The 57,671-nt window shown below is 41.1% G+C and carries 63 protein-coding genes, 2 pseudogenes, 2 riboswitches and 1 other annotated feature (1 of these 68 only partly in view); of the genes and pseudogenes, 18 read left to right on the top strand and 47 right to left on the bottom strand.

What is annotated here, in order from left to right:
• Positions 1-44 precede the first annotated feature (44 nt).
• The 11 genes from NYE23_RS17695 to NYE23_RS17745 form a co-directional block, all read right to left on the bottom strand.
• Positions 45-887: a MurR/RpiR family transcriptional regulator gene (locus tag NYE23_RS17695; protein ID WP_341079632.1), complete on the bottom strand. Its 843-nt coding sequence runs from the start codon at positions 885-887 to the stop codon at positions 45-47.
• 13 nt (positions 888-900) lie between these two features.
• Positions 901-1,809: an ROK family protein gene (locus NYE23_RS17700; protein ID WP_341079633.1), complete on the bottom strand. Its 909-nt coding sequence runs from the start codon at positions 1,807-1,809 to the stop codon at positions 901-903.
• A gap of 83 nt (positions 1,810-1,892) precedes the next feature.
• Positions 1,893-3,584: an FAD-binding protein gene (locus NYE23_RS17705; RefSeq protein ID WP_341079634.1), complete on the bottom strand. Its 1,692-nt coding sequence runs from the start codon at positions 3,582-3,584 to the stop codon at positions 1,893-1,895.
• A gap of 12 nt (positions 3,585-3,596) precedes the next feature.
• Complete coding sequence (locus NYE23_RS17710) at positions 3,597-5,093, bottom strand: sodium:solute symporter (protein WP_341079635.1); 1,497 nt, start codon at positions 5,091-5,093, stop codon at positions 3,597-3,599.
• 17 nt (positions 5,094-5,110) lie between these two features.
• Complete coding sequence (locus NYE23_RS17715) at positions 5,111-5,977, bottom strand: N-acetylneuraminate lyase (protein ID WP_341079637.1); 867 nt, start codon at positions 5,975-5,977, stop codon at positions 5,111-5,113.
• A 27-nt stretch (positions 5,978-6,004) separates the two neighbouring features.
• Positions 6,005-6,682 (bottom strand): N-acetylmannosamine-6-phosphate 2-epimerase, encoded by a 678-nt coding sequence (locus NYE23_RS17720; protein WP_341079639.1) that lies wholly within the window; start codon positions 6,680-6,682, stop codon positions 6,005-6,007.
• Between the two features lie 568 nt (positions 6,683-7,250).
• Complete coding sequence (locus NYE23_RS17725; RefSeq protein WP_341079641.1) at positions 7,251-7,817, bottom strand: DUF4256 domain-containing protein; 567 nt, start codon at positions 7,815-7,817, stop codon at positions 7,251-7,253.
• A 34-nt stretch (positions 7,818-7,851) separates the two neighbouring features.
• The gene (locus NYE23_RS17730) at positions 7,852-8,028 is read right to left on the bottom strand and encodes a hypothetical protein (protein WP_341079642.1); all 177 of its coding nucleotides are present in this window, start codon (positions 8,026-8,028) and stop codon (positions 7,852-7,854) included.
• A 97-nt stretch (positions 8,029-8,125) separates the two neighbouring features.
• Positions 8,126-9,388, bottom strand: coding sequence for a cation:dicarboxylate symporter family transporter (locus tag NYE23_RS17735; protein ID WP_341079643.1), 1,263 nt, complete (start codon positions 9,386-9,388; stop codon positions 8,126-8,128).
• A 113-nt stretch (positions 9,389-9,501) separates the two neighbouring features.
• A riboswitch (cyclic di-AMP (ydaO/yuaA leader) is annotated at positions 9,502-9,652 on the bottom strand.
• Between the two features lie 211 nt (positions 9,653-9,863).
• Positions 9,864-10,499 carry a dienelactone hydrolase family protein gene (locus NYE23_RS17740; RefSeq protein ID WP_341079644.1) on the bottom strand — a complete coding sequence of 212 codons (636 nt, stop codon included), beginning with the start codon at positions 10,497-10,499 and terminating at the stop codon, positions 9,864-9,866.
• A 131-nt stretch (positions 10,500-10,630) separates the two neighbouring features.
• Positions 10,631-11,584 carry an NAD(P)H-dependent flavin oxidoreductase gene (locus NYE23_RS17745; protein ID WP_341079645.1) on the bottom strand — a complete coding sequence of 318 codons (954 nt, stop codon included), beginning with the start codon at positions 11,582-11,584 and terminating at the stop codon, positions 10,631-10,633.
• Between the two features lie 337 nt (positions 11,585-11,921).
• Between NYE23_RS17745 and NYE23_RS17750 the strand changes: the two genes are divergently transcribed.
• Complete coding sequence (locus tag NYE23_RS17750; protein WP_341079646.1) at positions 11,922-12,455, top strand: GNAT family N-acetyltransferase; 534 nt, start codon at positions 11,922-11,924, stop codon at positions 12,453-12,455.
• A gap of 81 nt (positions 12,456-12,536) precedes the next feature.
• Here NYE23_RS17750 and NYE23_RS17755 read toward each other — a convergent pair whose 3' ends face one another.
• The 8 genes from NYE23_RS17755 to NYE23_RS17790 all read right to left on the bottom strand — a co-directional run bounded on the left by NYE23_RS17755 (position 12,537) and on the right by NYE23_RS17790 (position 16,777).
• Positions 12,537-12,959, bottom strand: a complete 423-nt coding sequence (locus tag NYE23_RS17755) for a VOC family protein (RefSeq protein ID WP_341079648.1) — start codon at positions 12,957-12,959, stop codon at positions 12,537-12,539.
• Positions 12,960-13,015: 56 nt separating this feature from the next.
• On the bottom strand, positions 13,016-14,038 hold the full coding sequence (locus NYE23_RS17760) for a hypothetical protein (RefSeq protein ID WP_341079650.1): 1,023 nt from the start codon (positions 14,036-14,038) through the stop codon (positions 13,016-13,018).
• Positions 14,022-14,576: a sigma-70 family RNA polymerase sigma factor gene (locus NYE23_RS17765; RefSeq protein WP_341079651.1), complete on the bottom strand. Its 555-nt coding sequence runs from the start codon at positions 14,574-14,576 to the stop codon at positions 14,022-14,024. Before NYE23_RS17765 ends, NYE23_RS17760 begins: the two co-directional genes overlap by 17 nt.
• 159 nt (positions 14,577-14,735) lie before the next feature.
• Positions 14,736-14,969: a hypothetical protein gene (locus tag NYE23_RS17770; RefSeq protein WP_341079652.1), complete on the bottom strand. Its 234-nt coding sequence runs from the start codon at positions 14,967-14,969 to the stop codon at positions 14,736-14,738.
• A 51-nt stretch (positions 14,970-15,020) separates the two neighbouring features.
• Complete coding sequence (locus tag NYE23_RS17775; protein WP_341079653.1) at positions 15,021-15,194, bottom strand: hypothetical protein; 174 nt, start codon at positions 15,192-15,194, stop codon at positions 15,021-15,023.
• Between the two features lie 29 nt (positions 15,195-15,223).
• Entirely contained in the window at positions 15,224-15,541 is a 318-nt protein-coding gene (locus NYE23_RS17780) for a DUF5316 family protein (protein WP_341079655.1), read from the bottom strand.
• A 119-nt stretch (positions 15,542-15,660) separates the two neighbouring features.
• Positions 15,661-16,287, bottom strand: a complete 627-nt coding sequence (locus tag NYE23_RS17785) for a lysozyme inhibitor LprI family protein (RefSeq protein WP_341079657.1) — start codon at positions 16,285-16,287, stop codon at positions 15,661-15,663.
• A 262-nt stretch (positions 16,288-16,549) separates the two neighbouring features.
• Positions 16,550-16,777, bottom strand: a complete 228-nt coding sequence (locus NYE23_RS17790; protein WP_341079659.1) for a hypothetical protein — start codon at positions 16,775-16,777, stop codon at positions 16,550-16,552.
• Between the two features lie 83 nt (positions 16,778-16,860).
• On the opposite strand from NYE23_RS17790, the gene NYE23_RS17795 reads away from it, so the two are divergent.
• Positions 16,861-17,271 carry a hypothetical protein gene (locus tag NYE23_RS17795; RefSeq protein WP_341079661.1) on the top strand — a complete coding sequence of 137 codons (411 nt, stop codon included), beginning with the start codon at positions 16,861-16,863 and terminating at the stop codon, positions 17,269-17,271.
• Positions 17,272-17,687: 416 nt separating this feature from the next.
• Entirely contained in the window at positions 17,688-18,050 is a 363-nt protein-coding gene (locus tag NYE23_RS17800) for a restriction endonuclease (RefSeq protein ID WP_341080801.1), read from the top strand.
• An 84-nt stretch (positions 18,051-18,134) separates the two neighbouring features.
• Here NYE23_RS17800 and proS read toward each other — a convergent pair whose 3' ends face one another.
• The 3 genes from proS to NYE23_RS17815 form a co-directional block, all read right to left on the bottom strand.
• A complete protein-coding gene (proS, locus tag NYE23_RS17805; RefSeq protein ID WP_341079662.1) occupies positions 18,135-19,571 on the bottom strand; it encodes a proline--tRNA ligase in 1,437 nt (478 codons plus the stop codon).
• 55 nt (positions 19,572-19,626) lie between these two features.
• Positions 19,627-19,841: a binding site (T-box leader), on the bottom strand.
• A 79-nt stretch (positions 19,842-19,920) separates the two neighbouring features.
• Complete coding sequence (locus NYE23_RS17810; RefSeq protein ID WP_341079664.1) at positions 19,921-22,995, bottom strand: efflux RND transporter permease subunit; 3,075 nt, start codon at positions 22,993-22,995, stop codon at positions 19,921-19,923.
• Positions 22,996-23,325: 330 nt separating this feature from the next.
• Positions 23,326-23,928: a TetR/AcrR family transcriptional regulator gene (locus NYE23_RS17815; protein ID WP_341079665.1), complete on the bottom strand. Its 603-nt coding sequence runs from the start codon at positions 23,926-23,928 to the stop codon at positions 23,326-23,328.
• Between the two features lie 237 nt (positions 23,929-24,165).
• Here NYE23_RS17815 and NYE23_RS17820 point away from each other — a divergent pair, with 237 nt between their 5' ends.
• Both NYE23_RS17820 and NYE23_RS17825 read left to right on the top strand, forming a co-directional pair.
• Positions 24,166-24,582 (top strand): DUF1284 domain-containing protein, encoded by a 417-nt coding sequence (locus NYE23_RS17820; protein WP_341079667.1) that lies wholly within the window; start codon positions 24,166-24,168, stop codon positions 24,580-24,582.
• A gap of 108 nt (positions 24,583-24,690) precedes the next feature.
• A complete protein-coding gene (locus NYE23_RS17825) occupies positions 24,691-25,158 on the top strand; it encodes a DUF3291 domain-containing protein (RefSeq protein WP_341079669.1) in 468 nt (155 codons plus the stop codon).
• Between the two features lie 15 nt (positions 25,159-25,173).
• Here the strand turns inward: NYE23_RS17825 and NYE23_RS17830 are convergent, their stop codons facing one another.
• Both NYE23_RS17830 and NYE23_RS17835 read right to left on the bottom strand, forming a co-directional pair.
• Positions 25,174-25,374, bottom strand: coding sequence for a hypothetical protein (locus NYE23_RS17830; RefSeq protein WP_341079671.1), 201 nt, complete (start codon positions 25,372-25,374; stop codon positions 25,174-25,176).
• 91 nt (positions 25,375-25,465) lie between these two features.
• The gene (locus NYE23_RS17835) at positions 25,466-25,588 is read right to left on the bottom strand and encodes a hypothetical protein (RefSeq protein WP_341079673.1); all 123 of its coding nucleotides are present in this window, start codon (positions 25,586-25,588) and stop codon (positions 25,466-25,468) included.
• Between the two features lie 233 nt (positions 25,589-25,821).
• On the opposite strand from NYE23_RS17835, the gene NYE23_RS17840 reads away from it, so the two are divergent.
• From NYE23_RS17840 to NYE23_RS25290, 3 genes are read left to right on the top strand one after another with little or no spacing between them, the layout of a single operon-like run.
• Positions 25,822-26,598 carry a cache domain-containing protein gene (locus NYE23_RS17840; RefSeq protein ID WP_341079675.1) on the top strand — a complete coding sequence of 259 codons (777 nt, stop codon included), beginning with the start codon at positions 25,822-25,824 and terminating at the stop codon, positions 26,596-26,598.
• Between the two features lie 57 nt (positions 26,599-26,655).
• A complete protein-coding gene (locus NYE23_RS17845) occupies positions 26,656-26,943 on the top strand; it encodes a hypothetical protein (protein ID WP_341079676.1) in 288 nt (95 codons plus the stop codon).
• Positions 26,944-26,965: 22 nt separating this feature from the next.
• Positions 26,966-27,370, top strand: coding sequence for a GGDEF domain-containing protein (locus NYE23_RS25290; RefSeq protein ID WP_445662623.1), 405 nt, complete (start codon positions 26,966-26,968; stop codon positions 27,368-27,370).
• 55 nt (positions 27,371-27,425) lie between these two features.
• Here NYE23_RS25290 and NYE23_RS17850 read toward each other — a convergent pair whose 3' ends face one another.
• Positions 27,426-27,824, bottom strand: coding sequence for a cytidine deaminase (locus NYE23_RS17850; protein WP_341079678.1), 399 nt, complete (start codon positions 27,822-27,824; stop codon positions 27,426-27,428).
• A gap of 249 nt (positions 27,825-28,073) precedes the next feature.
• Between NYE23_RS17850 and NYE23_RS17855 the strand changes: the two are divergent.
• The 3 genes and pseudogenes from NYE23_RS17855 (at position 28,074) to NYE23_RS17865 (ending at position 29,916) form a co-directional block, all read left to right on the top strand.
• Positions 28,074-28,687, top strand: a pseudogene (locus NYE23_RS17855) (nucleoside hydrolase).
• 82 nt (positions 28,688-28,769) lie between these two features.
• Positions 28,770-28,952 (top strand): hypothetical protein, encoded by a 183-nt coding sequence (locus tag NYE23_RS17860; protein WP_341079680.1) that lies wholly within the window; start codon positions 28,770-28,772, stop codon positions 28,950-28,952.
• A 604-nt stretch (positions 28,953-29,556) separates the two neighbouring features.
• Complete coding sequence (locus NYE23_RS17865) at positions 29,557-29,916, top strand: cyclic-phosphate processing receiver domain-containing protein (RefSeq protein ID WP_341079682.1); 360 nt, start codon at positions 29,557-29,559, stop codon at positions 29,914-29,916.
• Positions 29,917-30,070: 154 nt separating this feature from the next.
• Here the strand turns inward: NYE23_RS17865 and NYE23_RS17870 are convergent, their stop codons facing one another.
• The 5 genes from NYE23_RS17870 to bla all read right to left on the bottom strand — a co-directional run bounded on the left by NYE23_RS17870 (position 30,071) and on the right by bla (position 36,054).
• Positions 30,071-31,252 carry a M20 family metallopeptidase gene (locus tag NYE23_RS17870; protein ID WP_341079683.1) on the bottom strand — a complete coding sequence of 394 codons (1,182 nt, stop codon included), beginning with the start codon at positions 31,250-31,252 and terminating at the stop codon, positions 30,071-30,073.
• Positions 31,253-31,255: 3 nt separating this feature from the next.
• Entirely contained in the window at positions 31,256-32,518 is a 1,263-nt protein-coding gene (locus tag NYE23_RS17875; RefSeq protein WP_341079685.1) for a Zn-dependent hydrolase, read from the bottom strand.
• A gap of 18 nt (positions 32,519-32,536) precedes the next feature.
• A complete protein-coding gene (locus NYE23_RS17880) occupies positions 32,537-33,745 on the bottom strand; it encodes a hypothetical protein (RefSeq protein WP_341079686.1) in 1,209 nt (402 codons plus the stop codon).
• A 369-nt stretch (positions 33,746-34,114) separates the two neighbouring features.
• A complete protein-coding gene (locus NYE23_RS17885) occupies positions 34,115-34,945 on the bottom strand; it encodes a glycerophosphodiester phosphodiesterase (RefSeq protein ID WP_341079688.1) in 831 nt (276 codons plus the stop codon).
• A gap of 212 nt (positions 34,946-35,157) precedes the next feature.
• A complete protein-coding gene (bla, locus tag NYE23_RS17890) occupies positions 35,158-36,054 on the bottom strand; it encodes a class A beta-lactamase (RefSeq protein WP_445662624.1) in 897 nt (298 codons plus the stop codon).
• A gap of 293 nt (positions 36,055-36,347) precedes the next feature.
• On the opposite strand from bla, the gene NYE23_RS17895 reads away from it, so the two are divergent.
• From NYE23_RS17895 to NYE23_RS17905, 3 genes are all read left to right on the top strand, one after another.
• Positions 36,348-38,129: a BlaR1 family beta-lactam sensor/signal transducer gene (locus NYE23_RS17895; RefSeq protein ID WP_341079691.1), complete on the top strand. Its 1,782-nt coding sequence runs from the start codon at positions 36,348-36,350 to the stop codon at positions 38,127-38,129.
• Between the two features lie 33 nt (positions 38,130-38,162).
• On the top strand, positions 38,163-38,549 hold the full coding sequence (gene blaI / locus NYE23_RS17900) for a penicillinase repressor BlaI (protein ID WP_341079694.1): 387 nt from the start codon (positions 38,163-38,165) through the stop codon (positions 38,547-38,549).
• Positions 38,550-38,800: 251 nt separating this feature from the next.
• A riboswitch (glycine riboswitch) is annotated at positions 38,801-38,894 on the top strand.
• Positions 38,895-38,997: 103 nt separating this feature from the next.
• Positions 38,998-39,600: a trimeric intracellular cation channel family protein gene (locus tag NYE23_RS17905; protein ID WP_341079696.1), complete on the top strand. Its 603-nt coding sequence runs from the start codon at positions 38,998-39,000 to the stop codon at positions 39,598-39,600.
• Positions 39,601-39,634: 34 nt separating this feature from the next.
• Here the strand turns inward: NYE23_RS17905 and NYE23_RS17910 are convergent, their stop codons facing one another.
• From NYE23_RS17910 to NYE23_RS17965, 12 genes and pseudogenes are all read right to left on the bottom strand, one after another.
• Positions 39,635-40,840 carry an amidohydrolase gene (locus tag NYE23_RS17910; protein ID WP_341079698.1) on the bottom strand — a complete coding sequence of 402 codons (1,206 nt, stop codon included), beginning with the start codon at positions 40,838-40,840 and terminating at the stop codon, positions 39,635-39,637.
• Between the two features lie 231 nt (positions 40,841-41,071).
• Positions 41,072-42,172 (bottom strand): YkvI family membrane protein, encoded by a 1,101-nt coding sequence (locus tag NYE23_RS17915; protein ID WP_341079699.1) that lies wholly within the window; start codon positions 42,170-42,172, stop codon positions 41,072-41,074.
• Positions 42,173-42,441: 269 nt separating this feature from the next.
• Positions 42,442-42,597 (bottom strand): hypothetical protein, encoded by a 156-nt coding sequence (locus tag NYE23_RS17920; protein WP_341079701.1) that lies wholly within the window; start codon positions 42,595-42,597, stop codon positions 42,442-42,444.
• Positions 42,598-42,813: 216 nt separating this feature from the next.
• The gene (locus tag NYE23_RS17925) at positions 42,814-43,374 is read right to left on the bottom strand and encodes a sugar O-acetyltransferase (protein ID WP_341079702.1); all 561 of its coding nucleotides are present in this window, start codon (positions 43,372-43,374) and stop codon (positions 42,814-42,816) included.
• Positions 43,375-43,450: 76 nt separating this feature from the next.
• The gene (locus tag NYE23_RS17930; protein WP_048009674.1) at positions 43,451-43,660 is read right to left on the bottom strand and encodes a hypothetical protein; all 210 of its coding nucleotides are present in this window, start codon (positions 43,658-43,660) and stop codon (positions 43,451-43,453) included.
• A gap of 127 nt (positions 43,661-43,787) precedes the next feature.
• A complete protein-coding gene (locus tag NYE23_RS17935) occupies positions 43,788-44,495 on the bottom strand; it encodes a DNA alkylation repair protein (RefSeq protein ID WP_341079706.1) in 708 nt (235 codons plus the stop codon).
• A gap of 53 nt (positions 44,496-44,548) precedes the next feature.
• Positions 44,549-45,244, bottom strand: coding sequence for a Type 1 glutamine amidotransferase-like domain-containing protein (locus tag NYE23_RS17940; protein ID WP_341079708.1), 696 nt, complete (start codon positions 45,242-45,244; stop codon positions 44,549-44,551).
• 132 nt (positions 45,245-45,376) lie between these two features.
• Entirely contained in the window at positions 45,377-46,039 is a 663-nt protein-coding gene (locus NYE23_RS17945) for an HAD family hydrolase (RefSeq protein ID WP_341079709.1), read from the bottom strand.
• 149 nt (positions 46,040-46,188) lie between these two features.
• The gene (locus tag NYE23_RS17950; RefSeq protein WP_341079711.1) at positions 46,189-47,415 is read right to left on the bottom strand and encodes an MFS transporter; all 1,227 of its coding nucleotides are present in this window, start codon (positions 47,413-47,415) and stop codon (positions 46,189-46,191) included.
• A gap of 365 nt (positions 47,416-47,780) precedes the next feature.
• Positions 47,781-48,554, bottom strand: coding sequence for a TerC family protein (locus NYE23_RS17955; protein ID WP_206845076.1), 774 nt, complete (start codon positions 48,552-48,554; stop codon positions 47,781-47,783).
• 133 nt (positions 48,555-48,687) lie between these two features.
• Positions 48,688-48,912, bottom strand: a pseudogene (locus NYE23_RS17960) (manganese catalase family protein); the annotation flags it as partial.
• A gap of 397 nt (positions 48,913-49,309) precedes the next feature.
• Positions 49,310-50,515, bottom strand: a complete 1,206-nt coding sequence (locus NYE23_RS17965) for an erythromycin esterase family protein (RefSeq protein WP_341079718.1) — start codon at positions 50,513-50,515, stop codon at positions 49,310-49,312.
• A gap of 155 nt (positions 50,516-50,670) precedes the next feature.
• On the opposite strand from NYE23_RS17965, the gene NYE23_RS17970 reads away from it, so the two are divergent.
• Entirely contained in the window at positions 50,671-50,994 is a 324-nt protein-coding gene (locus NYE23_RS17970) for a DMT family transporter (RefSeq protein ID WP_341079720.1), read from the top strand.
• Position 50,995: 1 nt separating this feature from the next.
• Entirely contained in the window at positions 50,996-51,343 is a 348-nt protein-coding gene (locus NYE23_RS17975; RefSeq protein ID WP_341079723.1) for a DMT family transporter, read from the top strand.
• 48 nt (positions 51,344-51,391) lie between these two features.
• Here NYE23_RS17975 and NYE23_RS17980 read toward each other — a convergent pair whose 3' ends face one another.
• The 3 genes from NYE23_RS17980 to NYE23_RS17990 all read right to left on the bottom strand — a co-directional run bounded on the left by NYE23_RS17980 (position 51,392) and on the right by NYE23_RS17990 (position 54,642).
• Entirely contained in the window at positions 51,392-52,231 is an 840-nt protein-coding gene (locus NYE23_RS17980) for a MurR/RpiR family transcriptional regulator (protein ID WP_341079724.1), read from the bottom strand.
• Between the two features lie 161 nt (positions 52,232-52,392).
• A complete protein-coding gene (locus tag NYE23_RS17985) occupies positions 52,393-53,085 on the bottom strand; it encodes an N-acetylmannosamine-6-phosphate 2-epimerase (RefSeq protein WP_341079726.1) in 693 nt (230 codons plus the stop codon).
• A gap of 24 nt (positions 53,086-53,109) precedes the next feature.
• Positions 53,110-54,642, bottom strand: a complete 1,533-nt coding sequence (locus NYE23_RS17990) for a maltose/glucose-specific PTS transporter subunit IIC (RefSeq protein WP_341079728.1) — start codon at positions 54,640-54,642, stop codon at positions 53,110-53,112.
• Positions 54,643-54,955: 313 nt separating this feature from the next.
• On the opposite strand from NYE23_RS17990, the gene nagA reads away from it, so the two are divergent.
• Both nagA and nagB read left to right on the top strand, forming a co-directional pair.
• Positions 54,956-56,167: an N-acetylglucosamine-6-phosphate deacetylase gene (gene nagA, locus NYE23_RS17995; protein WP_341079730.1), complete on the top strand. Its 1,212-nt coding sequence runs from the start codon at positions 54,956-54,958 to the stop codon at positions 56,165-56,167.
• The gene (gene nagB / locus NYE23_RS18000) at positions 56,139-56,870 is read left to right on the top strand and encodes a glucosamine-6-phosphate deaminase (RefSeq protein ID WP_341079732.1); all 732 of its coding nucleotides are present in this window, start codon (positions 56,139-56,141) and stop codon (positions 56,868-56,870) included. The genes nagA and nagB overlap by 29 nt, the downstream gene beginning before the upstream one ends.
• 146 nt (positions 56,871-57,016) lie before the next feature.
• On the opposite strand, the gene NYE23_RS18005 is transcribed toward nagB, so the two are convergent.
• Both NYE23_RS18005 and NYE23_RS18010 read right to left on the bottom strand, forming a co-directional pair.
• Positions 57,017-57,571 carry a GNAT family N-acetyltransferase gene (locus tag NYE23_RS18005; RefSeq protein ID WP_341079735.1) on the bottom strand — a complete coding sequence of 185 codons (555 nt, stop codon included), beginning with the start codon at positions 57,569-57,571 and terminating at the stop codon, positions 57,017-57,019.
• Between the two features lie 27 nt (positions 57,572-57,598).
• Positions 57,599-57,671: the 3' portion of a hypothetical protein gene (locus NYE23_RS18010; RefSeq protein ID WP_341079737.1), read on the bottom strand. Its footprint extends 386 nt past the window's final position; only the last 73 of its 459 coding nucleotides appear in the window; its start codon lies off the right edge, out of view; it ends in the stop codon at positions 57,599-57,601.

Raw genomic sequence — 57,671 nt, forward strand, 5'->3', positions numbered from 1 at the left:
AATGGCCTTCCTTATAAAAATAATTGAACCAGCATTGGCTTGCTTTAGTACAGCTTATTACTGATATTCTCAGATATCTCCATTTTCACTTTTGAAGCTTGTTCATAGTTTTTCATGGTGATCCCCGTACAGATAAGATCGATTAAATAAAGCTGTGTAATTTTGGCTACTAATGAACCGCTGTCTAACGGGCTTTCCTTTACAGAGGTCAGTAAAATATAATCCGCGTATTTGGCCAAAGGTGATTTCACATAGTTTGTTAATACAATCACAGTAGCTTTCTTTTCATTGGCTATTTTAACAGTGTCGACAATATCCTTTGTGCTGCCTGTTAAACTAATGGCAATCACAACGGAATGTTCATCCAGGGAGGTCGCCCTCATTACCTGGAAGTGAGGATCTGTGACGACATCAACATGTTTTCCTATTCTCATGAGGCGATTTTGCATATCAAGCCCGGCAATTCCGGAAGAGCCTATGCCAAATACCACTACATCCCTGGAACGGACTATCGCTTCGATGCTGTTTTCAAGAGCTTGATTATTCAGCATACTATACGTATCTTCAATGGCATGTACCATGTTTGTGCGGATGCGTTCAATATAGGTCTCGTCACCCGCCTGACTGGAATTACCTGATACCTCTTGCGCGAGCGAAAATTTAAAATCCTGGAAGCCTTTAAAGCCCAGCTTTCTGAAGAAACGCAGAACTGTAGCCTCTGCAGCTCCTATCGCTTCCGATAATTCCGTTAATGAATGGTATAACACCTTGTCTGTATTCGTTAAAATATATTCATGAATTCTATGGTCGGATTTAGTAAAGTTGTGTTTATGCTGTTCCATTAATATAGTAGGCTTCAGCCCTGTCATTTTTCTATTCGTTTCCATAGTAACCCCTCTGCTAACTTTTCCTGTTCATGTCCAAAAAGTGCTTGGCTGCTCCTAATAAATTGGCTTTGTTTTCATGTGCGGCAATTCTCATCCGAAGCGACTTCCAGTGGTTTGGCATTACTTTCTTCGCTAAAGACGATTGTACCTCTTCCAATAAAAAGTCTCCTTGTGCAGAAATTCCGCCGCCAATCAGTACAAGCTCGGGGTTAAAAATATGAACAAGGCTCTGAATGCCTGTCGCCACATCATCTGCCCACTGCACAAATAGGTTATTAGCTTCCTTATTTCCCTCTCTGGCAAGCTCGAAAAACTTCTCTAATGGAAGGTTCACACCCATTCTTTCCTCCACTAGCTCTGATAGGGCTGAACTGGAAGCATACCTTTCATAACAGCCATTATTACCGCAGGTGCAGGGCTTCCCATTTGGGTACAGATTGATATGCCCGATTTCCCCGGCTGAAAAATTGGCTCCTGTGTATAGCTTACCATTTAAGAATAACGCACCGCCAATCCCCGTGCCAATAGTTACACAGAGAAAATCATCCATATCTTTAGCTGCACCTTGCCAATATTCACCTAATGCTGTGCAATTCACATCGTTTTCAACCGTAACCGGCAATCCGGTATGTTTTGAAATAACCTCAGCCAGACTTGTACCGGTATATCCCGGAATATTATCCGTTGCATGCACCACGGTTCCATTCTGGTTATCAATCTGCCCTGCAGAGCTGATGGCAATGCCCTCGACTCTTGCCTGTTTTAACAGCATATCACAGATCATCTTCACTTTTTCTACTATTAAAGGACCGCCCTTATAAGCCTCAGCCGGGATGGAATCAAGACTAAAAAGCTCTCCTTCGTCTGAAGCGATGCCATATTTTATAGATGTTCCGCCAATATCAATGACTCCAAGCTGCATGATTGTGCTCCTCCCTTACAATTGAAAAAAGAGAAAACCCATACCAGGTTTTCCCCTCCACCTATGAGCATTAAAGCTACTCCCTATTCATTTAGAAAGCGATACTCCAATGCTCCATCATCTTTCATGGAAATAAACAATCTTTTATTATATTCTTCACGTTCTTCCGGATAATCCTCACGAAAATGTGCGCCCCTGCTTTCTTTTCGTTCCAGCATGGCCTCAAGCAGAATTTGCGAAAGCTTGAAGAAGTTTCGTGCCTTAATTGTCAGCTTTCGGGTTGCCTGCTGTTCGAACAATCTACCTAAATCAAGCTCTGACTCGAGCTTTCTGATGGTTTCTAATGCTTTTAATAGACTGTCCTTATTGCGCACGACATTCCCATGATACCACATTAGTTTTTTGATCGATTCAATAGCCTGATGAACTTTTTTCTCCATATCTATAACAGGACCTTTTGTTTGCCCCTGAACGCCAAACATGTTCTCGATCTGTTTCAATGCTTCAGGTTCAGAAATTTCCTCATGGCTTTGTGTTTCGATATACCTGACACAATCTGCCGCAGCCCTTTTGCCAAATACCATGCAGGCGCCAGTCGAATTTCCTCCCAATCGGTTCGCTCCCTCAATATTGCAGGACAGCTCACCAATGGCATATAATCCGTTCACACCGGTTCTGCCATACGTGTCAATATAAACTCCGCCGTTGCTGGCATGGGCAAATGGGGCAATACGAATTTCATTCTCCAAAAGATCAATATTTCTCTCTTTCAGCCAATTTAAATAGACCGTGTAGAACTCTTCCCCATTTTCATATAACTCGGACCGATATAAAAGCCTGAATCCGCGGTCATTCCGATTCGCGATGATATTTTTCATCATCGCGATATCCACATACTTCGAATCAAGTGAATGGGTGAACGGACCGTGCGTGCTCCTGATCTGCAGACATTCCTGCTTCGATATCTCCTCAGGCAGCATAGAATCCAGTAAGCTGCTTCCTGCTTCATCGACTATATCATCACAATACATTAATGTATGTTCCCCAAAGAGGGTTTTATATTTCGGAGCCGTAATGCCTGGAATGAATTGAATATATTCCATGTTTACAAGACGGGTCCCTGCTTCGACAGCCAGGATATGGCCGGAGCCATCCACATCATTGGGATTTAAGTTATGCTGATAAATACTGCCGAATCCGCCCGTTGCTAAAATGACAGATTTGCATTCCACCATAACGAGGTCATTATTCTCATCTAAAAGTATGGCTCCCGCCACACGGTCATCTTTCTTCAGCAAAGTAAGGACGATTGTCTTTTCCTGGATAGACAGGTTTTCATACTCTGCAAAAATAGTTCTCACATTTTCGCGAATCTGATCCCAGTCACTTAATAAATAGATATCCCGTTCATGTTCAGCGAAACAGGCTTTACGCTCCCCTTCCAGCTTTTTCGCCTTCACACCAATCTCGTGATATTCCTTTACACGCTTCGGAATTTCTTTTACATACACCTCAGCTAAATCCCGCCCATGCATGCCATGGCTCAAGCTTTCAATATCTTCAAGAAATATCGATTCATCTTCATGATCTTTTGTCACCTGAGTTCCAAGGGAGGCTTTCAGCGGATAAAAGCTTGAACCTGAAGCTACCTGCATTTTTGTCACCATCAATACATCGGCCTGTTGATCTGCAAGCTCTTTGCTTACTTTTATCCCGGCCAGCCCGCTTCCGGCCACTAAGACATCCGTTTTTATTTTCTTTTTTATTTGAAACATAGTCTCACCATTTTACGCTGGTTTTTTTCTATCATAGTATGTCAGATTTTCATCTTCAGCTTTGCTTTTTTGCTTGAATAATAAGCTAAAGACATAACCGAACACGATAGAAGCAATTAAATTAATGATGGAATAGGCCCATAAAGTAATATCAGTAAAGTAAGACACATAGACTGCAAGGGCTGCTGTTGCGAAGAAACCGCAGATGGCCCCTTTCGCGTTTGCTCTTTTCGTCATGACTCCAAGCGTGAAGGTACCTCCGATGATACCCAATACTAATCCCATCAATCCATTAAACCAGGAATAAGCATCTCCAACATCTGTGTAAATCAGGACAATGGCAAAAGCAATGGAGAAAATCCCTACAATTGTGGATACATTACGCGCCATTTTGGTGCTTTTTTCATCACTCATATCTGGTTTAAGAACTTTCTGAATATCCAATGTCCAGCTTGTCGCCACACTGTTCAAGCCCGTTGAAAGTGTTGATTGTCCCGCAGCGAATAATCCGGCAATCAGCAAGCCTGAAATTCCTGCCGGCAGCTCAGCAACGATAAAGTTGGCAAAAATCAGGTCGGCTTTACCTTCAGGCATCGCACCTGCCTGCTGCGTATAAAATGTATATAAAGCTGTTCCGATAAAGAAGAATAATGTTGCCGTACCAAGTGACAGAATACCATTTAAATAAGTCATTTTATTCATTTCTTTTAAGTCAGTGGTTGTTAAATAACGCTGAACCATGTCCTGACTTGAAATATATGAGAATGCTGTTGATATCCCGGCGCCAAAAATAAGAAGAAGAACACTGTTATTGACAAAGTTCGGATCGAAGAATGGTGTATCCGTAAAGAATTTCCCGTCTTGCGTACCGACACGGACCACTTCTCCAAATCCGCCATCAATGGAGAACATCAGCATAATCAGGGCAAAAATACCGCCGCCGATTAAGACAATACCCTGGATGAAGTCTGTCCAAAGCACTGACTTAATTCCTCCAAAGGCTGAATAGATGGTTGCCACTACACCCATGAATAATACGATCAGCACGGCATTGATGCCTGTAACAGCCGCTAATGCCAAAGCAGGCAGATACATAATAATGGACATGCGCCCAATCTGATAGACGATAAAAAGAAGACTCCCAATGACGCGCAGTTTTGTATCAAAGCGGCGCTCTAAATATTCGTAAGCTGTATCTAAATTTAATTTCCGGTAAACCGGCAGGAAATAATAAATCGCGATTGGCACGGCAATAAATAAACCTAATTGTGCAAACCACAGTTCCCATGATCCTAAATAGGAGTTTCCCGCTAAAGATAAGAATGAAATCGGACTCAATAAGGTTGCGAATAAGCTGACAGATGTCACCCACCACGGAATAGAGCCATCCCCTTTGAAGAACTCTTTTCCCTGCATTTCTTTTTTGGCAACTGCAATCCCTACCCAAAGAATGAACAAAAGGTAGGCAAATAATATAACGTAATCAATTACAGCAAAAGATCCAGTCATCATTTATCCCCCTGATTTTACAGATATTTTTCCGCAATCATTTTCGCGCGTTGAACTTTATCCTCTTCAAGCGCTTTCATTGGCTTCCTGCATACACCTGCATCAACGCCTTGTGTCTTCAGGATCTCTTTAATCGTCTGGTATAAGCCATTATCTAAAATATCTCCGATTAAATCATTGGTTACCTTTTGAAGCTCCCTTGCTTCTTTTACTTGGCCTTTTTGTGCCAATTCAAAAATTTGCTTGGCACGCTGTCCATTTACATTAAACGTACTGCCAATCGCTCCGTCTACATTCAGGACACTTGCAGAAAGCAGCATTTCATCAAATCCGGAATAAATGAGCTTATCAGGATAAGCATGGCGAAGTCTCTCCAGTAAGAAGAAATCAGGTGCTGTAAATTTCACGCCAATTACTTTTTCATTTTCAAAAAGCTCTCCAAATTGCTCAAGATTCATGCTAACCCCCGTTAAGGCTGGGATAGAATAGATGATCATTTTGTTGTTAACGCTTTCTAAAATGGTGTAATAATAATCTTTAATCTCCTGGAAATCAAACTTATAGTAGAAAGGTGTAACAGCAGAGATAGCATCATAGCCTAAATCTGTTGCAAATTGTGCTAATTCTACTGCTTCATCAATATTTAATGAACCCACCTGAGCAATCAATTTAACCTGATCTTTAGCTTCATCCTTTACAATTTCAAAGATTTGCTTTTTTTGTTCAGTGGAAATCAGAAAGTTCTCACCTGTACTTCCATTGACATACAAGCCATCCACCTTTGAAATTTCGATATTGTAACGGACAATCTCCCTTAATCCCTTTTCGTTCACCCTTCCGTTTTCATCAAATGAACACAACAACGCTGTAAAAATTCCTTTCATCTTGAACACCCTCATTTCTAATTTTCACTAGTAGTTTTGTATAGCTTTTGCAAATTTCTCTGTAATTAATTTCGGACGTGTAATGGCACTTCCTACAACAACTGCATGAGCTCCTAATTCAATAGCCCTTTTTGCTTTTTCCGGTGTATCCATATTTCCTTCCGCTATAACAGGAACTGAAACATGGGATATTACTTGTTCCAGTAATTCCAAAGGAACAACTCCTTCCGAATAAGGAGTATATCCCGCTAAAGTGGTTGCCACAATATCCACTCCGGCTTTTTCAGCTGCAAGCGCTTCTTCTAATGTAGAAATATCAGCCATAAACAGCTGGTCCGGGTACCTGGCTTTCGCTTCTGCAAAAAATCCCTGAAAACTTTTTCCATCCGGACGGACTTGCTTTGTTGCATCAAAAGCAATGATATCCACACCTTCCTGATACAGGTCATCTACTTCTTTTTCCGTTGCCGTAATATACACTCCGCTACCGGGATAATCCTTTTTGATAATCCCAATGATGGGAAGATCGACCTCCTTCTTGATTGCACGTATATCTTTCACGCTGTTTGCTCTAATTCCGGAAGCCCCTCCTAGCTTTGCTGCAAAAGCCATCTTACTCATAATATATGAATCATGAAGCGGCTCATCTTCAAGGGCCTGACACGAAACTATTAATCTGCCTTTTATCTTATCTAATACATCCATAATACCTCTCCTACCTGTCATTCCTTTGATGCTTCCATAACGGCAATCATCCCTGCACACAAGAAAATGCTCAGAAAACGTTTTCATATCGTCACTATATCACCGTGATATTTTATTGTCAATTTTATTTTTAAAAATGACAGTTTATTATCAAAATAAATGAAATTTATATCATTGCAGAATCCGAGTCAAACAAAAAAATGCAAGATTCTTATTTATAAGGAATCTTGCATTAGAATCTATTTTAATTTGTAATAAATGATTTCAGGATCTTCTTCATCTAAATTTTCAACTATTCCGCTCTGACTTTCACAGTAATACAATGCCCTCTTTCATTGTTGAGTATAATCTCGGCTGCTTGTTTACCCATAACCTAACTGTCTATATTTACAATGTTGCCCAAATCTTCAATATCAGCCTTAATAATGGGTCTTCATCTTACTTCTCCATTATCAGTATTATCAAGGCAGTTCTACAAAAATAGCGTTAATCCCTTCCCGGATTAACGCCTCAATCAATATGAGTGCACTACTGACCCTTTATCTTTTTACTTAGTTTTTCACTGAACCTAAACTCTCAACGAGCCGCGGAACCCTCTTGCACCATAGTAGGAATCGGCTCCATTGTGATACACAAACACCGTATCGTAGCGGCGGTCACAGAAGAGGGCCCCGCCAAGTTTTCTGATATGAGCGGGTGTCTGTACCCAGCTCGATGTTTTCTTATCGAAAGCTTCAAGCTTCTGGAGCTCCCGGTATTGCTCTTCTGTTAAAAGTTCAATCCCTATGGCAGCCGCCATATCCGTTGCGCTGTTTTCCGGCTTATGTTTTTTCCTTGCCTCCAGTGCTTCACGATCGTAGCAAAAACTTCTGCGGCCCTTAGGACTTTCTGCTGCACAATCAAAAAATATGTATTCGCCCGTCTTTTCGTCATACCCGGCAACATCCGGTTCGCCGCCCGTTTCTTCCATTCCATTCAGCGACCATAGTTTCTCAGGATTAGCCTCAAGCTTAGCTTGTACATCCGCCCATTCAAGCCCTTCATGCCTGAACATATTCTTTTCAAAACGTGCTTTCAATGTTTGCAGCAATTCATACTGCTGTCCTGGTGACAGCACCTTGCTTCCTTTTGTCATATGAGTACCTCCTTTTTTCTCCATTATAATATAATTATGACCCTGAAGAGCTAGTTGATAAAAGCTGGAGCCGGATTTTACTTTTCATATAACCGCCCTTTGGATTTTGGTCTTCGGTTTCTCCTTTTTTGTTTGAAGCTGCTCTGGCTTCGGACTCAAATCCGGTGTTTTCCTCTTCCTGTGTCTGAACCTGAACCAACTTCGGACTCAAACCCGACATTTTCCCCTTCCTGTGTCTGAACCGGAACTATCCCGCACTACAAAAAAACACTAACAAACGAATACATTTGTTAGTGTTTCCCAATCTATTATGAAGCTTGTTGTTCAAATCTTTCTTCTGCTGGAGGGTTGAATTGCCCTTCCCACTTCGCTATAACAATTGCCGCCAGTGAGTTCCCCACCACGTTAACCGCTGTGCGTCCCATGTCAAGGATACGGTCAATACCCGCAATAAAGGCAAGCCCTTCTGCAGGCAATCCAATGGTGCTGAATGTCGCCAGCAGCACAACAAAGGATACGCCAGGTACACCCGCCATTCCTTTCGATGTAACCATCAGTACTAACATTAACGTAATTTGCTGTCCGATGCTCAATTCGATTCCAAACATCTGGGCAATAAATAAAGAGGCAATCGCCTGATATAAAACAGATCCATCCAGGTTAAAAGAGTAGCCTGTTGGAATTACGAAGGAAGAAATATGTTTCGGGCTTCCCGCTTTCTCCATTTTGTCCATGATTCTTGGAAGAACTGTTTCCGAGCTTGCTGTTGAAAATGCCAAAATTAATTCCTCTTTGATCATCTTCAATAATTTAAAGATGCTGAACCCGACCACTTTGGCCATCACTCCCAGAACAACAAGAACAAAGAAAATCATGGAACCATATACAGTGAGCGCCAGCTTGCCTAATGGGATCAGTGAGGCAAAACCATACTTGGAAATCGTGACACCAATTAAGGCAAATACCCCGATCGGTGCATACTTCATAAATAGGTTAGTTACATAGAACATCGCCTTAGCCGTACCTTCGAAAAATCTCAGAACCGGCTTTCCAACATCTCCAATTGCTGCGATTCCAAGTCCAAAAACAACAGCAAAGAAGATAATCGCCAGCATATCGCCTTCAACCATGGCTTGTACTGGATTAGTAGGCACAATATGCAAGAAAGTATCCGCTACCGACTTGCCTTCCTGCTCTTTATTGGTTTCGACATAGCTTGAAATATCACTTTGCTGCAGGCTGTCCATATTCAGGCCGGCACCTGGCTGAAATACATTCCCGGCAATTAAGCCAACCACAATGGCAACCAATGTCATCCCAATAAAATAGGTCAATGATTTACCGCCAAGCTTACCAACGGATTTTAAATCACCTACACCAGCAATGGCAACAATAATCGTGGATAGTACAATAGGAACAACAATCATTTTAATTAAGCGGATAAAAAGATCGCCAAACGGCTGCAGGACACTTTGCGCCGCTTCACTTCCATAGAAAATACCGCCAACAGCGATCCCTAAAATAAGACCGATGAAAATCTGAGTGGCTAAACTTAATTTGAATTTTTTCATCAATTACCCTACCTTCTTGTTTAGTTTTAACATGCTGCGCAGGCAAGGGAAACAAAGCTGATCTCAAAAAAAAGAAAATCGACAATCGTCAATTCACTCTGATTCATATTCTCTTATGTTTCCTTAAACGCTGACGAGGTTAGCTTTCGGGTTAGGACTATGGAAACAGTAAGCCCTTCCATCTTTCGGATTCACCCCGTGCGGAAACTCCGCCGTAAATAATGGGTCCCCCGTTCTTAAAATAAGATTAAGCATAGAACACTAAATCATTATATTATCCCAAGATAATTTTTGTAAATAGTTAAGTATTCCCGGTATAAAACAAAAAAGCACTTGGCTCCACCTGCGCCAAATGCCATGATAGCCACACATGCTATCCCCGCTATATCTAAATTAGCATCTTTGTATTAAAACTATTGATCGGGCTTGTAAACTTTTATTAAAATTCCCAGGTGAAAACAATCACCCTAAAGCTTCATACTTTCTCAAACATATGCAATAAAAATTCCAGCGTTTTACTAAATGCTTCTTGTTCTGATTTTTCATCATACCTGGAGGAATAAGGATCACTGAATCCATGTTTCCCAGCAAATTTATATACTTTAATTTTCTTTTTCTCTAGAGCCAATACTAACTTATCAACATCAAAAGACTGCTCTTCTTGCGGAAAAAAAAGCATGGCAGGACTCCGGGGTGTGAGCTCTAAATAGTCCCTAATCCTTGAACCGTAGTATCCAACTATTCCATCAACACATACTTCCTCGCTGCACAGCCAGGCAACAGTTGCACCTATACTAAACCCAATGATATATATTGCTTCGTATTCATCTTTAACATCCAATAATAAATCTTTGATTTTACGTGCCGCTCTATCGAAACCGACATGTTCCATAAAGTGACGATAAGCGGCTTCCTCTTGAGAATAATCAAAAGATATCTCCCGCTCTAATAAATTGGGGCATATCACTTCAAAATTCTGCTTTGTTAATAAATCGCAAAAACTCTTTATATGTTGATTTATTCCATAGATTTCGTGGATTACGAGGATTAATGAATTACTATTTTTTTTCATAATTTCTACCCTTATTCTCCAAATTTTTTCGCCATTCATTATTTACACTTTATTCCATCTAAAGGATTCTACATTAATATCATTGATTCCTTCATCCTCTAAACACCCCTTAAAATCAAAAAAAGCCGCCTATCTGGCAGCCAAACTTGTAGCAATGCTCCATTATGATATTAAACACAAGCTTCATATTCCCTTTTGATGTTATGAATGATCGTCTGAACAGGCAAAATCTCGTTAATTTCATGGACTCTTGCACCCGCAAATACGAGACCATTCTCACAGTCCCCCTTCATGGATGTGACAAGAGAATCCAATGTGCAAAAGCGGTAGGAGCAATTTTTCAGGCAATCGATGCATTTCTTGATTTTCACCTTTTTATTGTCAGAAATTTGTTCAGTAAAGTTATTCTTAATGGCACGGCCTTCCAAACCTACGGTGGTTTTCACCATAACGATATCTTCCTGTTTGGCATGTACATATTTTTCCTTAAAGGATAGGGGTGCATCACATTCATGACTTGCGACAAATCTGGTTCCCATCTGAACACCGGAAGCCCCGACGCGAATGGCATGCGCGATATCTTCTCCTGTCAGGATTCCCCCGGCAGCTATAACAGGAATCTTAACAGCTTCCACGACTTCCGGTAAGATATCGAATAACGGTCTTTCGGTTCCTAAATGTCCTCCTGCCTCATTGCCCTCTACGACTACGGCAGAAGCACCAAGCCGTTCGGACATTTTAGCCAGCCTTGCAGATGACACTATCGAAATGACCGGTGTGCCGGATTCTTTGCCCCAATTGTACATATCCCTTGATATTCCTGCACCTGAAATAATGAAATCCACCTTTTCCTCTATGGCGGCTTTCATTTTTTCAGCAAAATCATTCATGGCAAATAAAACATTCACCCCAATATAGCCCTCACCCTTGATAGATGCCCTGGCCTTTCGTATATGCAGCCTTAACTCTTCAATGCTGATTCCTGTTCCTGAAATAATTCCAATCCCCCCGGCATTCGCAACAGCTGATGCCAGGCCGCTTAACGAAATACCAACGCCCATTCCACCCTGCATGATGGGAAACTCAGGCGTCATATGACCGATTTTTAATTGTGGAAATTTCAAAAGAACTACCCCATTTCATCGCCAATTTATTCTTCTTCATTATTGAGCGAATGAGGGCGATTGAATAGTGATAAATATAATACCTGGTACTAAAAACAGGTGATATTTTTGCGATATTCACAGAATGTTCAAGAATTGCCATAAATGAGCGTGACTACTCCCAAGGAACCTGATACAGTTGACCGCTCCAGCATAACTAAATAAAATGAAATCATCCCAAATTGGAGGTTTTTGTTTGTTGAACTTATGTTTAGAGCTGGAGAAGTAACACTCTCTCCATGAGAAAGTGCCATTTATATTGAAGCTTTATCATCATATAAAGAACAGGAGACTATAAATGGATATCTTAATTCGGCAAGAACTACCTGAAGACTATGATTCGACTGAAGAAATGGTAAAAGAAGCTTTTTTAAATGAAGAATACAGCAACAAAACAGAACATTTTCTTGTCAAAAGGCTCAGAAATTCAGATGCCTTCATTCCGGAGCTTTCTTTAGTGGCGTTAACTCAAGCTAAAGAAGTTGTGGGACATATTCTTTTATCTAAAATTAAAATAAAGGATGGTGAGAAAGCGGCAGATTCTCTTGCACTTGCCCCCCTTTCTGTTCGTCCCGATTATCAAGGGAAAGGCATAGGGAGTCAATTGATTCGTATTGCATTTACCAAGGCAAAAGAGGCCGGTTATCATTCCGTAGTCGTTCTGGGCCATAAAGATTATTATCCAAAGTTCGGCTTTAAGCCAGCCAGTCTTTGGAATATTCATGCCCCGTTTGACGTGCCTGACGAAGTATTCATGGCTCTGGAATTGAAGGAGAATGCTCTTAAAAATGCTGCTGGTGTTGTCCATTATTCAAAAGCTTTTTCAGAATAAGAGGCTGGATAAAAAAGAGCTGCCGATCAACAAGCTTGATCGGCAGCTCTTTAACCTATTGGTTGATAAAGGCATTGGAATTTATTCTGTAAATTTCCAAGCAGGATTCCAAACCACTTCCCATAAGTGCCAATCTGGGTCTTGAAAATATCCAGAATATCCACCCCAAAAAGTCTCGTGAGCTTGAACCGTAATAACGGCACCCGCGCTCTCTGCCTGTTTCATTACCATATCTACCTCTTCTTTACTCCCAACATTATGCCCAATCGTAAATTCAGTTGGGCTTTTTCCTGTCTGGTTCATACTGGTGTCATGAGCGATATCTTTTCGATTCCAAATTGCCAGTTTTAATCCAGATTGCAGATCAAAAAATGCCACAGCACCATGCTCGAATTCTCTTCCTACTATGCCCTGTGTTGGAAACCCAAGACCATTTTGATAGAAATGTAAGGATCTTTCTAAATCATCTACACCTAATGTGATAACTGAAATCCGCGGTTTCATATAAGACCTCCCAATAATCTTGCAAATTTTCGCGAAGAAAAGATCATAAAGCATCATCATTCATTTATATCGTAAATCAATTGATCGAATAATTCGCCATCCACATAAAGCAAAATGGCCCATTCTCCCTTTTTGGGAATCTTAACAGATGATGGTGTATGAGCATCCGCCCCGTTGTTTGGACCATATGCGCGAATGGTCCATCCCATTCCATTTGTTAAAATGGGATGAACTGTTTGCGATTCTTTATGAAAGCCAACGATAGTCAAGTCTGTATTCTCAACGCCCCATAAATGCCACATCCACTTTTGGCCGTTTAAACTGGGCATGTCAGCGCCGATCACACCGGACTTGTTTTCATTTCCAATTATGCCCCTGCTGCCGAACTCCACAGCTTTTCTCTTCCAATCAATAGTGTCAAAATCGCTCTCTTGAACAAAATCCGGTATATCCTCAGGCAGCGTAATAGGGGCATCTTTTGCTTTTTCTGCCACACTGACCACTACATCTCCATAGGATTTGCCATCCAGATACACTTCAAACTTCCACAGGCCTTCGTAAGGAAGGGGGAATGTCGTCGTGAACCGCTGCAAACTTGGGTACCCGGGAGAAGGATCTATTATTTTTTGCTGAGGTAAGACTTGTAATCTTTCGCCAGTTTCTTTATGAAAGGCAGAAATGGAAAGCTCTTTTCCTTTATACGTGTTAAAAGGCTCCTGGAAATTAAAGATATATCCATAAGGCGATCCTGCTTTCAGATAAGGATCGGGTAGTATGCTGAATTTTATCTTTTGATTCACCTTATATTCATGCCGGATGTTCCATTCATCAGCCGTACCGCCATGTATCTGGTTTTGGTCCTGCCTGACCCATGTCTCAGTTGAAACTAAGAAAGCTAAGAGGCAGATGGCCAAAGTGGATATGGTAAATATAACGAATTTTTGAGGCTTTTTTGGCTTCTCTCTTCTATCGGAATGGAGCGCTTTTCTAATATTCATTTTTTGAAATTCCGTAAAGTGCTCGCCCTTGTGAGTTGTCGAGTCCATTGCCCGCCGCAGCTGACTAAGCTTGCTCTCCATTATATCCCCGCCTCTCCATCATTTTTTTCAACTTCATCCTGCCTCTGCTCAATCTCGTTTTAATCGTATTTTGGTTTACTCCTATTAGTCCCTGGATCTCTTCAATCGAACATTCTGCATAATAATAGAGAGTAATAACTTCCCGGTACTTCACAGGCAAAGACAATACACAAAAGGAAAGAAATTCTTCCTCGCTGCGCTTCAGCAGCTCCTTTTCCGGAGGCAATTCCTTCGATGAAAATAAAGAAAACAGACTCGAATTAAGCACTACTTTCCGAAACGCATGACTCTTCAGGACATCCTTTGATCTATTAATAGCTAATCGATAAATCCATGATTTAAAGGAGTTCAATTCATCGATTTTGTCATAATTTTGGTAACTTGTTATGAAGACATCCTGAACAATATCTTCCGCGAGCTTCCAGTCCTTCACATAGTTATAAGCAAACTTCGTGAGCCGTTCACCGTACTCATCCATTATCATCTCAAGCCACATATCACGATCTTCTAATGAATCATCATCCCTGATCTTTCTCACACACTCCCCACCCCGTTTTCACTTTAATGCTAAGACGAATGAGTTGAGTAAAGGTTTCGTTTTTCTTAAAACCCTGGTCCTTAAATCCATCTCTAATTGCCTTTTATAAGACCTGTTTATTCAAAAAGAAAAAGCCACCGGGACTGGCAGCTGCGTTTGTTAATCATTTTCCCTCATTGAAAACAAATAAATAATTGCAATGGTAACGGCAATTATTGAAGTGATTACAGAATATCGAAAAATAGCAAAAAAGAACTCAGGAAATGGTGTGATAATACTTGAAGTCATACCATCAACATCTGTTGTACTTTCGATTCGCTTCATAAAGGCGACCAATAAGAAAAAGGAAACAATAAATGAATAGACTCCTGTTTTCACTAAGATTTTCTCCATGAAATCCCCCTAAATTGACACATTATTTTTTAAAATTCCAGTTACATGTAATTACTGAAATCCGCCTGTGTCCTTATTATCTCCCATTAAATAATTTGAACTTTCTCCTGGCTTTGCGTTCGGATTTGTTGGGGTAAGTGGGTTATTATTGTTTCTCCTGCGTCTCCAATCAATAAACAAAGCAAATAATATAATTCCCGCAATATAAATTACGACCCACCACATAGGTTCACCCCCTATTTCGAAAGGCGACTTTATAGATAAACAACTCTTAGTTTAAGAAAAGGTAAAGAAGCAACGCAGTCATAATATTGGGCAGACCAATTAATACTGAGCCGATGCTTGTTCTTTTTCGCTTTCGTCTTTCGTCTTTCGTCAGGAGAATCGGCTGCTTCAAAACCCGCCCTCATCCGATGGGGACCAGCTAAAGAACCTGACATAAGAATGGACACAGCAATAAACAACAATCCAATGGCTCCTGTCACTAAATAAGCTTTACTGAATTCCCAAAAACCAATTGAAAATAAAACACCAGCTATCGCCAAAACGATCCCTAAGGTTAAATGCTTCAACCCAAAACCTCCTTTTATAACTATACGACTGAAACCTCTAATTGTTTCAATTTTCTTTCTATTAATATTCTTTGCGAAGAATGGCCACACAAACTTCCACATCTAAAAAAAGCTGTACCCTAATTCATATACTTCGCAACTAACAAATAACACCTTTCTCTTGTCAGACTTGCCAGAGCAGCCACATATTCCAATTGCTCCATTGAACCCCCTTTGTATTTTAGGGAAGAATTTTTAGCCGTTTCATCTCTTTGCTGGATCCATTTCCGCTGTTCTTCTCTTAGTTGGTTCATCTGATCATTTTCAAGCTGTTCTTCCAGCAGCCCATAGATTTTGTTTAATTCGTCATCCCACGTTCTATATCTTTCTTCCTCCTGTTTCACCATTTCTGCGGTCGTTGTCTTGGCTTCTGCGTTTCTGTCCGCTTCTTCCATTTTGTTTAGCTTCTTAAGATATTCATCTTTAATGCTCTCGGGACTTTCATTTTTATCAACTGCCTCAACATCATTTGGAGCTTCAGCTGAATCGTCTTTATCATGGGACTGTGTAGTATTACTGCTGCCGTCAGTTTTTTCTTCCTCAATTCCCTGTGATCCATCTGGCTCCTTTTCTGTTGTTTCTTCTTGAGCAGAGCTGTTATTGGATGGGTGGCTGCTCGATTCTTCAGATGAGTTCCCACAAGCAGCCAATACTCCTGACAAGGCTATTGTTAACAGTACTGCCAAAAACCTTTTATTGTTTTCCAATGTTCTAACTCCCCTTCTCTTTTGACAAAATGTCTGTATTCATTCGTCCAAATCAATCTTATCATTTTTATAGAAAATTATCCCAATTAGAAATCAAGGACGAAAAAAGGAGCTCCGCTTCGGAACTCCTTTCTAGATAGATTGAACATAATCCTTAATCACTCTTTGGTCTGGAGGACTAATATTCGAGGGAATCTCCTGAACATGAAAAAATCGCAATTCGCTTACCTCATCTTCATCAATATCCAGTTCTCCATCAAAGTTATTGTGTTGAAACAATCCTTTGATTATAAGAAGGTTGATTAACTACTGATGAGATTCCAGTAAAATATAGCCAACCAGCATCCATCCTTTCAATGTTATTTCTAGCTTTACACGTACCGCCGGACCCACAAGTAATGTTTTTTTCAGCTGCCAAAGTATTGAATCCTGTAATACTTAGAAACATAAGAACACCTAAAAACAAGGGTAATAATTTTTTTACATTCATAAATAATCCTCCTTTCTTTTGATTATAATATTCCCTTTAGGATTGTTTATTTTTTCCAAATAAAAACAATTAGAGGTGTTTAGATGAAAAAAACTATTTCTTGTTTAATTATATTAATAATTTTCCTTGGATCTTCTACAATCCACGCCAAAAACCCAGTTGAAGAAATAAATAAATCAAAAGAAGAGTTGAAAAAAATTGAAAACAATGTTGTAACTGACGTAATAAATACCTTGAATATCAATACGACTGGTTTTAAGAAGTACTCTTTTATGGAAGCAGCTATTTTAGTCGAAAGGGATTCAACTTTAATTGAACTTTTGAAGTTGAGTGAAGATCTCCAAAGCAAAGGATACATCGGAGCAAATTACATTTATTTAAAGCAAAACCGTGCCTTTATTGTCGGTAGAGATGTGCGAGGAGTTAATTTATTAGTAAATCTAAAAAAAGTAGACAATAGGCGTTGGGAGCCTGGAAAAATAATAAAAAAATAACAGCCACTTGCACAATTGTTGGTCCTAGATACTGATACTTGGCAAGGAAATGTAATAGTCAAAAATAATTGTCCAGATGGCTCCATTTCTAGTTTATGCTTTTTGCACCTGTTAGGCTTTTTAAATTGTTGCTTTTAAGGGGGCATATTATGGCTGGAGGAGAAAAAGAAGCAGTTACCAGTTGAAAAGCTGTTTAGCTAATGGGAGAGGCTACCAGCCCTCCTCATTGCTTTGTTTTTGGAAAGCTACCTTTACGAAAATTTAGACATACCGCCCTTTCTTTACCAAAACAAAATCCCCTCCAAGTAGCATTCTTTTCCTCTATGGTAACCGGTTTTTTTAAAATGTCTACATATAGGGGATATTAACATGGTTGGCTGCTATTATCTTGTACAAGGAAGAAGTAGGATACCCTAATCAAACTTTCAGATGAGCAATTAGAGGATTTCACCATCCCCCTTTTAACTAAATTAGGGTATACAATAACAAAGCCGGATGATGAAAATCCGGATATAAGTTTTTTACTGACCCATCCAACAGGCAATCAAGCGATTGTAAAAGTCAAAAGCCATAAAAGAGAGATAGGAATTCGCCTTGTCCAGAAAACTTTAAAACAAATGGATATTTATGATGCGGGTGAATGTTGGGTTATTACAAACGAGCGTTTCACCCCGCAAGCAATTGAATATGCTATAGCAAACAATACCCGCTTATGCGATCGGGAACAATTCATAAATTGGATACTAAAAGCGAACAAAGGGGAGAAAGTCCGGGGATAGGAACCTTGATATTTGTAGAGACCTTAAAAAATAGGCCGCCTCAGTGAGGCGGCCCTTTCGTCACATAATTTTCATATTATCGCTTTAGTAAGCCCGCGCAAACCAAACCGTATGCTTCGCTTCTTTTCCACAATGGATGCAGGTATCTTTCGTTGCCGGCGGGTTGAACGGGATGTTCCGTGTCGTAAATTTTGTTTTTTCTTTTACACTTTCTTCACAGGCGTCATCACCGCACCATCCGGCTAAGATCCATCCTGGTATGGCATCATTTTGTTCAGCTTGTGCAATGTGCTGTTCTAACTGCTCGATTGTATCGATATGTGTGTGCGAATGCTCCGCACGGAATTCTTTAGCTTTTTCTAATAAACGAGTCTGCATGGTTTCAAGCTCTTTTTTGATGCTATCTAGAACAGAATCAAGCGGAACAGCCACTTTGTCCCCAAGATCCCGTGCCTTCATTAAGCATTGATTTTGGTCTAAATCACGCGGCCCAAGCTCTATGCGGACAGGTACGCCTTTTAGCTCCCACTCGTTAAATTTATAGCCTGGTGATTGATCGGAATCATCAAGGCGTACGCGGATTCCTTCTGCCTTTAATGCAGCAAACACTTCATCTAATTTCTCCATAATCGCAGGGTTCTTTTTCCATGGTCCGACTGGAATCAGCACGACTTGAGTCGGTGCTACTCTTGGAGGCAGCACAAGGCCTTGTTCATCACCATGAACCATGATGACAGAGCCGATTAACCTTGTGGATGTACCCCATGATGTTGTATGGACAAAAGTATGTTTATTTTCTTTGTTCAAATATTTGATATCAAAAGCTTCCGCAAACTTTGTGCCCAAGTAATGGGAAGTTCCCGCCTGTACCGCTTTTCCATCCTTCATCATCGCTTCAATGGAGAACGTATCAACTGCACCTGCAAAGCGCTCGGATGGTGTTTTTTGCCCATCATAAACTGGAATCGCAAGCAAGCCTTCTACCACTTCTTTATAGATTTCGAGCATCTGCATCGTTTCCTGGCGCGCTTCATCTTCGTCCACATGTGCTGTATGGCCTTCCTGCCATAAAAATTCTGATGTGCGGATGAAAGGAAGAGTTTTCTTCTCCCAGCGGAATACATTCGCCCATTGATTGATTAAGACTGGCAGGTCCCGGTAGCTTTTAATCCAATCGGAATACAAATGTCCAATCATCGTTTCAGAAGTCGGACGTAGCGCCAGACGCTCCTCAAGCTTCTCTCCTGCCGCTTCTGTGATCCACGGAAGCTCTGGCGAGAACCCTTCAATGTGATCCTTTTCCTTTTGAAAAAAGTTCTCCGGAATCAGCATCGGAAAATAGGCATTGCGGTGGCCGGTTTCCTTAAAACGCTTATCCATCTCTGCCTGAATATGCTCCCAAATTTCATAGCCATCAGGCTTAAAGGCGATACACCCGCGAACAGGGGTGTAATCAAATAAATCTGCTTTTTGTATCGTTTCCAGATACCATTTTGAAAAGTTGTTGGTGTTTTGAGACATCTTCTTTACCTCCTGAAAATACTTTTTAAGAATAAAAAAAGCATAAAGAGTCCTTCAAAAGGACGTCTTTATGCTAATAGACGCGGTACCACCTTAGTTCGGCTTTACAAAATCTAAAGCCCTCTAATCGTTAATAACGAAACGACCCGGTTAGCTTTTTCCTAACATCTCAGTGGCAGGTTTCAATAAGGAGGGGTGATATAGCTCTCAGCCCAGGCTATATTTTCTGTTTCACAATCCTTATTTACTTGATCACATCATTGATTACATATATATGATAATATACCAACTTGTGATGAGTAATTCAATACAGGCAGAAATAAATTCCTGATGGAGTGTTCCCTCCACCCTATTTCCCCTCAGCTCTTCTCTCTATCTTAGACGTCTTCAGGAAAAATAATTCATACACAACAGGAACAATAATTAATGTCAGCAGTGTGGATGATGTTAAACCGCCAATGACCGTTACCGCAAGGCCCTTTGAAATAAGGGTACCTGATGAGGTGGTCAGTGCCAGCGGGATTAATGCGGCAATTGTCGCAAATGCTGTCATTAAAATTGGCCTTAACCTTGTTTTCCCTGCTTCAACTAACGACTTTCTAATCGGCAGCCCTTTCGTTCTGTTCTGCCCGATCCGGTCGACAAGCACAATCGCATTCGTTGTTACAATTCCTATCAGCATCAGGAAGCCAATCATCACACTTACAGAAAGAGGCTCATTAATAATGTAAAGTGATACAAGCGAACCTATCGGAACAAATATGAGTGATGAAAGGATAATAAATGGAATACGGGCTTTACCAAAGGTAATCAGCATGGTTAGATACACAAGCCCGATTGCCACAAGAATGGAAATCCCCAGTGATTGGAAAATCTCCACTGTTTCATCATTTCCTCCACCGCTCGTTAAGGATACTCCATCCGGCAGATCAAGCTTTTCCACTCCCGCTTTTACCTCTGATGATACTGCCTGCACATCATTTCCTTTAACCTGGCCTGAAACACGGGCATAAACCTTACTGTCCAGCTTCTGAATCGATGTGAAGGTATCGATTTCCTTTACCTCAGCCACTTCTGAAAGCTGGACTGGTCCTCTTTGAGAAAATAGGGTGACCTCTTCCAGTTCATCTTTTGATCCGAGCTCTTTATCAAAAGACAGCTGGACCTCCTGCTCCTTATCATCCAGCAGCAGCGTCCCGACATTCACAGGCTTCGTCTGATCGCTGACAGTTCCAAGAATCTGGAATCCTGACAAACCATATTCACTTGCTTTCTCAGAATCTATTTCCACTAAAAATTGCTTTTGCTTTTCGCTGAAATTGTTCGTAATATATTTCAGATCATTATTTTTCTGCATATACTCTTCCACTTGCTTGGAAGCCCTCTGCAATGCCTCTAAATCATTGGAAAACAAGTCAATATCCACGTTATTATTCGAAGGAGGCCCGCCTGTTTCCAGCTCCTGCACACTAATCTTCAAATCAGCGTTTTCCTCATCTGAGATATCTTCTATTTTACTTTCAATTGATTTAATCGTTTTCTCCACATTTACATTATCTTTTAAGTTAACAAAGTAGCTTGCTTTGTTTTCAAGCCGCAGTCCTGTGGCAAAATCCCGGGCTCCTATAGCGGCTGTGACATCTGCCGCTTCTTTCTGCTCATCCAGCATCTCTTCCACCTTCAGCGAGATATTATTTGTTTTTTCCAGGGAAGCGGATGATGGCAATTCAATCGATGCTGTCAGCGTTTTGGACTGTTCATTCGGAATAAACGTAAATCCTAAAGAAGGCACAACCGCTAATGAACCAACAAGCAATACGAGAGAAATAAATAAGATAACTAACTTGTGATTGAGCGATTTTTCAATTAAACGGCCATAGAACTTCTGAAGTGCTCCCTCTTTTTCTTCAGCCGGCACCTTCTTAAACGAAAATTTCGCCAGGATCGGCACAATCGTGATGGAAACGAGCAGCGATGCTAAAAGAGAGAACACGATCGTTAAAGCAAAAGGCAAAAAGAATTTCCCTGTAATCCCGCCAACAAAACCAATCGGCAGGAATACCACAACCGTGGTTAAAGTAGAGGATGTGATTGCCTTTAGAATTTCTTTGGTGGATTCTAAAATAATTTTATCGGACATTCCCTCATTGGATTTGCGGACGCGCCTGAAAATATTTTCGATGACGACGATGCTGTCATCCACTACACGCCCTACAGCTACAGCCATGCCGCCAAGTGTCATGATGTTTAATGAGATGTCCATTTGGTTTAGAAAAATCGCCGCAATCAGAATGGACAAAGGAATGGAAACGACTGCGATAATGGTCGCTCTGGCATTGCGAAGGAAAACCAGAACCGCAATGGACGCAAATAGGGCCCCCAATAAACCTTCCTTGACTAAAGTGCTGACAGACTTTTCAATATCCTTGGCAGAGTCGATGCCAATCTCATAGTCAAGCTGATCATCGTATTTTTCCAGTACACTCGTCACCTTGTCTGCCACTTCCACGGTGTTGGCTTCCTGTTTTTTTGTGATCGCCATGGATAAAGATTCTTTCAGATTATAACGTGCTAATTCACTTTTATCTGTTATTGGCTCAATGCCGGCAATATCCTTTAATTGAATTCCGGCAGATTGCTGAGTGCCCTGCTCTCCGCCGGCACCGGCACCTTCAGCTGGAGCGCCGCCAAAAGCAGGCTGAAGCTGCAGGTTTTCCAGATTTGCAATAGAATCAAGATTTTCTTCTACACGGATCGGGATTTGCTCTTCCCTTTCTGTTAGCTCACCTGCCGGGAAAGAAAGATATTTTTCATTGATCTGCTCTTTAATGCTGCTGAGAGATAATCCAGCTTGAGCTGCTTTCTCCTTATCGACCGTAATTTGCACAAGATTATCGGTTAACCCAGCAACAGATACGCTATTGATTCCTTCTATTTTATTTAATTCAGGAATCACTTCATCCTTCATGACAGCTTCTATGCTTTCCCCGTCCTTGCTGAAAAAGGAAATATTATAAATTGGAAACGAGCCAAAAGAGAGCCGATTTAATTTCACATCAGCCTCTTCAGGCAATCCGGCTTCATCAATAACGGAATTCACCTGCTGTTCCACTTTATCGAGATCTGTATCAAACGGAAATTCCAGGTTAATGATCCCAATGCTGTCATAAGCAGAACTGGTCATTTTTTTTACACCCTCAATGGAATCCAGCTGATCTTCAAGCTTTGAAACTACCTGTTTATCTACATCAGATGGAGATGCACCAGGGTATACCGCTTCAATGGATATCTGCGGGAATTCAATATCAGGGAATTGATCTACTTTTAATTTTGTAAACGAGTAAATACCGCCAGTGATTAATAAAAATGAAATGATAAAGACCGCAACGGCATTCTTTAAACTGAACTTTGTTAAAAAATTCATCTTTTAATCTCCTTTATAATTAATTTATAAAAACATTATACAAAAACTATACAAACCTATCAATTGATAGACTGTTTCCAAAAAAAAAAACTTTAACAAGCCATTTTGTTAAAGTTATTATTCGTTATTCCTTTGACGCCGATAAAGTGAAACTTCAATCAGTGGGGGGCTTTTCCCCGCTGATTGTTAGTTGAGGCCCACAGGAAGTGGGTCACAAAGACGTTGCCACAGGATGTGGCGTTTTTAGTCTTTGTCCTTCTTTCGGGCCTTTACGGGCAGTTTGACCCCACTTATCCTCCTCTGATTCCACTGAGTCTCAAAGTGGGGGTCTTACTGCCCGTTAGACTGCGATAAACCATAAAGAATCACTTTGACATAAAATCCGGCTTGTTCTTTCGCCAGGCTTTCTTTCAACTTGTAATCGGTATTCCTTGATGAAATCAGACTTAAAAGCAGGTACGCCGATGAAACCGGGTCTGACCCTATTTCCGCTGGATCCCGCAGCTTATGATCTTTAATCCCTTTTTCAAAGATTGAGGCAATCGGATCCTGATAAGACTCCATCCACCATTTCCGGACGATTCCCTGATGCTCCTGATCTAATTCTTTTTGAATATCATGAAACATCTGGCCCATTGAAGGAGGCTTATTGATTAAAATATAATAAGTGACCTGAAATAAACATTCTTCAATATCATCCTCAAAGCGCTTAATAATTCTGCTTAAAGCGCTCTGCATATCAACCAGTTCAGTCCTCAGCACTTCCATATATATGGCCTTTTTATTAGAAAAATGATGATAAAGGGTGGGCTGCGTAATGCCGCAGGCTTCAGCAATTCTTCTTGTGGAAACCGCCCGATAGCCTAAATCCATAAAAAGCCCATGTGCTGCTTTAACAATTTTTTTATGTGTATCGCTTGCATTTAGCAACATAAACAAAATCCCTTTCAACTAAGCGAAACCCTATCATTTGATAAGATTATAAAAACTATAATGAAATGCGTCAACAATCAATGTGCCCGTTTAATTTGATTCTATTACATATTCCCATTTCTCAACTTTTCAATCATTGTCCATAAGGTAAAAATATATGAAAATATAAATAATTATGTTAACCTATTGTTGATTTTAGTTAACCCTAATCTCTGAACGAAACAATGGGGGGATTGTATGTATAAGCTGCGCGGCCATCATCTCTTTTGCCTTCTGGGCTATCGGGGAATGGGCTATTCCCAGGAATATGTTGAAAATATGACCCATATGCATCAAAGCTTGAGAGACAACCCCAGGACATGGATACAGCTTGTTAAAGGGCCGGATCACCTGTGTGCAAAGTATCCCAACTCAGGCGAATACCATTGTGAGCACCACGATATTTATGAAAGGGATGCAGTTATTCTGGAGAAATTAGGGCTGAATATCGGACAAATTCTGTACTGGCAGGACATTGAGTCAAACATCCAGAAGTATGCCCTTCCCTCAGACATACAGACCGTTTGTGAAACTTGTTCGTGGCGCTCATATGGCGTTTGTGAAGAAGGTATTCGCGATATTCTTGAAGGGCAGGGCTTAAGAGAAATAAAATAAAATACCAATTATTAAAAACATCATCCACTAAATTTCCCCCTCCATCCAGGTATTAGTCCATTCTTTCCAGAATATAGGTATATAAAAAAGATAGATGGAGGAGTTAACTTGGCATTTGCGGCAATTTTGACAGTTGGACAGCTAAAACATTCGGAAGAACACCCTGCCTCCAGAGAGTTCTTTATAACAGGAAATCAAGTAATGAGTGAGGCTGCTAAAACCGGGCAGCTCATCAAAGAATTCAACCCAAATAGAGTGAAGCTTCCTGAAGAAATGATCAAAGGAAATGGTACTCCTGTTCTTACCTTAACAGTATGGAAAGACCTGCAATCTTTATATCGGTTTACCTATTCAGGTCTTCATAGGCAAGCATTGCAGGACAGGAATAAGTGGTTTGACCCTCTTCCGGAGAGAAAGCCTAATTATGTGATATGGTGGTCGGATATGCTATCAAATGTTTCCTGGAAGGAAGCTTTCAAAAGATATGATTCTTATATCCAGCATGGACCTGACTCTTATGCATTTGACTTTAAGCATCCATTTGATGAATTTGGGGAGCCGGCTGCACTTAAATAGCGGACAATCAATGGGTTACCGTTTCTTATTAATCAAATCAATTAAATAACAAATTTGTGAAATAACTAAAGACAGAAGCAGGACAATGATTGTTCCGAATGTGTATACCGCTTCTTCTGCCGGACTCCTTCCGCCCATAAATACTGAACCAAAGATAAAAAAGAGTAAGACACTAACCATCGCGAATAAGAAGAAAATACTGATATACTTTGGCATGGAATCCCTCATTTCTCCCATATAATATTATGAGAAATAAATAAGAATGGTTCCCGCACTTTCCAGATGCGGGAACCACTTTACTCTCCAGTCACCCAAGCCACTGCTGATTGTATGCTATTATCCCCAATATGGCACCAGCACCTGCGCCAGATAGAAAACCTCCGATGGCCCAAATCTCTTTTTTATTCACTTTATTATCCTTTTTGAACATGAACTGCACCTCCTCACTGCAGATTAAAAATCAGACAGAATCCTCTTACACTAATTTTTCAATTTATATTCCTTTTCAACTTCCAAACATGTACTTTCATTTCTTTTAAAAGTTGGAAACTCCTTCTAGTATCCGTAAATTTTTTATTTCTTGTTGTGAGTCATTTAAATCCCATGGTATATTTTAGTAGGTTATTTGAACTATAAATAGCACTTTTTTTATTGGTGAAGAGAATGAAAAAACCTATATGGTTAAGCATCCAGTGGCTTATTTTAGGCTTACTGGCGTTTGCTATGCTTGGCACCTTTGCCGGAAGTGTCATTTCGAGTGTAGTGGTCAGTAAGAACAACCTGGAGAAAAATTATTTAATAGAGAATCAATATTATGCTCAAAAACTCGCAGCTACAACAGACTCTCTATTTGAAGATATGATTAAAAATCTCACAACGGAATCACAGAATATAAATTACCTGACGAACGATTCTCGGAAAATCCACAAAGAATTAGAGTTTATACTGCAGTCGACTACCTATTTCAATTCTGCATTTTTTGCGGACAAAACCGGCCGCATAGTGGCATCTGCACCTGATATGGCTTTAGATGGAACAAGATTAAATAGTGTAGGTGCAAAAAAATCCCTGGAAAAGAAAGTTCCTATAATATCAAAGCCTTACGTAGGCGTGACCGGAAAATTAATTATGCTTATTTCTGTCCCTGTTTTTGATGATAATAGATCGTATAAGGGATTTCTTGCAGGAAGCATCTATCTGCAAGAAGAAAACAGCCTTACCAAAGTTCTCGGACAGCATCCAAAACATGAAAACGATTCATATGTGTATGTCATTGATTCTGAAGGAAATATTATCTATCACCCGGTCAAAGATAGAATTAACGATAATGTAACAGAAAACAAAGTTGTTAAGCAGGTTTTAGAAGGAAAAAACGGAAATCTGGAGGTCACGAATACGAAAGGCATTTCCATGCTTGCAGGATATGCTTCTGCTACCTAAACAAGCAAGTGGGGAATTGTATCCCAGACTCCTACAGAATCTGTGCTGGAGCCAACCATGGAAATGGCCAGGCAGGTAAGCTTGATTGCCATTCTCTTTATGCTGTTTGTTTTCGCCCTTTCCCTGATCATGCTGAAAAAAATTGTAAATCCGATCAGAAACTTAGCTTTGTACGCAAAGCAGATGACGACCGAACCATCTCGTCCTGTGCCGCAAATTCCCGGCTGGTATTTTGAGTTAAAGGAATTAAAGCGTGCTATTTTAATAGCTGTGGATTTTTTATCAGACCAAACTGACGTATGCAGAAAGCGAGTCGAACCTGGATCCGCTTACCGGCTTCTATAACCGCCGTTTTTTAGAAAAAAGGATAAGTGAGCTCGATAGGTACTCCATCATTTTATTTGATATTGACCATTTTAAAGCAGTAAACGACCTGTTTGGCCATCAAGTGGGAGATGAAGTATTAAAATTTCTGTCTGAATTAGTTAAGAGGGAAACGAGAGCAAGTGATCTGTGCTTCCGCATAGGCGGCGAAGAATTTCTAATCATCCTTCCCGGCTCCGAAGTTCACATCACGGAATCTGTTGCAGAACGGATAAGGAAAACCACAGAATACACCTTAAGCCCCTCCGGAAAACCAATCACTGTTTCCATGGGAATTAGCAGTTTTCCCGATTCAGCAGATAGCTTTTCAGAGTTAATGAACAAAACGGACCAGGCATTATACAAGGCCAAACAAGAGGGAAGAAATAGAGTGGTTACCGCCGTGTAAAATAAAGAGGGCAAGCTTTGAGTGAATATCTCTCAAAACTTGCCCTCCTTTTATGTTACATTTCTAAATCCGTAAAGGCATACGGCAATAAATCCTTTAATGTCAGTTCCAATATTTCTTTCTTCTCATTTGTTAAGTAGACTGGCATATCAGGCATACAGAACTCGGCTAACACCTGCCTGCAGATGCTGCACGGCGGAAGAAAAGCTGCCGTATCACCAGCAACAGCTATGGCCTGAAAATCACCTTTTTTGTAACCGTTTGCAACAGCAGTAAAAATAGCTGTTCTCTCGGCACAATTCGTTGCACCTAACGAAACATTTTCCACGTTCACGCCATTAATGACAGTGCCGTCTTTCAGCAATAAGGCGGCTCCAACCGAAAATTTGGAATATGGAGCATAAGCTCTTTCCTTCATACTGCGTGCACTTTCCATCAATTGCTCTTTATTCATTGTACCCATCCTTTTCAAAGAAGAATGAACTTTTCACAGTCCCCTTAGGCCAATGTGAAATTGGCAGGATTTTTATCATATATTTTTTTGAAATGTTTGTCAATATCGGCGGTAAGGTTCCCCGCCTTAATGGCATAACCCCCTTCCTCCTTTGATATGTTATAGAAATGGATATTTTATTTGGGAGGAAGATAAAAGAAAAAAATCATTTTGTTTGCAGATCCTGGCATTGATGATTCTGTTGCCATCATGTATGCCCTTCTTAATCCCGGCATCAAGGTGTTAGCTATCGTATCGAGTTACGGGAATGTCACTAAAGAACAAGCAACAGACAATATCACTTATCTGCTCCAACTAGCCGGCAGGAGCGATATCCCTATTATGGCGGACCTAATAGTCCATCATCAGGGGAAATCCCAAGGTTCTATCCTGATATTCATGGAGAAGAGGGATTGGGTCCGATACGCCCTCCGGTGGATGTGCAGGGAGAGCTGACGAATTTTTCGGAGCTCTACAACATTATAAGAATGAACCCGGACGTTACTGTAGTAGACGTTGGGAGAAATACCTCATTAGCTGCACTATTTTTATTTGGGGAAAATATATCCGAGGTCATTAAAGAGTTTTATATTATGGGCGGTGCTTATTTGGTTCCTGGAAATGTTACTTCCTCAGCTGAGGCAAATTTTTATGGTGACCCAGTTGCTTCACAGGTAGTAGTAACCAATATGGATAATATCTATATTGTCCCGCTTAATGTTACGAACAAGGCCATCATTACAATGGAACATATTAATATGATACAGAAGCTGACTGACAACCCGCTGATTCAGATTATGGATGAGGCAATGGAGTACTTATAGAAGCATATAAAAAACTCATTCCCGGGATTAACGGTGCTCCATACATGATGTTTTAACACTGTTTCTCATGGTCAATCCTGAAATGGAAAGCTCCATTAGAAGAGATGTAAAAATATTAACAGCGGATGAAGGAAGAGGGACATCCATCGCTGATTTCAGAGTCAGCTCCAAGCCTGCTGAAAAGAATAAAAATATTTTTAACTATCAGGGATTTATTGAAGATTTTATACAAGTTATGAGTTCCACAGGAAACTCTGGAGAATAAGCGCCGGATGGTTTTTTCTGTTCTGACCGCAGGAGTACGGACTCATTCTCTTGATTTTTGCTCATTCTGCAGGAAGGTGAACCGGGTTCGGACTCTAAACCCTGGATTTTCACTTTTTATGTCCGAAGTTGCCCCAGGTTCGGACTCTGAAGATGGAGTTTCACTTTTTGTGTCCGAAGTTGCCCCAGGTTCGGACTCTGAAGTTGGATTTTCACTTTTTGTGTCCGAAGTTGCCCCAGGTTCGGACTCTGAAGCTGGATTTTCACTTTTTGTGTCCGAAGTTGCCCCAGGTTCGGACTCTGAACCGCGAATTTCTGCATTCTCTGTCCGAAGATGCTCCGAGTTCAAACTCCGCAGCCCAGATTTCCGCATTCTATGTCCCAGGCAGCACCAAGTCCCGACTCACCCGCCAGAGATCCGCCTCCAAAGCACATTTCAGAATACAAGATGTATCAAAAAGAAGAATCAGAGCCCATATTAATTACTATAGTCCCATCCCTCTTCGGTATCATTGCTTACATATGTATGTTACAATGAAAAGAGTAACAAATTTTAAGGGTCAACTTGACTTTTCTTAGTCACCCCTTCGAAAGGGGATTAAAAAATGGAGAAAATAAGCGTATTTCTGGATGATTATCGGAAAGCGCCGGATGGTCATGTATTAGTTGAGACCATTGATGAATGTATCCTTTTGCTTCAGACCTATGAAATTGACCACTTGTCTTTAGACCATGACTTAGTAAGCAAATCTAGAAATGGTCTTATGCTTGTTCATATAATGGTTCAAAAACAGCTATTTGCGGATCGAATAACTGTCCACTCTGCCAATTCAGTAGGCGGGAAAGCCATGTATCATTATTTAAAACAAGCACAGCGCGATTTTGAAATGCCCACTGACATTAAAGTAATTTTACGTCCACTGCCCCTCAACTACATTCCGCCAAACTATCTGCACAACTATTAGAGATCCAACGACATCCACCTTATCTCCTTAGTCACAGGAATTATATAAATTAATAGTGAATAGGGAGCAGAGTTAATCTACTGCTTCCTTTTTTAATGTCTTTAATAGTTAAAATAAATCCGCTCCTCCACTAAGAGGAGCGGATTTAACAGCTTTATCGCTTTTCATTCAAGTATGCCCACGCATATTGCGCATAAAGCTCTGCACCAGTTGATAAGGCGTCTTCATCAATATTGAATTTGCCGTGGTGGTGGGCCCATTCTGTGTCTTTCTTTGGGTTGCCGCTGCCAACGAGGGCGAAGCTGCCAGGTGCTTTTTCTAAGAAGAAACTGAAGTCTTCCCCACCCATTGTCGGTTTTTCATTGTAAAGTACGTCATTCCCGAAAGCAGCAGATGCTACTTTTTGAACTAGCTGCGCACTGAATTCATCATTGATTACAGCCAGCGAACCCCGAATGTATTCTACATCTGCATTAGCACCGTAGATAGCTGCCGTGTTTTCGGCATATTGCCGCAGCTGTTTTTCAATATGATCTCTTGTTTCAGGATCGAAGCAGCGGACTGTTCCCTCGATGACTGCATTTTCAGCAATGATGTTGAATCTTGTACCCACCGTCATTTTCCCAATGGTGAGTACGGCAGGCTGCTGGGCATCAATAGTTCTGGACACCACACTCTGCACATTCATGACAAAAGAAGAGGCAACAACAGCCGCATCAATGCAATCATGCGGCATCGCCCCATGCCCGCCTTTTCCTTTGAATGTCACCTTGACGATATCAGCTGATGCGAAGGATGGCCCTGGTGTACAGGACACTTTATGTGTTGGCATTTGCGACCAGATGTGGATGCCAAAGACATTGTCCACATCCTCCATTGCTCCCTGTTCCACCATCCTCTTTGCCCCTTCCGCTACCTCTTCGGCTGGCTGGAAAAGCAGGCGGACTTTCCCCGACAATTCTTCTTTTATCTCATTTAATGCCTTGGCAGCAACCATCAGCATAGCAGTATGGGCATCGTGTCCGCATGCATGCATTTTGCCATTCTCCTGGGATGCATAAGGAAGATCCTTATTCAATTCCTCCACCTGCAGCGCATCCATGTCTCCCCTTAAAGCTACCGTCTTCCCCGGCTGTCCGCCTGCAATTTCAGCAATCACACCCGTTGGTTCTGCCTTTCTGTATGAGATGCCCAGGCCATCCAGATACTCACAGATAAATTGAGTCGTTTTAAATTCCTCCCATGATAATTCCGGTTCACTATGCAATTTTCTGCGCAGTTCTGTTAATTCATCACTATATGCCTCAATCAACTCTTTTAAACCGCTATGGATCATAGATTATTCCGCCTCCGTTAGCTCTATTGCTGCCTCAAACAGAATCTGAACTGCTTCGGCAATATGCCGGGAATCAGACCATTCTTCAGGACAATGGCTCAGTCCGTTTTTGCTTGGAATGAACAGCATTCCCGTACTTGTGTAATCAGCAAAAATCATGGCATCGTGTCCGGCGCCGCTATTCATGGAGCATGAAGGGAAACCCAGTTTACTGCTTTTATCCTTGAGCAGACTGACAATCTCTTTATTCATCTCTTTTGGCTGAATGTATAAAAGCTGTTCAACCGTTATTTCTATTCCGCTATCAAAATAGGAATCTGCTAATTTATGCACTTTCTGAATGACATTCTGGACATGTTCCTCCCTGCCGGAGCGTATGTCTACAGAAAATACTGTTTGATCGGGAATCACATTGGCTCCATTTGGATACACCTGCAATCGTCCCGTTGTCACAACCGTCCCTGCTCCTTCTGATTCAGCAAGCTCGGGAAATTGGGCTATCATTCCTGCGGCCGCAACCAGCGCATCCGACCTTCTGTCCATCGGAGTGGTCCCTGCGTGCCCGGCCTTACCTTTTACGGTTAGCTCCAATTGTGTTAAACCGACAATCGCTTCGACTACCCCGATCGGGATATTCTTTTCTTCTAAAATTGGACCCTGTTCAATATGCAATTCCAGGTAAGCCTTTATGGTTTGAGGGTCACGAACTTTCGGGAGAAATGGATCCAGTCCGATTTTCTCCATAGCTTCAACCGTCGTTATGCCATCTTTGTCTTTCAATGCTCTGAAGTCTTCCTCAGCCAGTAAACCGGCCATTCCCCGCGAACCCATTAAACCGCCGCCAAACCTGGAGCCTTCTTCTTCGATAAGGGCGATAACCTCCAGAGGATATTTAGGCGTTAATCCATACTCAGTAAAAAGTGCAGCCACTTCAAGTCCTGCTACAACTCCGGCAGGTCCATCATAGGATCCCCCATTCGGCACGGAATCAAAGTGAGAGCCGATCAGAACACTTGGTGAATCTTTTAGGGACCCTTCAAGCTTACCAAAGATATTGCCCAATCCATCTTCCCGGACAGTCAAGCCCGCTTTCTTCATTTCCGCCTTAATATACTGCCGTGCAAGCAGATCCTCCTGGCTATACGTCAGCCTGGTTGTTCCTCTGCCTGGAGTCGCTGTAAAAGTGCTTAAGGTGTCAATATGGTTTTCGATCCGCGCCTGTACTTTTTCCAGATTCACATTTTTCCCTGTTTGAACTTCACTCATTTCGATCCAATCCCTTTCTTATAATAGTCCGACAAAAATTCCGGCCAATACCACCGACACAATGGTAACGGTGATGAATCCCCCGACAAGCATAGGCGGCAGCATATTGCTGGTCAGCATTTCCCTCTCTTTTTCATCTTCCGTTAAAGATTTAATTACTTCGTTCGTAATAATGTAGTCAGCCGGGAAACCATATAGTGCTGTCAGCGAAACAGCGAAGGCCCTTTCCTTGCTCACCTTTAAAATTTTCCCTGCGATGAATGAGAAGATATACATTCCCATTACGCCTAGAATGATGCTTCCTGCAAGAGGATAAATAATCTCAAGCATCATCCCTGGTGTAGCCTGCTTTAACCCGTCAAAAATAAAGAGCATCAGGGCCATGATCGCAAATCCAAAGCCGTTTGCTTTCTGCAGTACCTGCTTTTCAAGGAAGCCAATACTTGTAGCAATAACCCCGAACAATAGGCAAAGAACAAATGGACTGACACTAGCAACTGGAGCAAGCAGTGTCGATGTCAGATAAGCAAGGTAGGATACAACAGCCAATCTTAAAAATTTGAAGAAATCTGTATTATATTTTTCCGGCATATTTTTAAAAAGCTTAAGCTCAGGTTTTGGAGCTGCCTCTGCTGCTGCAGCCGTTTCTTCAGCTGCCATGCCCTGTGCCTTAAAAGCAAGCTTTCCGCTTCGGTACTGCTGTAAAAGCCGCTTCCCTTCTTTTTTCAGTACAATGGAAGTAAGCGGATATCCCGCAAATCCCTGCATAACATAAATCACGATCGCAAAGACCGATAAAGAAGCAAGGCCCGCCTCTTTCGCTCCTTCCGACATGATCAGGGCAGATACCACACCGCCAACTAAAGGAGGGATGGCTACAACTACTGTCTTAAAACCAAAAATAAATGTTCCGATTCCCATTAACACTGAGATAATTCCCAGAATCCCTGATAAAGCAATCACAATCGTCTTCCACTGATTTTTCAATTCCTGAATCGATAGCAATGTTCCCATATTGGTAATCAATAAGTACATCATCATCGTAGCCACAACCGGCGGAACCCCTGCCAATGCTACGATATCCTGCGGAAAGAATGTCCAATAACCTGCAAGGAACAGTACGGCACAGACGAAAATGGATGGCACCCACGCCCTTGTGCGAACCGCAACCAGATCTCCAATAAATAAAATAAGTAATAGAATAACCAAAGCTAATAACTGTGACATAATTCCCATCCCCTTCTCTAAGATGAATACCTATTCATTCGTGTTGCGAATAATATATATATTGTTAGAATAATAATACAATTATACTTTTCAGTCAATTTAAATTATTGAAAATTTTATGTAAGCGATGTCATTCCGGTTTTTGTATGACGCATGTTTCTTTATTTAGTTTGGTAAAATAATATTATTATTTTAAAAATCTAATAGAACATGAGAGTAAATAAAAACCCGTCAATATGACGGGTTTACTGGATTACTATTTAATGAATACATCCCTAATGTTATTCCATTCATATGGAGCAGAATCAATTTATTAAGCAAATAAATTCCAGATAAAAAAAGAAGCGGCAACCGCTCCTTTTCCTGATATTAGTTTCTAGGATCAACATAATCCGGATAATCGGTAATGATGGCGTCAACTTCCATTTCGAACAGGAAGTCGGCGGCTTCCTGGCTGCGCACTGTCCATGACCCAATTTGCATGTCAAGAGAGTGAACCTGATTCACTAATTCTTCTGTGACAATTCCATAGCTTGGATTGAACCAATCTGCATAAGCTGAAAATTCCTGTAAAGCTTCCGCTGTAGTATCAGCTCGGTTAGAGGTCAATACACCAATGGGCACTTTAGGAAGAAGCTGATCCATTGTTTTCATAGAGTCGAAGTTAAAAGACTGGATAATGATTTTTTCATTTTGCGGCTTATCAAGATTTCGTTCTTTTAAAGCATCTGCCACTTGTTCTTCAATGCCGGGATAAAGCTCTGGGGCCTTCAATTCTATTAATATTCCAACCTTACCATGGTAGCGATCCAGAATCTCTTCAAATGTCGGGATCGGTTCCCCCGCAAATTGTTCTCCTTTCCAGCTGCCGGCATCAAGACTTCTTAAATAGTCAAACGTTAAATCCCTCACTTTTCCCGTTCCATCTGTTGTACGATCCACAGTTGTATCATGAATTACCACTAATTCACCATCTTTGCTTCTTTGAACATCAATTTCGATATAATCGGCTTTCATATCAACAGCCAGATCAAAGCCGGCTACCGTATTCTCCGGTGCATACCCTGTGGCACCGCGGTGCGCTATATTATCCACTTGTTTCCTTTCACCAGTTGCCGGTTCTGCTGCGAACGCCTGGCTGATTGGGCTGAATAGCAGAGAAAAAGCCACCCCTGTACCAATTAATAATTTTTTGTTCATGCTCTCCATCTCCTATCTAAAATATGTATTCAACCATATTCTAGAAAAGGAATGTTGAAGGGGTGTGTGATTATTTTTATGGCTAAATAAAGATCATGTTAACAAAAACCAGCCTTTATTCTTACGTTTTTTTACAAAACTGCTATTTTAAACTGAATAAAAATACCCCTTCACATTTTTCAGCGGGGGAATCTTCCCCGCTGGTAAATGTTTTAATCCAAAGCCTTTATTGTCATCTCCGCTGCCTCTGCAATCAGAGCGTTATCATATTCAGCATCCTTTGAATCCCGGCTGGACAGGATCGTCATGATAATCGGCTCTCTGTTCGGCGGCCACACAATCGCAATGTCATTACGTGTTCCGAAGCCTGCTGCACCGCTTTTATCAGCTACCTCCCAGCCGCTTGGCACACCAGCACGGATTAATGGATCTCCAGTAGCGTTACCCCGCATCCAATCGGTTAAAATGTTCCGCTTTTCTTCAGGCAGAAATTCGCCAATTAAGACTTTCTGAAGGCTTTTTGCAAGTGCTTCAGGTGTACTTGTATCCCGGATATCCCCTGGCTCAGCCTCATTCAAATCTGTCTCGAAGCGCTCAGGCTTTGAGACAGTATCCCCCATTTCTTTCAAAGCTGCTTCGAATCCTTCAGGCCCTCCTAATTCCTCTAACATTAAGTTGCCTGCTGTATTGTCGCTAAACCGGATTGCCGCTTCACAGAGTTCCCTTAAAGTCATTCCAGTCTTTACATGTTTTTCTGTAACAGGAGAATATGTGACCAGGTCATCACTTGTGTATGTAATGACTTCATCCATCTCTTTCAATGATTTTCTATTCAGTAATATAGCAGCTGCTATCGGCTTGAATGTAGATGCATAAGCAAACCTTTCATCAGATTTGTAAGTAATAGTCTTTTTCGTTCCTGTGTCATATGCATACACGCCAAGCCGCGCGTCAAACTCCTTCTCCAGATGTTTGAATTTTTGGTTTGTATTCACAAAAGTTTTTTTGGAGTTTTCCGCTGCACTGGCATCCGATTGATGATTGCCATTTGCACAGCCAGTCAGGGAAAGGAGCAGAACCAAACTGAATAGCCGGACTGCTATTAACATATTATTACTAAAAATAGAATGATATTGTTTCCTCATATTTACTACCTCTTTCCACAAAAAATTTGAACTTATATTTCAGCTTTCCTTTTAAACACCCCCAAACGGACTACAAATGTAATATAATATTACATTTGTAGTCCGTAGTTGTCAACCGCTATGAAACCCTTGATATTATGATGTTTCACAAGCTCCCCTTAATTTGATAAAGTAAAAATTGGATGCTAGAATGGTTGGTATTCATTTTGTCTAAGGGATTAAAACTAGATGTCAAATAATGCGAGGAAGGTCTGCGAATGATAACAAGCTCACAGTTCTTATCTGTTTTTTTGGAATGTCTGCTGGTGTCTTCTTTTACAATCGGAGGCATTCTTCTGTTAAAAAAACTTTTTAAGAAACATTTAACAGCACAAGCTCACTATAATCTTTGGTTTCTATTATTGCTTGCTCTGCCACTGCCTCTTATTCCATTACAATTCATGCCGTTTGCGGATTCATTATCCTTTTGGAATAGCAAGAGCAGCCTTCAATCCCAAACTGCGCCATCTCCAGAGATTCCTTTAAGGCAAAATAATTGGATGGAGGACATAACCGTTTCGGTAGAACGCTATGATTTAACATTATTAAATAATGCTTTATTCTATATTTGGATTTCCGGAGTGGCTATTTTAACTGTATTTACGCTGATCGCAAAGCTTAAGATCAATAAAATAAAGAAACACACAAACAGCCTGAAAAATAACGGGATTTTATCATTATTCGAACACTGCAAACACAAACTGGGGATTTCTGGAGGTATTATTGTTGGAGAGTCATCACTCGTTAAAACCCCAATGACGTTTGGACTTTTTAAGACTTATGTGGTGCTTCCCCTCCATTTTGACCAGTGGCTTTCTGAAAAGGATATAGAATATATCTTTTTACATGAACTTACCCACTATAAAAATAAAGATATAGCAGTAAATTATTTAATGGTGATTCTTCAAATTTTATATTGGTTTAATCCTCTAGTTTGGATTGCTTTTAGGAGAATGAGGCTTGATCGTGAAATCGCCTGTGATGCTGCAGTTTTAAGTTCTCTGGATGAGCAGGCTTATATGGAGTATGGAAACAGCATTATTCATTTTGCCCATAAATCCTCAAGGGCAGTGACAGTCGATTTGGCAAACCATTTAAACGGGTCAAAGAAACAGATCAAAACGAGAATCGAAAAAATTGCCAGTTTTAAGTCGGAATCAAAACTGCTGAGATGGAAAAGTGCGGCTATACTCATTTTTGCGGGGATATTTATTGCATTTCAGGCTCCATTTATCTCTGTACTCGCTCATGAAGACAGCAGCTATAAATTTAAGGATGAAAACATTATATATGAGGATTTAGGTGATTATTTTGAAGGATATGATGGAAGCTTTGTGTTGTATGATAAAGAGGCAGACCGCTATCATATTCATAATAAAAATCAAAGCACATTCAGGATTTCGCCAAATTCCACTTATAAGATTTACAGTGCTCTGCTTGGTTTAGAGTCAGGCACCATAACGGTTGAAAATTCGTCTGCCAAATGGAACGGACTTAAGTATCCTATAGAGTCCTGGAATGCGGATCAGGATTTAACTTCGGCCATGAAAAATTCCGTTACATGGTATTTTCAGATGTTAGACCAGCAGGTGCAGCCCGGTACGATTCAAACTTTTTTAGACCGAATCAGGTATGGGAATCGCGATCTATCTGGTGGAATAGATGAATATTGGCTGGAATCTTCCCTTAAAATTTCTCCAGTGGAACAAGTTCAGCTGCTTAAAAGGTTTTATGCAAATCAATTTGGATTTAAAGAAAAGAATATCCAAACGGTGAAAGATTCCATTAAACTAGAAAGAAAAGAGGGAGCCCTCCTTTCTGGTAAAACAGGTACAGGCACTGTAAATGGAAAAAACATCAATGGATGGTTCATCGGGTATGTGGAATCAGGGCAGGACACATACTTTTTTGCAACAAATATACAGAATGAAGCTAACTCTAATGGAAGTAGGGCAGCTGAAATTACATTATCCATTTTGAAACAAAAAGACATATATTAATTCATTCATTTCATAAAGAAGGAGGGCGGTAATGTGACTGACAGGATTCCCAGCATTTCAGAATCCGAGTGGGAAGTCATGACAGTTCTGTGGCACGGATCACCCAAAACGGCTAATGAAGTCATTCTATCCCTGCAAAAGCGCACAGACTGGAAACCCAAAACAATCCGAACTCTTCTGGACAGGCTTGTCCAGAAGAATGTAGTTGGCGTAAATAAAAATCAGAGAATCTATACCTTTTTCCCGTTATATTCACAGGATGAATGCCAGCGGGCAGAAGCTCAATCCTTTATCAAACGGATCTATGGCGGAACGGTGAAATCCATGCTAGTCCAATTCATCCAGGAAGACTCCCTGTCTGATGAGGAAATTAACGAACTCCGGACGATTTTGGCAAAGAAAAAAAAGAAGGATAGATAACCTGCATGCGTGATCCTTTACAATTGGGGGGATTTTTAGCATTTGCTTCTTTGACGCACCTAAAAGCAGTGACTGCCCCTGCTTCATTTCCGCGTTAATACAATAGCGGCACCAATCCATACAAGCAGAATTATGGAAGCTATGCGCCAGGGGTTTATGTTAAGTTCTCCCTTTTCCAACTTCCACTTAGACACCTTAATTGACTGTCCAAGCGCTCTATACTTTATAATTATAAAAACAACTACTTTCGAATGACCGCTGCAGGAGAGAACGTATCGTACGTCACCGAAGGGGCAAATCTATAGAAAAGATGAATCTCTCAGGTAAGAAGACTGCTGCGGGACGCTTCTCTGGAGAGGGTATCACGCACCCACGGGGCAGGCCTTTTAATATAGTTTAGGTAAACCTCTCAGGTACAAGGACAGAATACTTGATTAGGGGGGATTGTATGGTTTGGGATGTATTGAACGTGATTGGAACCATTGCATTTGCAATGAGCGGGGCAGTGGTTGCACTGGAAGTAAAATACGACATTATGGGCGCCTATGTTTTGGGATTGATTACCGCATTTGGCGGCGGGGCTATCAGAAATCTTCTTACCGGTATTCCGATCATAGAATTATGGCAGCAAACGACTCTTTTTATCGTTGCCCTTATTACCATCAGCATCGTTATCCTATTGCCAGGCAGCATAGTTCAGCTTTTGACGAAATGGAGCATCTTTGATTCAATTGGCTTATCAGCGTTTGCTGTTCAGGGAGCTATATATGCACAATCAATTGATTTACCCTTATTTGCTGTTATGTTTTCAGCTGCCATAACCGGTGCCGGCGGAGGAATGATCCGCGATGTGCTGGCTCAGCGAAAGCCCATTGTTTTACGTGATGAAGTATATCTTTTATGGGCCATCTTTGCCGGGTTTATCATAGGCCTTGATTGGTTATCCAAGTCTTATCATTTCTATATCCTTTTTACTGTTACTTTAATGCTGCGAGGAATTTCGCATCATTACAGCTGGAGATTGCCTATTAAATCGATTCAAAAACAATAAGAAGCAGAATTACTTCAAACATAAAAAGCTCACATCAGCGTGAGCTTTTCGTTTCGTTAAACTTGAAATAATTGCAAACAACATATCCCACTGATTTTGCGGCAACAAGCAACGAACCTTCATCTATATCAAATTTAGGGTGATGATTGAAATAAGGTTCTTCTGTCCCCTTTGGCGTGCACCCAATATAAAAATAACAGCCAGGGACCTTCTCCAAATAATACGAAAAATCGTCCGATGGTGCCATTTTAGGAAATTCTTTTACCTCCATAATGTCTTTATCCCCGGCTGATGCCAGCGTACCTGCAACAAACCTCGTCAATTCAGGATCATTATACAGCGGCGGATAGTCGGGTTCATATGTCAGCTCACAGCTTACACCAAATAACTCCTCAAGACCGTTGACAATGCGGTGAATTTCTCTATTCATCACATCCTTTGTTTCATCATTTGAATAGCGTACATCCCCCTCAATTTCGATATGATCCTTGATCACATTAAAACTCCCTTTACCGTCAAATGAACCAATTGTCACTACACCAGCATGAAATGGATCCACTCTGCGGCTTACAACTGTTTGGATAGCTGTTACAAAATAGGCGCCTGCAACAATAGCATCGTTGGCCTTATGCGGAGAAGAACCGTGTCCGCCGCTTGCTTGCACTCTAAGTTTAAAATAGGCGCGGCCATTAAAGGAATATCCGCTGTGATAGCCAACAGTTCCAGCAGGGGCGATTGGCAAAACATGTATGCCAAAAATGGCATGGACATCATCGAGAAATCCTTCTTCAACGATGCTTTTTGCTCCGCCCGGAGGCTCTTCTTCGGCATGCTGATGGATTATTTTGATGGTGCCATGGATCTTATCTTTTAATTGGATCAAACAGTCAGCCAAAACCATAAGGTATGCTGTATGTGCATCATGGCCGCAAGCATGCATGATACCTTCCTTTTTTGATTTAAACGGAACATCCAGCTCTTCTTTAATAGGAAGCGCATCAAAATCAGCACGAAGTGCCACGGTTTTTCCCGGCTTTCCACCCTCAATAGTGACAACAATGCCATATCCATTCCCTGCATTTGTTATCAGATCAACATCTTTCCCTCTGTAAAAATCAGCGATATAGGCTGCCGTTTTTTCCTCTTTAAATGAAAGCTCAGGATTCTGGTGTAAATAACGGCGTATTCCAATCATCTCTTCTTCTCGTTCTTCCAGCATTTTCATTAATTGATCAATCATGAATATCAGCTCCTATCCTACTTTGACCTCTAAAGAACCCGACTAAACACACAAATTCAGAGACACTATTTATATCATTCCTATACAGCTGACATACTAAAACTGCCGGAACAAGAAGGCTGCCAGGAATTCAGATCGTGCACCAATGTCTTTAACAATCAAATTAAAAGAAGGAGAGCACAGTGCACATCCATCGCTCTCCTTCTCCATTATTCTCTGATTTATTGACATCTAGCTGTTCACAATTTTTTTAGGATATTCTTCACCATCTCCGTCTCCTTCTTCTTTAACCCTTTTCATTCTAAGTGGAGCGTAAAATAATACAGCAATCAGGACCAATCCAAGATAACCTATCAGCGGGTAGAAGTAGCTGACAAGATCAGTAAAACCTATGAAGCTTGCTGCAAATGCTACAATCATGGTTCCTGCGAATAACCTTTTAAAATGTGTGGTATCAACCTTGGAAAACCGGGCCACAAAAGAGAAAAACATGCTTATAGCTGTATTGAAGATCATTGCAAAGAGAACAACCGACATGATCGTGCCCAATGCAGGTGAAATATCATTAACAATTGCTAGCATTGGCATATCCATACTGCCAACACTTTCAATCTTAGAGAAAATAGCCAGATGGCTAAGCAGAATAAGAACACCGAGCCCAAAACCTCCAACTAATCCACCTAACGCGGCCGTTTTACGTTTATTTTCAGCTCCCCCCATCACGATTGCCATTGAAGCACCTACTGCCGTGTTAAAGGACACATAATTGATAGCAGAAATAAACCAGTTTGGCAGAGTTGTCGGAGTCTGCTTGGCCACACCATTCAAAGCGTGGAATGACCCATCAGCATTTATAAAACTATAGATAGATGTGATGATGACAAAAAGGATTAGAAATGGGGTAATCCCACCGATGATAGCAACAACACGGTCAACCTTTAACATTCCCGTTAATAAAACAAGAATCGTCATAACACTAGTTCCAATTATGACAGGCACTCCAAATTGTTGATTTAAGTTTGACCCTGCACCTGCTATCATGACTACACCTACACCAAACAATGTAAAAATAAGGATATAATCAATAATTAAACCTAGATATCGGCCGCTTATCTTATAAATCACATGTTTATGTGAGGAAGTTTTCATGCTGCTCCCTAACCATACCAATATCATGCCGACATAAGCAAATAAAGCGGCTGCAACAATAGCAGCAAAAATACCCATTATTCCAAAACTGGTAAAATACTGAAGAACTTCCTGCCCCGATGCAAATCCAGCACCAACAATTACACCAATAAAAGCGCTTCCAATTTTTAAAATGTCTTTCATATAGTTCCTCCCTCAAGTTGTCTAATATGTTTAGTATATCAATTTAAGAATGAAACAGATTTGTGAAAATACCAAAAAGTCTAATAATTATGTTGTTAAACTCCCCAAATTCCTATCCATATTTATACTAAAACCTTGAAGAAACTTAAAGAGACCTTTTAAAAAGTATGTTAAAACTGAATATCCTCTTTTGCCGGCAGAACAAAAAGCGTTAACCAGCTCTGGTCAACACTTTCGATAACTCCTTAATTCAAGAATATCCTGGTATTCTATAACCTATCGCACTGGGGAGGCTTTTTTTCTCCCTCTGCAAAATCGCATCCATCTGCAACTGATTCGAGACCATAGTCTGTATTGCTTATCTCATATGAATCCTGGGCATTTTTTTGGATATCCTCGAGCTGCTTTTCTTTCTTTTCTCTCATGTTTTCCCTCCTAAGTTTTTATTTAAAAGTTTTTTCTTAGATGAGAAATATTATTCGTGTTGAGGTTGGAGCAGCACCTTCTAATAAGCTATAGCGACATAATTCTGCAAAAAGCCACTGTAATTAAGAAATACCGGAAGCTTGAAAAATACACTAGTACAAAAGAAAAGCCCAACCCCCAATGGGAAATGGCTTTTCTTTTAAGGTTGCTTTAATTCAAAGCTCAATTTGTTTAATTATTTTAGCTGGATTTCCGCCAACTACCACATTATCAGGCACATCTTTCGTAACAACTGCACCAGAAGCGATCACAGCATTGTCCCCAACTGTTACACCAGGGTTAATTACGGCACTTCCGCCAATCCATACATTGTTTCCAAAAATGATCGGCTTTGCATATTCTCTGCCTGAATTGCGTTCAGCAGGATGAAGCGGATGCGTTGCCGTATAGATATGTACGCCGGGAGCAAGCATGCAATTATCTCCAAAACGCACTTCACAGACATCCAGGATGGTACAGTCAAAGTTCGCAAAAAAGTTTTCACCTACATGAGTATTATAGCCGTAATCAAATCTGATATTGGGCTCCATATATACGTTTTCTCCGGTAGACCCAAGTAACTCCTTTAATAACTTTGTCCTCTTTTCTCCTTCTGTCTCCAGAGTCTGATTGTACATTCTGACCTTTCGTCTTGCTTCCTCGCGTTCCTTTAATAATACCGGATCGGCAGGATCATACATTTCTCCGGCCAGCATTTTTTCTTTTTCTGTTTTCATTTAATGACCTGCTTTCCAGTATATTTTTTCAAATGCAGAACTGAAAAAGGGACAGTGCACCTGTCCCTTTGTCCCTTTAGCGTGATGCTTTAGGCGGCTGGCAAACGTCACATTTGCGCTGGTGATTATTTTTGAATTTCGTAAATGTTTTTTCAAACTGGCTGCCGCATGCACATTGAAAAAGCAGCTTTTGAGAAAAACCATGATATTCCGTCGATAGAAGCTTACTATCCGAGTTCTTCTCAACGAAATCGTTAATTTTGCTGATGGTCCATCGTTTATTCATTACCTTACCCCTCCATATTTAATCGCTGAGCGGACATCCATTCCACTATTAGCGCATCTCATCATTCCTAAGTTCCTCATTATAGCATAAAGGGACAGGTTCATTGTCCCATCCGGCTTTAATAGGTTTAGCATCTTACATATTTCCGTTTAAAGCCAATCCTTCCTTTGTCCACTTCCTTTTGGATATTTTCTGAGGCGTTCAGGAAACTGCTTTTTTTCTTGTCCCGTTTCATTTCGACCGGCCCAATGGTTTTTGCAATCTCAACCGCCTTTTCATGGAGCGGCAAAAACGAAACACCCACTGTATAGACAAAATTATTCATAGCGGATTTCGTACGCTCCGGAGAATCGTGGATGGTGTCTTTCACTTTATCAAGCATTTTGGCCAGCTTCTCTTCTGAAAATTCAGCGTCCTGCCGATTCCCCAAAAGCCAGCAATAGCAGCTCCAGCCCCCTGACATACGCAGCTCTTCCCCGCTCTCGATCCATTTATCGGCAACTTCCTGTGCAATATCTGCTTCAGCTAATGTAACAGCCACCACATAATCGGACAGCATGTAGAAATAAGCAGCATCCATCCAGCGGTCAAAATCCGTTTCGGTCATGACCTGAGGATCTGCAATGACACCTGCAAAGTACATGGCATCGTAGTTCCCTGTGGCGTATAGCTCCTCTGCCAAAGACTGATTTCTTTTTATTTTTTTGGCGATTGGCTTCATTGCACCAGTTGCAGCGCCAAAAAGCGGCTCGTGCGCTCCGTTTGATATGTACATTTTCTTGGTCCGTTCCCTGCCGAGAGCCTCAAGCTCCTGCATAACCGTCTGCAAATCCATTTTCAGCACTTCCTTCCATTTTAATAGGGTTAACAGCACAACACTGATTTGCCTCAAGAACCCAAGTATTCTGTTTTCAGTTCAACCTCTTTTACTTCTTTATCAAAATAGACCTTATAGGCCCTGGCATTCGGCCTTGAGCTTACGATTCGGCTGACCTCCTCCTCAATAAAGTGGATAGCCACTCCGTCATCCGCTGCAATTCCAGGCTTTAGTTTTTCAGAAGCCAAAAGCTCATGATAGGCAGGCCTTCTTTCCTCTTCCCCGTCATAATGAGGGCAATTGCTTCCTTTTAAAAAGCCCAGGCATGTTAAAGGCTCCAGTTTATCGCCATAAGAATCCGTAACCCCTTCTTCAAACCAGCAAATAGAGCCCGCGCTGATGCCGGCTAATACGATCCCTTGATTCCATGCCTTTCTTAAAATCATATCTAACCCCCATTCTTTCCATAAAGCCAATAAATTCTTCGTATTTCCGCCCCCAACATAGATGATGTCTTTTTCCAATATAAAACCCTCTATATCTCTTGCTGGCGGTTTAAATAATGATAAATGAGAGGGCTGGCACTTCTGTTTTTCAAAAAAGTCATAAAACCATTTAATGCAAACCTCGGAATCCCCTGTTGCAGTAGGCACATAGCAGACTTTAGGATTTTCTTTACCTGACTGACGTAAAATGTATTCATCTAATAATGGATTCTCCGGCTCCATGGAGAACCCGCCTCCTCCTAATGCAATAATTTGCCTCATAACTTATTCCCCCTCAAAGAAATGCTAAATATAAATATTCTCCTTTAATTCCAGCTGTTCCTTGCTACTCAGACTTTATTCTAAAAGTGATTCTGCATAACAAAACGCTTAGGATTTAGCCTAAGCGTTTTGTTATTTAAAAATAAATTTATTAAATTCGTCTACTGTTTCAAAATAATACTTTGATTCTAATTTCATTTGTTCCTTTATTTCAGGGATACTGTGAGACCATCCGGCAGCCGCAAAATCTACATTGCAGCTTCTGGCCATTTCCAATCCGGGCTTCAGGTCATCGAGCATTAATGCATCGGTCTCTTGAAGTTCATAGCGCCTTAAAATTTCTTTAATTGGATATGGATGCGGTTTTCTTTGATGCTCAGGAAGATCCCAGCCAAAGATGGCATCTGGCACAAATCCACAATGTATGGAATAATCTCTTTCAATTCTGCTTGCCTCAGAATGAGAAACAACCGTCACAATTCCACCTTGCTTTTTAAATTCTTGAACGGTCTCAGCAAACAGCTCATAGAAGTCAGGTACAGTTGACTCGGTATATTTTTTCCATACCATCTGCTGGTGATTTTGTTCCTCTTCTGTAAATTTAATAATATCCTTACATAATGCAGTAAATCCCGGATGATAACAATATCTGACGAAATCATCAAAAGAAATAGGTTTATCATTTGGCCGCAAGTCTTTAAGAGCCTCTGCAAATGATGGAAAGTGTATACCAGGTGTGCTTTTTACCCCTGTATCATCATGATCTAAGATTAAACATTTATATTTTAAATCCATAACTGCCTCCTGCTAACCTGTACATTAAAACATAATTAAGTTCCAACATTCATTTATAAATATATTAGCAAAAAGCCCAATTCATTGCGAATTGAGCTTTTTATTTTGACTCTTAATTTAATCACAAGGGTTTTTACGATTCACTCAGCTCAGGTTCCAGCTTCCAGAAGTACCTGATCCCGGCCTAAAATAACAGCTAACAGGATAATGAATGCCCCTGTTCCCACAAGAAGCCATTCGATGGCAATAATATCTGCGATCGGGCCAAATATCAGCATCCCCATCGGCATCATGGAGGTGGAGATCATCCCCATGACACCAAACACTCTGCCTAAATAATTCTCTTCAATTTTTTCCTGAAGCAATACGGTTACCGGTGTATTGAAAATTGGCATGGCAATCCCGAATAACGCCATGAACAATAAATAAATCCAAAAAATCGGCACGATGCCGAGTGCCAGGGTGCAGATCCCCATGATGAGACTGGCAAGGGTCATGGTTGTAATTTTATTTGGATATCCACCCCAGGAAGCAATAATTCCGCCCCCTGCCATCATGCCGACAGAGAAGGCAATTTCAATGGCAGTGAGCAGCCACACATCTCCGCCAAATGTCCGGGTAACCTGCAGTGGTGTCAGAAAGGCCGCAGGTGCCATTAGGACGAAGAAGATTGCAAAGAACAGAAAGAATTTTTTCAGAAACGGACTGCTATTGACATAATGAAGCCCCTGTTTAAAGTCGCTAAAGTAGCTCGCTCTCTGTTCCGCTGCTGCTTTTTCATGCACAGCAACTTTGACAAAAGCCATCAGAGTTATAATAGCAATCGCTGCTGTGAGGACATCAATGAAGAATATGACTTCAAGTGACGCCATTGCGATTAAAGCGGCACTGACCATCGGTGAAACAAACATAATGACAGCCTGTATGCTCCCATTTACCCCATTCACCTTTGTCAGCTTCTCCTTCGGGACAATCTGCGGCAAAATCGCCCCGACTGCAGGAGTCTGGATTCCTGTTCCAAGGGCACGAATTGCCGCCATGACAAACAGCAGCCAGATGGATTCATATCCCATTAAAAACAGGATAGCAAGAATCAGTGTTGAAAAGGCAATAAGACCATCTGCTAAAATAATCAGCATTTTCCGATTGTACCGGTCTGCCCAGACACCCGCGACCGGCGATAAAAAGAAGGTCGGAATGAACCCGCAAATAATGTAAAGAGTCATCATCAAACCGGACTCTGTCGTTAAGGTAATATGCCACATAATGGCGTATTGAACAAGGGACGATCCAAAAAGCGAGATCGTCTGACTGCTTAAAAAGAGAATAATATTCTTTAGCCAATGCTCCTTCAGATTAGGGTTTACAGTACTCATGAACTAATCACTCATTTCTATTTTTTAATAAAAACAAGCTTTGCCTATACTCAGCTGATCAATCCGCTCTATAAATTCTATTTCTAAAGACAGCAAAAAAGAGGAGAAATTCATCCCCTCTTTAAAAATAACCGTTAAATATAGGTTTCCTTAAATAGACAGACCAATCCCGCTGCTCTGAACATAGGCAGAGCCTTCAAACGTATTCAATTAACGATTGAAAAGCGGGTTTCTTAGTCTAATTGATGCTGTCAAAAGGAAAACCTCCATTTCATTATAATTACATTTATCATACCAGCAGAGACCGGTTTATACAATCATTTTCATACAAAAAAGCGCTAATCCTAAGATCAGCGCATTTCTCTTTATAAAGCTTCACCCTCCGTTTGTTTCTTACCCGGCGCAAACCAGCCAAACAGGGCAATGGCCACCAATACGCCATAGAAGACAAGTGTCCAGCCTGTACTATGAGGAAAATGATGATCAAGGACACCGATATCCTCATGGGCAAGTGTGATAACGGCTAGCTTGACACCAACCCAGGCGACAATCGCGTAAGCAGTTGTTTCCAATGCAGGCCGTTTAGCAAGCAGTTTCACAAACCAGGTTGCTGCGAACTTAATCAGGATCAGTCCGGCAATCCCGCCAAGCACCACTACGATAAACTGGCCGCCATCCATGCCGCCGAAATCGTCAAGCGGTGAATCCGGCAAACCAAGTGCCAATGCAACAGCAGCAAGAATCGAATCGATGGCAAAGGCAAGATCGGCTAATGCAATCTTCCCTACTGTAGGCCAAAACCCTTTCCCGGCCGCTTCTTCCTTCACATCCTCGCGGATATTTTCATTTTCTTTCCCGAACTTGGCCTTAATCACATGTTTTAAGCCAAGGTACAATAGATACGCCGCTCCGATCGCCTGAATTTGCCAGACGTTTGCAATAAATGATATGGCAAATAATGCACCAAACCGGAAAACGAAAGCCATAATTATTCCGTAATTTATCGCCCTTTTCTTCTGATCTTCTGGTAAATGCTTCGCTATGACAGCTAAGACAAGAGCATTGTCAGCCGACAGCAATCCTTCCAGTCCAATTAATATCAATAATGCCCAAGCATACTCGAGCCAAATAGACTCCATACGTGATACTCCTTTCAGGAACAAACATGTTCTCCATTGATTCGATAACTATAGATTCCCCAAAAATGCTAAAGGAAACCTTAAAAATATATAATAAAATGGCATCCTATATTCAGGACGCCAGAAGAAAAAACTAATTATTCAAATCAAAAAGCCCCGGCGCATGCTCATTTGGCATGTCAGGCATTACAGGAACAGGATAGCCTTTCGGCGGTTCTACCACAACAAGTTCTCCGTCATTTCTGCTTGGAGTTTTACCCTGGAAGGCTTCACCAATCCGGGTATCATCCAGCCTGAAATTAAACTGTGCATTATGGAAGCCCATCTCCACATATTTACGGCACTCAGGGTATTTATTGCTCCCCCTCTGAAATTCGCAATCTGGAATGAGAACTGCATCATCGTCAGATTTCGGCAAACTTTTCGCCCAATGCCTCCTGCAGCACTCTCACCGCATGCGGATCCAGGTACAATCATATTGATTAAATCTTCTTTATATAAAAGTACATAGATCATCAATATCCTTTAACTAAGCATTCTAAACTGCAATGCCTGACCGGCGGTCTATTATTCATCCCGGATTGATGTTCCAGAACACATTTTTTTGGACAAGCAAGACCTTGCATTAATGTCCCTAAGAAAGACAATGTGACAGTAAGCCAGCCCACATTCGCAGAGCACTTTCCTTTTAACAAGTATTAACTTGTCGGATTCATAGTCGCCATGACCACATAATCTTGCCCGATCTAATCCCTTCATCGTTCTAAATAAACGGGCGGCTGCACTCTTCTGCAAAAAAAGATACCGTCATAATGCTTCTGAGGATAAATGGAAATCGGCAGCTGCCCCATCATCCCTGCTTCAAGGAGCTGCCATCTCCGCTTCATCCAATTTCGTTCCGGAAGCCCCTTGTCACACAAGGGCACAAAGCTGTCATGTCCGCAAGCCTCCATAAACAAACTTTCAAGGTGCTTACTTTTAGAGGCATTAATAGAAAAGTGAACTCTTAGCAGAGAAGCAAACTCACCCGCTCCTGCATAAAATCCTACTGAATAAACTTGATCATTATATTTGCTATCGGATAGGAGCTGTCCGACAGTCGTAATTCCCAAAAGTCCTGAAGTCAGTGTTTTGCTTTTTCTAATATGAAAATTATGAGCCCAGACAATGACCTTCTCTCTCTTGAAAAACTCATCCAGCAGCCACTGCAGATTCCCGAACATATACGTTCCTCTCATGGTTCCGGAGACAATCCAGCTTTTTGTATTGATTTCCAGCCACTTCAGACGATTTTTCAGCCCCTGTTCAATAACCTTCATGATCTCTTCTCTTTCCAGATCAGCTTCACTCACCCTGCCCGCAAAAAGCTCCAGGCATGATTGATATAAAGCCATGCACATTCGCACCTTTTCTTTGATCACTTTTGGTATTTTGGCTTGTCCTCTAATCTCCTCATCTATTTCAAAGAATACGGTTTCTGCCCGATTGATTGAAGAAACAATTTCTTCTTCAGTGTGGAGCCAGAGCCAGTCCAGCATCCTATGGGATACCTGCTGATATGAGGGCTGAATATCCATTCCTGAAATATGAAGGCCTTCTGCCCAGGACTCCTGAAATAAAGGAAGCATCTCTTCGTTATGAAAAATATCAAGAAGACTGTGCTGAATTTGTTCTTTAGCAGGCAGGCCTTTCAGAAGTCTTCTGCTTAATACCGCTTCAAGCAAGCCGCTCTCCAATACAACAGCATTAAATCCATGGACCTTATGCAAATACTTAATCATATTCACTTTGGTTCTATAAAAATCTCCGATTCCATGGCTGCTCTCTCCCAGCAGAACAATCCTTTTCCCCTCAACATATGGATCCATACAGGAGAAACCATGTGGATCCGTTATTTCACAGCTTTTGCCGGCTATTTGATCTATCCAAAGTGATTTTGTTTTTCGTGTAATGAAATTCATAAAGAAGCCTCCAACTTTCCTCTTGGGTCCCAAAACTATATTTATTAGTACGATTTGGAAATAAATCGGTTTCATCTATTCATATATTTGGCAAAAGGATCCTTCGAAAAGGTAAAATAAACTGAATCCATTCGGAGAAGAAACGGGGAGACTTTATGAATGCCTATGTACTTTTAGCGTTAGCCATTATAAGTGAAGTGTTTGGCAGCTCCTTGCTTAAAGCAGCAGACGGATTTAAAAAGCTCCTGCCATCCCTTGGAGTAATCATTGGATACAGTGTCGCTTTTTACACCCTTTCTTTATCGTTAAAAACGCTGCCTCTCGGCGTAGCCTATGCGATCTGGGCAGGCCTCGGGACTGTGCTGACAGCCTTAGTGGGGATCTTTATCTACAAAGAGAATGTAAGTGGCAAAAAGCTTCTGGGATTGGCTTTTATAGTTTGCGGAGTCATTTTATTGAATAGTGGCGGGGGCCATTAATATGAAGGGATATTTTTATTTAACAATCTCAATCGCTGGAGAGATTTTTGCCACTACCATGCTCAAATTGTCAGATGGATTAACCGTGCTGCTTCCAACTGCAGGAGTTGCCTTTGGCTATGCACTCTCATTTTATTGCTTATCATTATGTCTTAAAACCGTTCCATTAAGTCTGGCCTATGCCATTTGGTCGGGAGCAGGAACAGCGTTAACAGCGTTGATAGGTGCCATACTGTGGGGAGAGGCATTCAGCAGCCTCAAGATACTGGGAATCATACTGATTATCGGCGGAATACTCGCATTGAATTCTTCCAGCAGTGAAGAAACGGCAAAAGAGCCTTCACGTTAGGGCTCTTTTCTGTTCCATGACTTATCTTCATTTATTGCATTCCTCTCATTAAATATCCTTCAAGGCCCTCAATGTCTTATCCCGAATCTGAACACGATTAACATAATCCTTTGCAACAAGTTCTGTATACAGCAAGTCAAAGAGCAGGAAGAGCGGAAGCGTTGGAGAAATATTCTGGCCCATATGCATACTGCTTTTACTCATAACCAGAAGGGATAGATCTGCCAGCCGGGAGAGTTCGGATGTTTTCTCACTTGTGATGGCAAGGACTGACGCACCTTGCTTCTTAGCAATTTTAACAGCGTCGATTATTTCTTTTGTTTTCCCTGAAACAGAAATGCCAATGACAAGGTTTCTGTCTGAGCTTAATGCTGCATCCATCACAGCTTGATGAGGGTCTGTAATCGACTCAACCTGGATTCCAATCCGGAAAAACTTCCATTTAAACTCCTGTGCTGCAATCCCTGAGTTGCCGATGCCATATACATGCACTTTCTCTGCTTCCGTTAAAAGGGAAACAGCTTGCTGAATATCAAAATAAGTCATTTTTCGAAAAGTCGTTTCGATGATCTCCAAATGATTTTGATAAAGATTGGAAAAATAATCAATCTCCTTAATATCACTGGACACAGTCGGTTTGTTCGTTAAATCGATATATCTTTTTAATTCATACTTAAATTCATTAAAACCTGTAAAAGAGATTTTCTGACAAAAACGGGTGATTGTAGCTGGGGAAATATGAATTTTTTTAGCGATTTGATTAATCGACATTTGGCTGATTTCATCAGGATTTTCAATTATATACTTTGCTAATTCCGACTCTGATATTGTGAATTTTTCCATCGTGCAGGCTATGCCATGCAGAAGATTCTCACCGAGATATTCCATATTCTATCTCCTTTTTAAATAATCCATAGGCCCATTATACAAGATGTTGACCTTATTTTTATTCAAAGGGCAGAAAACTATGAAATATCTATAACTTTTTTCACTAAAGCAAAAAGCTGAAAACAGCACAGTCAGAAGACTAAGCTATTTTCAGCTGATTTTTATTTTTTAATAGCATCTACAAATCTTTTCGTGATGATCTGAGGTCTGGTTATCGCACCGCCAACCACAACCGAGTGAACATGAAAGTCCAGTACTGAACGGGCAATATCCGGAGTTGAAACATTTCCTTCAGCTATAACCTTAGCATGCTTCACTTCTTTGACGATTTGTTTAATAACGGTGTAGTCATGATCATCGATTTTCAAACCGTTTGTCTCTTCTGTATATCCGTATAATGTCGGTGCGACAATATCGAATCCGAGCTCATCGGCAAATATGGCTTCTTCTACTGAAGAGACATCGCCCATCAGCAGTATATCTGGATACTTTGATCTTACATCCTGATAAAACGATTTCAGATCCCTTCCATCCGGACGAATCCGGTTGGTTGCATCTGTTGCAATAATTTCGGCACCTGTCTCAGCTAAGGCATCGATCTCTTTCATCGTAGGTGTAATAAAGACAGAATGGTCTTTGTATACCTGTTTAATGATGCCAATTACAGGAAGATCCACTTGTTTTTTTATTTCCTTAATATCAGGGACAGAGTTGGCACGAATGCCAGCTGCTCCTCCCTCTTTTGCAGCCAATGCCATACGTCCCATAATGAACGAGCTATGAAGAGGTTCTCCTTCTAAAGCCTGGCAGGAAACAATTAGCCCGTTTTTGATCTGTTTCAGCACTTGATGCATTTAAAAACACGTCCTTATTATTTATTACTGACCTAGATACTCTTCTATTTCGTTTTTAACAATGGTGACTTGTGGTCCATAAATAATTTGAACACCCGTTCCTTTTTGCACAATTCCTTTTGATCCAGTCTGTTTAATGATATCCTCTTTTACCATGGAATCATCTTTAACAGTTACCCGGAGACGAGTCGCACAGCAATCAACAATATCAATATTATTTATTCCGCCCAATCCTTCTACAATTGTTTTGGCACGGTCTGTAGCTGAAACTTGCTCTGCTGCCTGTTCTTCGTCTTCACGTCCAAGAACTTTGAAGTTCTTTTTTCTGATTAAGAATTTAAAGGTAAAGTAGTATAGGAAGAACCACGGAATCCCTACCATTAATACATATGGCCAATTTGTTTTATCGGCACCTTGAAGAATTCCAAATAAAATGAAATCAATAAATCCGCCTGAGAAGGTTTGACCAACAGTAATATTGAAAATGTCTGCCATCATAAAAGCAAAACCATCAAAAATAGCATGCACTAAATAAAGAAGAGGCGCCACAAATAAGAAGCTGAATTCAAGCGGTTCTGTGATACCAGTCAGGAATGATGTCAACGCTGCCGAAAGCAAAATACCTGCTACCACTTTTCTGTTTTTCTTTTTAGAGCAATGGTAGATGGCCAATGCAGCTCCCGGCAGGCCAAACATCATTGTAATAAAACGGCCTGACATAAATCTGGATACCCCTTCGTAATATTGTTCAGTCGATGGGTCACCCAATTGCGCAAAAAAGATATTTTGTGTACCGCTGACTAATTTTCCGCCAATCTCGAGTGTCCCGCCAAGAGCGGTTTGCCAGAAAGGAAGGTAGAAAATATGGTGCAGGCCAAGCGGTCCAAGCATACGCAAAATAAATCCATAGAACAGGGTTCCAATTTCCCCGGTGCCTGTAACCACTGATCCCAGCCCATTGATTAATGCCTGGAAATAAGGCCATATCAAAAATAGAATCGCTCCTACAAAAATTGAAGCAAATGAAACGACTATAGGAATAAAGCGGGATCCCCCAAAAAATCCTAACACTTGAGGCAGCTGAATTTTATTGTATTTGTTATGAAGTGCAGCTGCTGCAATCCCGACGATAATCCCGCCAAATACACCCGTTTCCAAAGTCTGAATCCCTACTGCCATCCCTTGACCGGCTCCTGCCAGATTATCCTTCGCCAGGTCTCCGGTTAAAGATAGCAGTGCACTGATTGTACTATTCATAACAAAATATCCAATCATGGCTGCTAACCCAGCTGTTGCTTTATCTGAACGGGCTAAACCTATCGCTACCCCGACTGCAAATATAATCGGCAAGTTGGCAAATACGATTGAACCTGCGGAACTCATTATTAAAAAAATGGCCTGTAGCCAACTGATATCTAAAAAAGGATATGCTGAAACTGTATTCGGGTTGGACAGCGCTCCGCCTATTCCTAATAACAAGCCTGCTGCCGGTAAAACCGCAATAGGCAGCATGAATGATTTACCAAATTGCTGTGCTTTTTCAAAAGCTTTTTTCATTGATGTTGACCCCCTTTATCTTGATGAGAAATCTTGTTGCTTTGCCCTCCTGTCCGTATCATATATTCGCAGCTGCCAAAATTCAATGAGGTTGAAATCGGTTTCAATTCTTTTCATCAATTCCCCGGGAACACTGAAAACACGTTCAAATTAGAGTATGTGTCTACTTTTCATTCATTCCTGATAGTAGAATATTTACTGGAATGAAGAACCCGTCGCGGGAAAACGGAATGCTCTTGAAGCATTCGTTATTGAATACTATAGAGATTAGCGAGACTTAGCCAGCTGATCTGCAAAAAGGGAGTTGTTAACCTTGAAAGCTATCTTGCTTAAAGGAATGCAAATATATGCAGAAGACCAAAAGATTGAAGAAGGTTATATTCTATTGCAGGATCACCAGATAATCGGGATTGGGCCATCCACAGATTTGCCAGCATCTATGGGGGTTGAAGTGATGGAAGTTCCATCTTCCTTTCAGGCCATTCCCGGCTTAATTGATATTCATATCCATGGAGTAAATGGTGCTGATGTGATGGATGCCTCAGTGGAGGCATTAGAGACCATGTCTGACGCTCTTCCTAAAGAAGGAACAACCAGTTTCTTAGCCACTACAATGACTCAGAGCCAAGCAGCCATTGAAAAGGCTCTAATAAATGCTGGGAGCTATATACAGAAGTATCAGCCTCCCGGTAAAGCGGAAATCCTTGGCATCCACCTCGAAGGACCATATGTCAATAAGTCCAAAGCTGGCGCTCAGCCTGAGGAGTTCATTGTAAATTCCAGTATTGAGCAATTTAAAAAATGGAATAATCTCGCAAATAAAACGGTGAAAATTGTTACACTGGCTCCTGAACAGCCAGGCGGCATGGAAATGGTGAAATACCTGGATGAACACAGCATTATTGCTTCTATCGGCCATTCCGATGCCACATATGAAGAAGTCTCCCAAGCTATTGAGGCTGGTGCTAAACACGTCACACATCTATTTAATCAAATGCGCGGCCTGCATCATCGGGAACCCGGTGTAGTGGGTGCTGCTTTGCTTCGCGAAGAATTAACAGCAGAATTAATCGCCGACGGTGTTCATGTACGTCCTGAAATGATGAAGCTTGCCTTTCAGCAAAAAGGCGAAAAAGAACTGATTCTTATCACAGACGCCATGCGTGCCAAATGCATGAAAAATGGAATCTATGATCTTGGCGGACAGGCTGTAACGGTTGAAGACGGGAAGGCTGTTTTACAGGATGGGACCCTCGCAGGGAGCATTCTAAAACTCGGAAATGCAATGAAAAATATGATGGCTTTCACGGGCTGTTCACTTGAAGATGCAATCCAAATGGCTTCTGTAAATCCGGCTAAGCAGTTAAATGTCATTGATCGCAAAGGAACCCTTAGCATTGGAAAAGATGCGGATATCGTGATATTGGATGAGCAGCTTGAAGTAGCCATGACATTTTGCCGCGGAGAGCTTGCCTATCATCGAGGAGGAGACAGCAGTGAAAATCTTACAAGCAAAAAATTATGATGAAATGAGTCAAAAAGCAGCGGAATTTTTAATCGAAAGAGTTCGCCGCAGCCCTGATATTAAGCTGGGATTGGCAACAGGCGGTACCCCAGTTGGATTATATGATCGATTGATAGACGATCATCAAAAGAAGCATACATCCTACAGGGACGTAACAACATTTAATCTGGATGAATATTTGGGGCTTTCTGGTACAGACCCGAATAGTTACCGTTATTTTATGGACAAGCATTTATTTAATCATATTGATATTCAAAAGGAGAATACTCATGTTCCTTCTGGCGATAAAATCAATCCCCAGCAGCAATGCAGGGACTACGAATATCTGATAAAGAGACATGGAGGCATTGACCTTCAAGTTCTGGGCATCGGCAGCAACGGCCATATCGGCTTTAATGAACCAGGGACATCCTTTGACTCCGAAACACATATAGTCGAATTAACACCTTCCACACGCAAAGCCAATGCAAGATATTTTAACAGCATGAATGAAGTTCCCTCTCATGCCATTACCATGGGAATTACGAGCATTATGCGCAGCAGGGAAATACTATTGCTTGTCTCGGGAGATGCCAAAAGTGCAGCTTTAGAGCAGCTCTTGCAGGGAGAGGTAAACGAAAGCTTCCCAGCATCAATATTAAAAAAACACCCCGCTGTGACCATTATTGCAGACGAGGCGGCTTTAGGTAAAATCCTTGTTTAAACTGCTCAGGATCGTTCCTTAGTAAATAAGGAGCAGAGTACACGACCAATTGGAACGGCATTAAAGAAGTTTTTCCTCACTTTGTATGAAGATGAAGGAAAAACTTCTTTTTATATAGAGAGATAACCAGACCCTAATCTCCTATTTCAATGGCGAAAAGTATGGATAGAATCAGTCTTGACTCGCCAAATCATATGATGAGCCCCTTCTCCCCAGTAATCATTTAACAGGTAGCCTGGTTCTCCAAATTTCTTTTTCCAGACTTTTTGGGAGTTTTTATATCCTGAATCCAAACAGAATTCATCTGCACCTATATTCTTTAAGGCCAAGATGATTGCATCTAATAATTGATTGCCTATGCCTTTTTTCTGATAGTCAGGATGCACGAATACCGTACCCACCTCATAAAGGCTTTTAAGTGCCTGGTCAGTACTTTTAATTATCAGCTCACTGGCTGGACCGTATTCTATTGATCCAACGATTTTATCTTCATTTAATGCAATTAGAAAATACCGATCTTTACCGCCGCTTTTCAAGTCCCGATTCAGGCAGTTTTCCTTGGCTTTAATTTCTTCCTCCATGTCTTCAAGCAAACCCCCAATACCTTCTTTTAGAAATGTATCGGTTATAACTATTCTAAAGAAATGGTTCAGATCTTTTACATCCTCTGCTGCTGGTCTTCTTATCATGACATTATTCACTATATTCTTCCTTTCAAGGCAGACCTGTTACCCAAGAATGACCACATTCCCTCCATATTGAGCACTCCCTCTATCAGAACGAAGATACACTATTATTACA

The organism is Cytobacillus sp. FSL H8-0458 (genome assembly GCF_038002165.1).
Classification (GTDB): domain Bacteria; phylum Bacillota; class Bacilli; order Bacillales; family Cytobacillaceae; genus Cytobacillus.

Coding starts and splice junctions, on each gene's coding strand:
- NYE23_RS17695 (WP_341079632.1), bottom strand. CDS start 887: ATGGAAACGAATAGAAAAATGACAGGGCTGAAGCCTACTATATTAATG.
- NYE23_RS17700 (WP_341079633.1), bottom strand. CDS start 1,809: ATGCAGCTTGGAGTCATTGATATTGGCGGAACATCTATAAAATATGGC.
- NYE23_RS17705 (WP_341079634.1), bottom strand. CDS start 3,584: ATGTTTCAAATAAAAAAGAAAATAAAAACGGATGTCTTAGTGGCCGGA.
- NYE23_RS17710 (WP_341079635.1), bottom strand. CDS start 5,093: ATGACTGGATCTTTTGCTGTAATTGATTACGTTATATTATTTGCCTAC.
- NYE23_RS17715 (WP_341079637.1), bottom strand. CDS start 5,977: ATGAAAGGAATTTTTACAGCGTTGTTGTGTTCATTTGATGAAAACGGA.
- NYE23_RS17720 (WP_341079639.1), bottom strand. CDS start 6,682: ATGGATGTATTAGATAAGATAAAAGGCAGATTAATAGTTTCGTGTCAG.
- NYE23_RS17725 (WP_341079641.1), bottom strand. CDS start 7,817: ATGACAAAAGGAAGCAAGGTGCTGTCACCAGGACAGCAGTATGAATTG.
- NYE23_RS17735 (WP_341079643.1), bottom strand. CDS start 9,388: ATGAAAAAATTCAAATTAAGTTTAGCCACTCAGATTTTCATCGGTCTT.
- NYE23_RS17740 (WP_341079644.1), bottom strand. CDS start 10,499: ATGAATGGCGAAAAAATTTGGAGAATAAGGGTAGAAATTATGAAAAAA.
- NYE23_RS17750 (WP_341079646.1), top strand. CDS start 11,922: ATGGATATCTTAATTCGGCAAGAACTACCTGAAGACTATGATTCGACT.
- NYE23_RS17755 (WP_341079648.1), bottom strand. CDS start 12,959: ATGAAACCGCGGATTTCAGTTATCACATTAGGTGTAGATGATTTAGAA.
- NYE23_RS17760 (WP_341079650.1), bottom strand. CDS start 14,038: ATGGAGAGCAAGCTTAGTCAGCTGCGGCGGGCAATGGACTCGACAACT.
- NYE23_RS17770 (WP_341079652.1), bottom strand. CDS start 14,969: ATGGAGAAAATCTTAGTGAAAACAGGAGTCTATTCATTTATTGTTTCC.
- NYE23_RS17775 (WP_341079653.1), bottom strand. CDS start 15,194: ATGTGGTGGGTCGTAATTTATATTGCGGGAATTATATTATTTGCTTTG.
- NYE23_RS17790 (WP_341079659.1), bottom strand. CDS start 16,777: ATGAATGTAAAAAAATTATTACCCTTGTTTTTAGGTGTTCTTATGTTT.
- NYE23_RS17795 (WP_341079661.1), top strand. CDS start 16,861: ATGAAAAAAACTATTTCTTGTTTAATTATATTAATAATTTTCCTTGGA.
- proS (WP_341079662.1), bottom strand. CDS start 19,571: ATGTCTCAAAACACCAACAACTTTTCAAAATGGTATCTGGAAACGATA.
- NYE23_RS17810 (WP_341079664.1), bottom strand. CDS start 22,995: ATGAATTTTTTAACAAAGTTCAGTTTAAAGAATGCCGTTGCGGTCTTT.
- NYE23_RS17815 (WP_341079665.1), bottom strand. CDS start 23,928: ATGTTGCTAAATGCAAGCGATACACATAAAAAAATTGTTAAAGCAGCA.
- NYE23_RS17820 (WP_341079667.1), top strand. CDS start 24,166: ATGTATAAGCTGCGCGGCCATCATCTCTTTTGCCTTCTGGGCTATCGG.
- NYE23_RS17830 (WP_341079671.1), bottom strand. CDS start 25,374: ATGCCAAAGTATATCAGTATTTTCTTCTTATTCGCGATGGTTAGTGTC.
- NYE23_RS17835 (WP_341079673.1), bottom strand. CDS start 25,588: ATGTTCAAAAAGGATAATAAAGTGAATAAAAAAGAGATTTGGGCCATC.
- NYE23_RS17840 (WP_341079675.1), top strand. CDS start 25,822: ATGAAAAAACCTATATGGTTAAGCATCCAGTGGCTTATTTTAGGCTTA.
- NYE23_RS17845 (WP_341079676.1), top strand. CDS start 26,656: ATGGAAATGGCCAGGCAGGTAAGCTTGATTGCCATTCTCTTTATGCTG.
- NYE23_RS17850 (WP_341079678.1), bottom strand. CDS start 27,824: ATGAATAAAGAGCAATTGATGGAAAGTGCACGCAGTATGAAGGAAAGA.
- NYE23_RS17860 (WP_341079680.1), top strand. CDS start 28,770: ATGGAAAGCTCCATTAGAAGAGATGTAAAAATATTAACAGCGGATGAA.
- NYE23_RS17865 (WP_341079682.1), top strand. CDS start 29,557: ATGGAGAAAATAAGCGTATTTCTGGATGATTATCGGAAAGCGCCGGAT.
- NYE23_RS17870 (WP_341079683.1), bottom strand. CDS start 31,252: ATGATCCATAGCGGTTTAAAAGAGTTGATTGAGGCATATAGTGATGAA.
- NYE23_RS17875 (WP_341079685.1), bottom strand. CDS start 32,518: ATGAGTGAAGTTCAAACAGGGAAAAATGTGAATCTGGAAAAAGTACAG.
- NYE23_RS17880 (WP_341079686.1), bottom strand. CDS start 33,745: ATGTCACAGTTATTAGCTTTGGTTATTCTATTACTTATTTTATTTATT.
- NYE23_RS17885 (WP_341079688.1), bottom strand. CDS start 34,945: ATGAACAAAAAATTATTAATTGGTACAGGGGTGGCTTTTTCTCTGCTA.
- bla (WP_445662624.1), bottom strand. CDS start 36,054: ATGTTAATAGCAGTCCGGCTATTCAGTTTGGTTCTGCTCCTTTCCCTG.
- NYE23_RS17895 (WP_341079691.1), top strand. CDS start 36,348: ATGATAACAAGCTCACAGTTCTTATCTGTTTTTTTGGAATGTCTGCTG.
- NYE23_RS17905 (WP_341079696.1), top strand. CDS start 38,998: ATGGTTTGGGATGTATTGAACGTGATTGGAACCATTGCATTTGCAATG.
- NYE23_RS17910 (WP_341079698.1), bottom strand. CDS start 40,840: ATGATTGATCAATTAATGAAAATGCTGGAAGAACGAGAAGAAGAGATG.
- NYE23_RS17915 (WP_341079699.1), bottom strand. CDS start 42,172: ATGAAAGACATTTTAAAAATTGGAAGCGCTTTTATTGGTGTAATTGTT.
- NYE23_RS17920 (WP_341079701.1), bottom strand. CDS start 42,597: ATGAGAGAAAAGAAAGAAAAGCAGCTCGAGGATATCCAAAAAAATGCC.
- NYE23_RS17925 (WP_341079702.1), bottom strand. CDS start 43,374: ATGAAAACAGAAAAAGAAAAAATGCTGGCCGGAGAAATGTATGATCCT.
- NYE23_RS17930 (WP_048009674.1), bottom strand. CDS start 43,660: ATGAATAAACGATGGACCATCAGCAAAATTAACGATTTCGTTGAGAAG.
- NYE23_RS17935 (WP_341079706.1), bottom strand. CDS start 44,495: ATGGATTTGCAGACGGTTATGCAGGAGCTTGAGGCTCTCGGCAGGGAA.
- NYE23_RS17940 (WP_341079708.1), bottom strand. CDS start 45,244: ATGAGGCAAATTATTGCATTAGGAGGAGGCGGGTTCTCCATGGAGCCG.
- NYE23_RS17945 (WP_341079709.1), bottom strand. CDS start 46,039: ATGGATTTAAAATATAAATGTTTAATCTTAGATCATGATGATACAGGG.
- NYE23_RS17950 (WP_341079711.1), bottom strand. CDS start 47,415: ATGAGTACTGTAAACCCTAATCTGAAGGAGCATTGGCTAAAGAATATT.
- NYE23_RS17955 (WP_206845076.1), bottom strand. CDS start 48,554: ATGGAGTCTATTTGGCTCGAGTATGCTTGGGCATTATTGATATTAATT.
- NYE23_RS17965 (WP_341079718.1), bottom strand. CDS start 50,515: ATGAATTTCATTACACGAAAAACAAAATCACTTTGGATAGATCAAATA.
- NYE23_RS17970 (WP_341079720.1), top strand. CDS start 50,671: ATGAATGCCTATGTACTTTTAGCGTTAGCCATTATAAGTGAAGTGTTT.
- NYE23_RS17975 (WP_341079723.1), top strand. CDS start 50,996: ATGAAGGGATATTTTTATTTAACAATCTCAATCGCTGGAGAGATTTTT.
- NYE23_RS17980 (WP_341079724.1), bottom strand. CDS start 52,231: ATGGAATATCTCGGTGAGAATCTTCTGCATGGCATAGCCTGCACGATG.
- NYE23_RS17985 (WP_341079726.1), bottom strand. CDS start 53,085: ATGCATCAAGTGCTGAAACAGATCAAAAACGGGCTAATTGTTTCCTGC.
- NYE23_RS17990 (WP_341079728.1), bottom strand. CDS start 54,642: ATGAAAAAAGCTTTTGAAAAAGCACAGCAATTTGGTAAATCATTCATG.